Origin of the sequence: Nocardia sp. CA-084685 (genome assembly GCF_050955785.1) — a bacterium.
Classification (GTDB): domain Bacteria; phylum Actinomycetota; class Actinomycetes; order Mycobacteriales; family Mycobacteriaceae; genus Nocardia.
Genome location: NZ_CP192094.1, coordinates 3266019 through 3322779, shown reverse-complemented (window position 1 = coordinate 3322779; position 56761 = coordinate 3266019). Strand labels below are relative to the sequence as shown.

At 65.0% G+C, this 56761-nt stretch carries 57 protein-coding genes and 2 pseudogenes (2 of these 59 only partly in view); 27 read left to right on the top strand and 32 right to left on the bottom strand.

What is annotated here, in order from left to right; translation table 11 throughout:
• The 4 genes from ACQP2U_RS15250 to ACQP2U_RS15235 all read left to right on the top strand — a co-directional run.
• Window positions 1–702 carry the 3' portion of a TetR family transcriptional regulator gene (locus ACQP2U_RS15250; RefSeq protein WP_433715253.1) on the top strand. 42 nt of this gene lie to the left of the window's left edge, so only the last 702 of its 744 coding nucleotides appear in the window; its start codon lies off the left edge, out of view; it ends in the stop codon at window positions 700–702.
• A 62-nt stretch (window positions 703–764) separates the two neighbouring features.
• Complete coding sequence (locus ACQP2U_RS15245) at window positions 765–1952, top strand: DUF3558 family protein (RefSeq protein WP_433715252.1); 1188 nt, start codon at window positions 765–767, stop codon at window positions 1950–1952.
• Window positions 1953–2299: 347 nt separating this feature from the next.
• Entirely contained in the window at window positions 2300–2512 is a 213-nt protein-coding gene (locus ACQP2U_RS15240; RefSeq protein WP_433715251.1) for a hypothetical protein, read from the top strand.
• A gap of 186 nt (window positions 2513–2698) precedes the next feature.
• Window positions 2699–3643, top strand: a complete 945-nt coding sequence (locus ACQP2U_RS15235) for a hypothetical protein (RefSeq protein ID WP_433715250.1) — start codon at window positions 2699–2701, stop codon at window positions 3641–3643.
• A gap of 64 nt (window positions 3644–3707) precedes the next feature.
• On the opposite strand, the gene ACQP2U_RS15230 is transcribed toward ACQP2U_RS15235, so the two are convergent.
• The 6 genes from ACQP2U_RS15230 to ACQP2U_RS15205 all read right to left on the bottom strand — a co-directional run bounded on the left by ACQP2U_RS15230 (window position 3708) and on the right by ACQP2U_RS15205 (window position 8972).
• Window positions 3708–4928 carry a cytochrome P450 family protein gene (locus ACQP2U_RS15230; protein WP_433715249.1) on the bottom strand — a complete coding sequence of 407 codons (1221 nt, stop codon included), beginning with the start codon at window positions 4926–4928 and terminating at the stop codon, window positions 3708–3710.
• A gap of 8 nt (window positions 4929–4936) precedes the next feature.
• The gene (locus ACQP2U_RS15225; RefSeq protein ID WP_433715248.1) at window positions 4937–6034 is read right to left on the bottom strand and encodes a cytochrome P450; all 1098 of its coding nucleotides are present in this window, start codon (window positions 6032–6034) and stop codon (window positions 4937–4939) included.
• A 152-nt stretch (window positions 6035–6186) separates the two neighbouring features.
• Window positions 6187–6792 carry a GTP-binding protein gene (locus tag ACQP2U_RS15220; protein ID WP_040689533.1) on the bottom strand — a complete coding sequence of 202 codons (606 nt, stop codon included), beginning with the start codon at window positions 6790–6792 and terminating at the stop codon, window positions 6187–6189.
• Window positions 6767–7117, bottom strand: coding sequence for a DUF742 domain-containing protein (locus ACQP2U_RS15215; protein WP_364354738.1), 351 nt, complete (start codon window positions 7115–7117; stop codon window positions 6767–6769). The genes ACQP2U_RS15220 and ACQP2U_RS15215 overlap by 26 nt, the downstream gene beginning before the upstream one ends.
• Window positions 7114–7542: a roadblock/LC7 domain-containing protein gene (locus ACQP2U_RS15210; protein ID WP_397034206.1), complete on the bottom strand. Its 429-nt coding sequence runs from the start codon at window positions 7540–7542 to the stop codon at window positions 7114–7116. Before ACQP2U_RS15210 ends, ACQP2U_RS15215 begins: the two co-directional genes overlap by 4 nt.
• Window positions 7542–8972, bottom strand: coding sequence for an ATP-binding protein (locus tag ACQP2U_RS15205; protein ID WP_433715247.1), 1431 nt, complete (start codon window positions 8970–8972; stop codon window positions 7542–7544). The genes ACQP2U_RS15210 and ACQP2U_RS15205 overlap by 1 nt, the downstream gene beginning before the upstream one ends.
• 354 nt (window positions 8973–9326) lie before the next feature.
• On the opposite strand from ACQP2U_RS15205, the gene ACQP2U_RS15200 reads away from it, so the two are divergent.
• The gene (locus tag ACQP2U_RS15200; RefSeq protein WP_433715246.1) at window positions 9327–9758 is read left to right on the top strand and encodes a type II toxin-antitoxin system Rv0910 family toxin; all 432 of its coding nucleotides are present in this window, start codon (window positions 9327–9329) and stop codon (window positions 9756–9758) included.
• Between the two features lie 11 nt (window positions 9759–9769).
• Window positions 9770–10600 carry an alpha/beta fold hydrolase gene (locus ACQP2U_RS15195; RefSeq protein WP_433715245.1) on the top strand — a complete coding sequence of 277 codons (831 nt, stop codon included), beginning with the start codon at window positions 9770–9772 and terminating at the stop codon, window positions 10598–10600.
• Here ACQP2U_RS15195 and ACQP2U_RS15190 read toward each other — a convergent pair.
• Window positions 10597–12132 carry a DHA2 family efflux MFS transporter permease subunit gene (locus ACQP2U_RS15190; RefSeq protein ID WP_433715244.1) on the bottom strand — a complete coding sequence of 512 codons (1536 nt, stop codon included), beginning with the start codon at window positions 12130–12132 and terminating at the stop codon, window positions 10597–10599. The two genes, ACQP2U_RS15195 and ACQP2U_RS15190, sit on opposite strands and share 4 nt — an antisense overlap.
• Before the next feature lie 110 nt (window positions 12133–12242).
• Here ACQP2U_RS15190 and ACQP2U_RS15185 point away from each other — a divergent pair, with 110 nt between their 5' ends.
• Complete coding sequence (locus ACQP2U_RS15185) at window positions 12243–13415, top strand: cytochrome P450 (protein ID WP_433715243.1); 1173 nt, start codon at window positions 12243–12245, stop codon at window positions 13413–13415.
• Window positions 13416–13583: 168 nt separating this feature from the next.
• Here ACQP2U_RS15185 and ACQP2U_RS15180 read toward each other — a convergent pair whose 3' ends face one another.
• The 17 genes and pseudogenes from ACQP2U_RS15180 to uraD all read right to left on the bottom strand — a co-directional run bounded on the left by ACQP2U_RS15180 (window position 13584) and on the right by uraD (window position 31539).
• Window positions 13584–14186, bottom strand: coding sequence for a TIGR03086 family metal-binding protein (locus ACQP2U_RS15180; RefSeq protein WP_433715242.1), 603 nt, complete (start codon window positions 14184–14186; stop codon window positions 13584–13586).
• Between the two features lie 261 nt (window positions 14187–14447).
• Window positions 14448–15425, bottom strand: a pseudogene (alc, locus tag ACQP2U_RS15175) (allantoicase); the annotation flags it as partial.
• Window positions 15422–16801, bottom strand: coding sequence for an allantoinase AllB (gene allB, locus ACQP2U_RS15170; protein ID WP_433715241.1), 1380 nt, complete (start codon window positions 16799–16801; stop codon window positions 15422–15424). The gene allB and the pseudogene alc, both read right to left, overlap by 4 nt.
• Window positions 16802–16820: 19 nt before the next feature.
• The gene (locus ACQP2U_RS15165; RefSeq protein WP_433715240.1) at window positions 16821–18128 is read right to left on the bottom strand and encodes a glycerate kinase; all 1308 of its coding nucleotides are present in this window, start codon (window positions 18126–18128) and stop codon (window positions 16821–16823) included.
• A gap of 6 nt (window positions 18129–18134) precedes the next feature.
• Complete coding sequence (gene gcl / locus ACQP2U_RS15160; RefSeq protein WP_433715239.1) at window positions 18135–19910, bottom strand: glyoxylate carboligase; 1776 nt, start codon at window positions 19908–19910, stop codon at window positions 18135–18137.
• Between the two features lie 2 nt (window positions 19911–19912).
• Window positions 19913–20839: an NAD(P)-dependent oxidoreductase gene (locus tag ACQP2U_RS15155; RefSeq protein ID WP_433715238.1), complete on the bottom strand. Its 927-nt coding sequence runs from the start codon at window positions 20837–20839 to the stop codon at window positions 19913–19915.
• The gene (locus ACQP2U_RS15150; protein WP_433715237.1) at window positions 20836–21636 is read right to left on the bottom strand and encodes a hydroxypyruvate isomerase family protein; all 801 of its coding nucleotides are present in this window, start codon (window positions 21634–21636) and stop codon (window positions 20836–20838) included. The genes ACQP2U_RS15155 and ACQP2U_RS15150 overlap by 4 nt, the downstream gene beginning before the upstream one ends.
• On the bottom strand, window positions 21633–22013 hold the full coding sequence (locus tag ACQP2U_RS15145; protein ID WP_433715236.1) for an allophanate hydrolase-related protein: 381 nt from the start codon (window positions 22011–22013) through the stop codon (window positions 21633–21635). Before ACQP2U_RS15145 ends, ACQP2U_RS15150 begins: the two co-directional genes overlap by 4 nt.
• 168 nt (window positions 22014–22181) lie before the next feature.
• On the bottom strand, window positions 22182–23249 hold the full coding sequence (locus tag ACQP2U_RS15140) for an XdhC family protein (protein ID WP_433715235.1): 1068 nt from the start codon (window positions 23247–23249) through the stop codon (window positions 22182–22184).
• Between the two features lie 4 nt (window positions 23250–23253).
• Window positions 23254–24696 carry an NCS2 family permease gene (locus ACQP2U_RS15135; protein ID WP_433715234.1) on the bottom strand — a complete coding sequence of 481 codons (1443 nt, stop codon included), beginning with the start codon at window positions 24694–24696 and terminating at the stop codon, window positions 23254–23256.
• Window positions 24697–24830: 134 nt separating this feature from the next.
• A complete protein-coding gene (locus ACQP2U_RS15130) occupies window positions 24831–27167 on the bottom strand; it encodes a xanthine dehydrogenase family protein molybdopterin-binding subunit (RefSeq protein WP_433715233.1) in 2337 nt (778 codons plus the stop codon).
• Window positions 27164–28507 (bottom strand): 8-oxoguanine deaminase, encoded by a 1344-nt coding sequence (locus ACQP2U_RS15125; RefSeq protein ID WP_433715232.1) that lies wholly within the window; start codon window positions 28505–28507, stop codon window positions 27164–27166. The genes ACQP2U_RS15130 and ACQP2U_RS15125 overlap by 4 nt, the downstream gene beginning before the upstream one ends.
• Window positions 28504–28974, bottom strand: a complete 471-nt coding sequence (locus tag ACQP2U_RS15120; RefSeq protein ID WP_397034238.1) for a (2Fe-2S)-binding protein — start codon at window positions 28972–28974, stop codon at window positions 28504–28506. The genes ACQP2U_RS15125 and ACQP2U_RS15120 overlap by 4 nt, the downstream gene beginning before the upstream one ends.
• Complete coding sequence (locus ACQP2U_RS15115; RefSeq protein ID WP_433715231.1) at window positions 28974–29849, bottom strand: FAD binding domain-containing protein; 876 nt, start codon at window positions 29847–29849, stop codon at window positions 28974–28976. The genes ACQP2U_RS15120 and ACQP2U_RS15115 overlap by 1 nt, the downstream gene beginning before the upstream one ends.
• A gap of 2 nt (window positions 29850–29851) precedes the next feature.
• On the bottom strand, window positions 29852–30727 hold the full coding sequence (gene pucL / locus ACQP2U_RS15110) for a factor-independent urate hydroxylase (RefSeq protein WP_433715230.1): 876 nt from the start codon (window positions 30725–30727) through the stop codon (window positions 29852–29854).
• Window positions 30728–30730: 3 nt separating this feature from the next.
• Window positions 30731–31030 carry a hydroxyisourate hydrolase gene (gene uraH, locus ACQP2U_RS15105; protein ID WP_433715229.1) on the bottom strand — a complete coding sequence of 100 codons (300 nt, stop codon included), beginning with the start codon at window positions 31028–31030 and terminating at the stop codon, window positions 30731–30733.
• Window positions 31027–31539 (bottom strand): 2-oxo-4-hydroxy-4-carboxy-5-ureidoimidazoline decarboxylase, encoded by a 513-nt coding sequence (uraD, locus tag ACQP2U_RS15100; protein ID WP_433715228.1) that lies wholly within the window; start codon window positions 31537–31539, stop codon window positions 31027–31029. Before uraD ends, uraH begins: the two co-directional genes overlap by 4 nt.
• A 193-nt stretch (window positions 31540–31732) precedes the next feature.
• Here uraD and ACQP2U_RS15095 point away from each other — a divergent pair, with 193 nt between their 5' ends.
• The 8 genes and pseudogenes from ACQP2U_RS15095 (at window position 31733) to ACQP2U_RS15060 (ending at window position 39862) form a co-directional block, all read left to right on the top strand.
• Window positions 31733–33202 (top strand): PucR family transcriptional regulator, encoded by a 1470-nt coding sequence (locus tag ACQP2U_RS15095; protein WP_433715227.1) that lies wholly within the window; start codon window positions 31733–31735, stop codon window positions 33200–33202.
• A gap of 8 nt (window positions 33203–33210) precedes the next feature.
• Window positions 33211–34035 (top strand): alpha/beta fold hydrolase, encoded by an 825-nt coding sequence (locus ACQP2U_RS15090; RefSeq protein WP_433715226.1) that lies wholly within the window; start codon window positions 33211–33213, stop codon window positions 34033–34035.
• 153 nt (window positions 34036–34188) lie between these two features.
• Complete coding sequence (locus ACQP2U_RS15085) at window positions 34189–34797, top strand: hypothetical protein (RefSeq protein ID WP_397034252.1); 609 nt, start codon at window positions 34189–34191, stop codon at window positions 34795–34797.
• A 134-nt stretch (window positions 34798–34931) separates the two neighbouring features.
• Window positions 34932–35630 carry a helix-turn-helix transcriptional regulator gene (locus ACQP2U_RS15080; RefSeq protein ID WP_433715225.1) on the top strand — a complete coding sequence of 233 codons (699 nt, stop codon included), beginning with the start codon at window positions 34932–34934 and terminating at the stop codon, window positions 35628–35630.
• 92 nt (window positions 35631–35722) lie between these two features.
• Entirely contained in the window at window positions 35723–36100 is a 378-nt protein-coding gene (locus ACQP2U_RS15075) for a VOC family protein (RefSeq protein WP_397034256.1), read from the top strand.
• A gap of 261 nt (window positions 36101–36361) precedes the next feature.
• Complete coding sequence (locus ACQP2U_RS15070; protein WP_433715224.1) at window positions 36362–37960, top strand: NTF2-like N-terminal transpeptidase domain-containing protein; 1599 nt, start codon at window positions 36362–36364, stop codon at window positions 37958–37960.
• Window positions 37961–38030: 70 nt separating this feature from the next.
• Window positions 38031–38333: pseudogene (locus ACQP2U_RS15065) on the top strand (response regulator); the annotation flags it as partial.
• A 32-nt stretch (window positions 38334–38365) separates the two neighbouring features.
• Window positions 38366–39862 (top strand): sensor histidine kinase, encoded by a 1497-nt coding sequence (locus ACQP2U_RS15060; protein WP_433715223.1) that lies wholly within the window; start codon window positions 38366–38368, stop codon window positions 39860–39862.
• A gap of 1 nt (window position 39863) precedes the next feature.
• On the opposite strand, the gene cqsA is transcribed toward ACQP2U_RS15060, so the two are convergent.
• On the bottom strand, window positions 39864–41096 hold the full coding sequence (gene cqsA / locus ACQP2U_RS15055) for an alpha-hydroxyketone-type quorum-sensing autoinducer synthase (protein WP_433715222.1): 1233 nt from the start codon (window positions 41094–41096) through the stop codon (window positions 39864–39866).
• Window positions 41097–41247: 151 nt separating this feature from the next.
• Between cqsA and ACQP2U_RS15050 the strand changes: the two genes are divergently transcribed.
• Window positions 41248–41904, top strand: a complete 657-nt coding sequence (locus ACQP2U_RS15050) for a response regulator transcription factor (RefSeq protein WP_433715221.1) — start codon at window positions 41248–41250, stop codon at window positions 41902–41904.
• Entirely contained in the window at window positions 41901–43085 is a 1185-nt protein-coding gene (locus ACQP2U_RS15045) for a sensor histidine kinase (protein WP_433715220.1), read from the top strand. The genes ACQP2U_RS15050 and ACQP2U_RS15045 overlap by 4 nt, the downstream gene beginning before the upstream one ends.
• Window positions 43086–43102: 17 nt before the next feature.
• Here ACQP2U_RS15045 and ACQP2U_RS15040 read toward each other — a convergent pair whose 3' ends face one another.
• A complete protein-coding gene (locus ACQP2U_RS15040; protein ID WP_433715219.1) occupies window positions 43103–43495 on the bottom strand; it encodes a hemophore-related protein in 393 nt (130 codons plus the stop codon).
• A gap of 90 nt (window positions 43496–43585) precedes the next feature.
• Window positions 43586–44221, bottom strand: coding sequence for a class I SAM-dependent methyltransferase (locus ACQP2U_RS15035; RefSeq protein ID WP_433715218.1), 636 nt, complete (start codon window positions 44219–44221; stop codon window positions 43586–43588).
• 61 nt (window positions 44222–44282) lie between these two features.
• On the opposite strand from ACQP2U_RS15035, the gene ACQP2U_RS15030 reads away from it, so the two are divergent.
• The 4 genes from ACQP2U_RS15030 (at window position 44283) to ACQP2U_RS15015 (ending at window position 46283) form a co-directional block, all read left to right on the top strand.
• Window positions 44283–44825: a GNAT family N-acetyltransferase gene (locus ACQP2U_RS15030; protein ID WP_433715217.1), complete on the top strand. Its 543-nt coding sequence runs from the start codon at window positions 44283–44285 to the stop codon at window positions 44823–44825.
• Between the two features lie 112 nt (window positions 44826–44937).
• Window positions 44938–45486: an Imm21 family immunity protein gene (locus ACQP2U_RS15025; RefSeq protein ID WP_433715216.1), complete on the top strand. Its 549-nt coding sequence runs from the start codon at window positions 44938–44940 to the stop codon at window positions 45484–45486.
• Window positions 45487–45538: 52 nt separating this feature from the next.
• On the top strand, window positions 45539–45691 hold the full coding sequence (locus ACQP2U_RS15020) for a hypothetical protein (RefSeq protein ID WP_433715215.1): 153 nt from the start codon (window positions 45539–45541) through the stop codon (window positions 45689–45691).
• A 115-nt stretch (window positions 45692–45806) separates the two neighbouring features.
• Entirely contained in the window at window positions 45807–46283 is a 477-nt protein-coding gene (locus tag ACQP2U_RS15015) for an LOG family protein (RefSeq protein ID WP_433715214.1), read from the top strand.
• A 307-nt stretch (window positions 46284–46590) separates the two neighbouring features.
• On the opposite strand, the gene ACQP2U_RS15010 is transcribed toward ACQP2U_RS15015, so the two are convergent.
• Window positions 46591–46731, bottom strand: a complete 141-nt coding sequence (locus ACQP2U_RS15010) for a hypothetical protein (RefSeq protein WP_433715213.1) — start codon at window positions 46729–46731, stop codon at window positions 46591–46593.
• Between the two features lie 567 nt (window positions 46732–47298).
• Here ACQP2U_RS15010 and ACQP2U_RS15005 point away from each other — a divergent pair.
• Window positions 47299–47985: a PPOX class F420-dependent oxidoreductase gene (locus tag ACQP2U_RS15005; protein ID WP_433715212.1), complete on the top strand. Its 687-nt coding sequence runs from the start codon at window positions 47299–47301 to the stop codon at window positions 47983–47985.
• A gap of 95 nt (window positions 47986–48080) precedes the next feature.
• On the opposite strand, the gene ACQP2U_RS15000 is transcribed toward ACQP2U_RS15005, so the two are convergent.
• Window positions 48081–48359, bottom strand: a complete 279-nt coding sequence (locus ACQP2U_RS15000) for a hypothetical protein (protein WP_433715211.1) — start codon at window positions 48357–48359, stop codon at window positions 48081–48083.
• Between the two features lie 711 nt (window positions 48360–49070).
• Between ACQP2U_RS15000 and ACQP2U_RS14995 the strand changes: the two genes are divergently transcribed.
• The 3 genes from ACQP2U_RS14995 to ACQP2U_RS14985 all read left to right on the top strand — a co-directional run bounded on the left by ACQP2U_RS14995 (window position 49071) and on the right by ACQP2U_RS14985 (window position 53214).
• Window positions 49071–50204: a HesA/MoeB/ThiF family protein gene (locus ACQP2U_RS14995; RefSeq protein ID WP_433715210.1), complete on the top strand. Its 1134-nt coding sequence runs from the start codon at window positions 49071–49073 to the stop codon at window positions 50202–50204.
• Window positions 50201–51421, top strand: coding sequence for a hypothetical protein (locus tag ACQP2U_RS14990; protein ID WP_433715209.1), 1221 nt, complete (start codon window positions 50201–50203; stop codon window positions 51419–51421). Before ACQP2U_RS14995 ends, ACQP2U_RS14990 begins: the two co-directional genes overlap by 4 nt.
• 677 nt (window positions 51422–52098) lie before the next feature.
• Window positions 52099–53214 carry a CBU_0592 family membrane protein gene (locus ACQP2U_RS14985; RefSeq protein ID WP_433715208.1) on the top strand — a complete coding sequence of 372 codons (1116 nt, stop codon included), beginning with the start codon at window positions 52099–52101 and terminating at the stop codon, window positions 53212–53214.
• A gap of 223 nt (window positions 53215–53437) precedes the next feature.
• Here ACQP2U_RS14985 and ACQP2U_RS14980 read toward each other — a convergent pair whose 3' ends face one another.
• Window positions 53438–54214: a response regulator transcription factor gene (locus tag ACQP2U_RS14980; RefSeq protein ID WP_433715207.1), complete on the bottom strand. Its 777-nt coding sequence runs from the start codon at window positions 54212–54214 to the stop codon at window positions 53438–53440.
• Window positions 54215–54400: 186 nt separating this feature from the next.
• Here ACQP2U_RS14980 and ACQP2U_RS14975 point away from each other — a divergent pair, with 186 nt between their 5' ends.
• Window positions 54401–54991 carry a hypothetical protein gene (locus tag ACQP2U_RS14975; protein ID WP_433715206.1) on the top strand — a complete coding sequence of 197 codons (591 nt, stop codon included), beginning with the start codon at window positions 54401–54403 and terminating at the stop codon, window positions 54989–54991.
• Between the two features lie 172 nt (window positions 54992–55163).
• Here ACQP2U_RS14975 and ACQP2U_RS14970 read toward each other — a convergent pair whose 3' ends face one another.
• Complete coding sequence (locus ACQP2U_RS14970) at window positions 55164–55739, bottom strand: TetR/AcrR family transcriptional regulator (protein ID WP_433715205.1); 576 nt, start codon at window positions 55737–55739, stop codon at window positions 55164–55166.
• 86 nt (window positions 55740–55825) lie between these two features.
• Here ACQP2U_RS14970 and ACQP2U_RS14965 point away from each other — a divergent pair, with 86 nt between their 5' ends.
• On the top strand, window positions 55826–56356 hold the full coding sequence (locus tag ACQP2U_RS14965) for an anthrone oxygenase family protein (protein WP_433715204.1): 531 nt from the start codon (window positions 55826–55828) through the stop codon (window positions 56354–56356).
• Window positions 56357–56506: 150 nt separating this feature from the next.
• Here the strand turns inward: ACQP2U_RS14965 and ACQP2U_RS14960 are convergent, their stop codons facing one another.
• Window positions 56507–56761 carry the 3' portion of a hypothetical protein gene (locus ACQP2U_RS14960; RefSeq protein WP_433715203.1) on the bottom strand. It continues 210 nt past the right edge of the window, so the window shows 255 of its 465 coding nt (coding positions 211–465); its start codon lies off the right edge, out of view; the stop codon is at window positions 56507–56509.

The window sequence follows — 56761 nt, the reverse complement described above, 5'->3', positions numbered from 1 at the left end:
GACCTGTTCGCCGAGCGCGGATACCACACCGTTTCCGTGCGCGAGATCGCCGAACGCGTCGGGCTGACGAAAACCGCTGTGCTTTATCACTTCCCGAGCAAAAGCGATATCGTCGCCGCACTCGTCGAGCCGCTGCTGGTCGACAGTGAAGAGGTGCTCGAGGCCGCGGCACGCGGGCGGGACGCCCAGGCGCGCCGCTGGGCGGTGGTGGCAGGGCTGCTGGAGGTGTGGCTTTCACACGGTCAGTTGTTGCGAATGCAGATGCAGGACCAGGCATTATCCGCCGACGAGGCCACCTTCGCGCGATTGCGTACCATCGCGCTCTCGGCACAGGACCTGATCGCCGGGCCGCATGCCGATTTCCCCACCCGCGTGCGGGCCGCGCAGGTCTATGCGGCACTGAGCGATCCGGTAGTCATCTTCGCCGACCGGCCCGCCGACGAGTTGCGCGCGGCGATTCTGGATGGCGCACGGCGATTACTCGGCGATTCCGCCGCTGGCGCCCCTGTCCGCATCCCCGCCGCCGAGATTCCCCCAACCCGCCCGAACCGCCGTGGCCGCCCCGGCGCGATGACCTCGGACATGATCGAATCCGCCCGCGATATGCGAGATTCCGGCCGTCCGATCGACGAGATCGCCGCCGAGTTCGATGTCTCGCGTGCCACGCTCTACCGACATTTGAGCAAGGCGAGCGAATTATGAGATTAATTTCGAGACGGCGGGTTCGAGGTATTCTGCTCCGCGAGCACGTCGACAGGGATGTAATGACACTGCGTACCTTGGCCACAGCCGCCGCGCTGACACTCCTCTGCGTGGGCGCGGCGACCGGCTGCGGAAAGAATGCGGCCGGGCACCCGGTAGCGGCGAGCAGCACAAAGGCAACCGGAACAACGACTTCCACACCATCCACCACCGCCGTGCCATCCGCGCCCGCGGATTCGGTAGGCAAGCACGACACCATCGTCACCGGCCCCGACGCCGAGCCGCTGATGGCACGGATCCGCGCCACCGATCCGTGCTCGATGTTGGACCCGGAACCATTGAAATCGATGAATCTCGGGGTGAAGTCGGCGACACGTGCGGGGCCGGGGCTCGCCGGGTGCCAACTCAGGGTGGGCGATCATGTGGGCGAACCCGACTCGAAGGATGGGCTCTACCTGTTCGAACTGTCACTCGGTGAGGTGTACGAGGACACAGACCGTGCGCAGGACAAGGTCGAAACGGTCAACGGGCACACGATCTACCGATCCCATCTGTCCGATGATCCCACCTCCCCCGACACCTGCTATTACTACGTGCCTGCCGGGCACACCGGCTACGCACACCGGATGCGGTTGCGCAAAGTTCCAGCCGACGGCGCACCGAACAAGACGCCATGGCCCGAAAAATGCGCTGTAGCAAAGGATTACGTCAGCAAGATCGTCGATCAGCTGGACCGCCTCACACCCCGCGACAAACCAGCCGATGGGCCCGTGCTGTACGGCAAGAATCCCTGCACGGCCACGGATGCGGTAAAAGCTCAGTACAGCGATTGGACCTCGAGCTCGACCAGCTGGATCGCCCCGTATTACTGCCAACTGAATTTCACCCAGCCAGGCGCGAAATACAGCCTGCAGGTCGATCTCGAATACCGCATGGATACCGAGCAGAAGGCACCGTCCAGCCCCGGCAATGGCCCTTACCAGGCAGCGGGGTTGAACGGCATCATCCTCCGATCGAACGTGTACGGCCCTGTCCCGTCCCGGTGCGCCGTCAGCCTCACATACCGGCCGAGTAGCGACGGCCGCCTGAACGGCCATCTCATCAAGCTTGCGGTCGATTGGACCGCGGTCCCTCTTGCCCAGTACGGCGACCCCGACCACCCGACGGACGGCAGCTGGCCACCACTGCCATCCGACGCCTGCGCCCACGTCGACGATCTGAGCACCGCGGCGGTGCGCGCCGCTGGCTAACCTCTCGCCACGAAGTCTTTGGCTGACGCGACCACCTGGACGGCCCGGAGGCTCCCGTCGGCCAGGCCAAGGGTGGCCTGTCTACTGATCGACGGCCCCCTCCTCACCGACCCCGTCGCCATCGAGTTCGCGATCGGCCGAGTGCACGACCTCATCGACCGAGGCCTGCTCGATCACGGACCCGACACCTAGCGAATCACTCCAGGGGCGGTGCGGGTGATTGACCGACCCGGGATCGCCGGTGAATATGAATCATGCGTGTCTGCCAGATGTATGGATCGAGAACTACTCGGTGGGCGTCGGGCAGGTCGCGCTGATCCGAGCCTCGAGTGCGAGATGAATCCGACGTGGCACAGGCACGCGTCTTTTACGAATTACTCACCGCGGAAGCCGAATCCCTGGCCGCGGCACTGCGGCCACACCTGACCAGGCGCGGGGTACCCGGCGCGAGCACCGAGGCAAGGTTGCTGGAGCGCGACCTACGCGAGGTGCGCCGGTGCCTGGAACTGCTGCGCGACCGATTTCCGGAAATGGGCCAGGGAGCCGTCGTCGACCGATGACGTATGTCAGTGGGATCACTGGTGGAACAGGTGGTCATAGCCGACGTGCAGAGTAGCTGAAGCGCCTACGTCAGACGCCGAGACGGGCCACGCTCATGCTCGTCCGCGGAATCCGAATCTCCGTCCGTAGCAATGGATTGCGCATTCGCGGCATATCGCACCGACAAGGGGACTAACCTGCGGCGCATGGCAGTTACCTGGCCGGACGAAATCGATGATGTCTTGCGTGGTGATCTCACCGCCGGATTGGCCTATATCACTCCGGCCGGCGGGGCGGTGGTGACGGCGGTGTCGCCGATCGGGATGCGCGACCGAGAGCGGGGGACGGTGGGGTTCACGACCTCGCTCGGCTTCGGGCGCAAATTGGAGCGGATCAAACGGGAGCCGAAGGTCGCGCTCGCGTATCACGCGCGTGAGCATGGTCTGGGCGATCAGCACAACCAGAGCTTCGTGCTGGTGCAGGGCATCGCGAGTTTCGACGCCCAGCCCGACCAGGATGCCCTCGATCGCCTCGCCGAGCAGGCGACGCCCTATATGGGCGCACCGCGACGCGGTCGCTTCTGGGATCGCTGGCTCAGCGCCTACTACACCGACAGAGTTGTGGTGACGGTCGCGGTCACCCGGATCATCGCTTGGCCGAACCCGGATGCGACCGGCGAACCGGAGGTATTCGGCGAACCGCTGCCCACCACCGCTGATTCGCAGCAGCCGCCCGCCAAAGGCACCGGCCCCCGGGTGGACAGCGCCAAGGCTGCCGCCCGCGCCAGGAAACTGCCGCACTGCCTGCTCGCCTACCGCCAGTCCGACGGCTATCCGGCCGTAGTACCGACGAATGTCACCGGATCGAGCGAGGCGGGCGTAAACCTCACGGTCCCAGCGGAAGTCGCCCAGGGCGGCCGCCGCGCCGGTGTCCTCGCCCACTCCTATCGCCCACAACTCGTCGGCCTCGAATGTCGTCAGCACACCGGCTGGATCGAAATCGACGGCACCGACGCGACGTACGCACCCCACACCGAATCCGGTTTCCTCGCACCACCGAACAAGACACTGCTGTTGCTGGCCAACGGATTGATGGCCCGGCGCGGACTGGCCCAAGCCCGGAAACAGGGCCGCATCGACGCATTGCGTTGACCCCAGGAAGGGCACGAACCCCCTCCCGATCGAAATCGGAAGGGGGCCCGGCTTTTCAGGTGGACTAATTCAGCGTAACCGGCAGCCTGGCATGCCCATTGGAGATGAAGCTGACCACCGTCCCCAACTCGGACCGCTCCGCCGCCAGCCGCATATTCGGAAATCGCGCGAAGATCGCCGGCAACGACACCAGTGCCTCGAGCCGAGCCAACGGCGCACCCAAGCAATGGTGCACGCCGTACCCGAAAGCCAAGTGGTCCTTACTGTCTCGCGACACATCGAATTGATCGGCGGTGTCACCGTGCAGTTTCGGATCACGGTTGGCCGCCGCGTAGGAGGCGAGAATCGGCTCACCCTTGGCGATATGCACCCCATCGATCTCGATATCGTCGACCGCGAACCGCAGCGGTAGATGTGCGACCGGTGCCTCCAACCGCAGCGCCTCCTCGACCAGATCGACCCAGGTCGCCCGTTCCTCGACCAGCGCCGCGCGCTGCTCCGGATTGGTCAGCAGCGCGAAGATCGCCTGGTCGAGCAGGTTGACCGTGGTCTCGTGCCCGGCACTGATGACCAGCAGCAGCGTATCGATCAGCTCCTGCTCGGTGAGCTGGGATCCGTCGTCCTCGTCGCGGTGCGAGATCAGCAGACTGGTCATATCGTCGCCGGGATGGTCGCGCCGAAACGCCACCAATTCACCGAGGATCCGATACATCTCCATATAGTTCGCCTGCGACTCCTCCGGCCCCAGCGAGGTGTCGAAAATGCCGTCGACGCATATGCGCAAGCCCGGGTTGAGTTTCTCGGGCACACCCATCAATTCGGAAATGACCTGGATCGGCAGCGGATACGCGAAACCCTCACGCAGATCGACCGATTCGCCCACAGGCGTCTTCGCCAGTTCGACGAGCAGTTCCTCGGTGATCCGCTCGATCTGCCCGCGCATCGCCTCGGTGCGCCGATGGGTGAATGCGGGCGCGACCAACTTGCGCAGTCGTTTGTGGTCCGCACCGTAGGCGGTGAACATATTGTTCACCGCGACCCACAGGAAAAGCGGCCAGTCCTGCGGAATCTCGCCATTGATGAAGGCGGGCCAGTGCTGGCTCGCATCCTTGGACACCCGCGCGTCGATAAGCAGCTTCTTGAGCAACCCGGCATCGGTCACCGACCAGGCCCGCACACCGCCGGGCAATTCCACCAGCGCCACCGGCCCACGCTCACGCAGGCGTGCGGATTCGCCCTGGATATCGGTTCCCGTCGGATCCAGGGTTATAGGTTGTTGCGCCACAGATCTCCTTAAAGCATGGTTAGCGGAGGGGATTGGGGAAAGGTGACGGGCAGGGATACCAGGGCCCGATGGAATGGCCCCGGGCGCCAGCTGAGTTGTTCGGGCTCTGTCGCCAAACGCATTTCGGGGAGCGCATCGAGCAATTGGTCGATGGCGTCCTGGACGATGAGATAGGCGACCGAGCGCGCCGGGCAGGAATGCGGACCCACACTCCACGCCAGATGCGAACGGTTGGGTCCGAATTCGCTCACCCCGATGGCGGGATCGTTATTGCACCCGGCCATGCTGATCACCACTGGCTGATGCGCGGGCAGCCAGACGCCGTCGATCAGGATCGGCTGTCTCGGATAGGAGACACAGTAGTTCGCCATCGGCGGGTCGGTGAACAGCACTTCGTCGAGTGCGTCACGGGTGGAAAGACTTCCACCGTGCACGCTGCCAGCGAACCGGTCGTCGGTCATCATCAGCAGCAGAGTGTTGGTGATCAGATTCTGCTGCGGTTCGATGCCCGCGCCATAGATGGTGACGAGTTGGTGGATCATCTCCTCATCCGAGAGCACGGCCGAATGCGCGATCAGCCGCGAGGTGATGTCGTCGCCGGGCACGCTGCGCTTCTGCGTGACGAGTTCGAACAGCGCGTCGGTGAGCATCGCATTGCCCTTATCGGCATTGACACCCTCGAAGATCGCCGCCATCCCGGTGGCGACCTGCTGGCCGATCTCCGCCGGGCAGCCGAGCATCACATTCAGCACCTGGAAGCTGAGCGGAAATGCGTACTGGCTGATCAGATCGGCCGCGCCGTCACCGCAGAAGGCATTGATCAGCGGGACTGCGACCTCCTCGACGATGGCATGCAATGCGTGCAGATCGACTTCGCCGAGGCTGGCCGCATTCGCCTGCCGATAGCGCAAATGCTCGTTTCCCGCGCTACGCAAGGCATTCGGCCGCCATTCCAGCATCGGTAGCACCGGACATTCGCCGGGAATATTTTGCTGCCAAGTGCGTGGATCTGCCGGAAAGTGGGCGGGATCGTTCAGGATTCGGATCGCGGTGTGATAGCCGATCACCAAAGTGGCGGGTACACCGGGTGATAGCTCGATCGGCACCAGAGATCCGTACTGGCTGCGCATTTCCCGGTATGCGCGGTGCGGATCTGCGGCGTACTCCTCTGAGTAGAGCGGTACGCGCGGGCCGTCGGTATCGATCGGCGACCCGAACGCGGGGCCGGACTGGTTTGTAGCTTTGTGCAATGCGTCGCTTACTTCCGGGACTCCTGGCGATGGAAAAGGAACTCGACGAGCGTGATCAGCGACCGCAGACAGGTGCTGCGCTGGCGCGCGTCGAGCGAGGTCAGCGGAGTATCCGGCGCGAGATCCAGTGCGTCCCGGATCTCTTCGAGCGGATAGCGCTTGGCTCCTTCGAACTGGTTGACCGCGACCGAATACTGCACCCCGCGCTCCTCTAGCACGGACAGCACCTCGTCGGCCTTCTCGATGCGCCGGGTGTCCACCAGGACCAGGGCGCCGAGCGCGCCGCGCGCCAGTTCCTCCCACAGTGGGACGAAACGCCGCTGCCCCGGCGTCCCGAAAAGGTAGAGCGCGAGTGTGGGATTCAGCGTGATGCGACCGAAATCCATCGCCACGGTCGTCTGCGATTTGCCGGGTAATCCGGCCATATCGTCGACGCCGACACTGGCCTCGGTGATCGTCTCCTCCGTGCGCAGGGGCCGGATCTCCGAAACGCTGTTCACGAATGTCGTTTTGCCGACGCCGAAATTGCCTGCCACCAAGAGCTTTACCGACCGGGTCACGGTCTCCGGCACATAGTCGACAGTGCGCTCAGGCCGGGAGAGCGCGGAGCCCATTGAGTACCTCCTCGAGCAGGGTGATCTCCGGCATGACTTCGGCCGGGGTCGGAGTGGCCAGGTGGTCGCTGTCCAGCAGATCGGCGACGACGATCTTCACCACGGATGGTGGCAGGTCGAGATAGGCGGCGATCTCGGCGATGGACAGCGCACTGCGACGGCTGCACAGGTTCAGCACCTGGCGCGCATCGGGTGTCGCGCCAGGTGCCGGATCTTTGGCGGCGACGACCAGCGTGACCAGGTCCAACTCACGACTGGGACGGATTCGCCCCCCGGTGCGCACATAGGCCCGGACCAAGTCGGGGTCTCGCCGGGACCTCGTCATGACGTCAAGCCGCCCTCAACCCTTCCGCGCGGCTGGGCGCCTAACTCGTGCCCGACCCGCCCCGCGAGTTCATTCATGCGGTGCGCGACCAGCCCGATATCGGTCTCGGCCGTCGTCGAAACACCGAGCAGCGCACCTTCACCCGCCGCGGTGATGAGGATCATGCCCTGGTCGTATTCGGTCATATTCTGACGCACACCATTGTCTAGACCACCACAGAATTCGCCGAGCGCTTTACCTAGGGAGCGCAGACCCGAGGCCGCCGCGGCGAAACGCTCGGCATCATCCTTATTGACACCGTCGGAGTGCGCGATCCGCAGTCCGTCGTCGGACAGCAGCACCGCGAACCGGACGCCGGGAACATTGCTGAGATCCTCGAGTAGCCAACCCAGCCTATTGCTGCTGTCGGTCACCGGTGTGCTCATCAGGATGACATCCCTTCGCTGTTATCGGATGCAGCAGCCTCACGGCCGCTCTTGGAGCCCATCTGCCAGGCGGAGGCTATTTCGGGACGAGCCTGTCCCGCTTCGGATTCGGTGCCGGTCTGCGCGGGCACCGAAGACACCGCCCGACGACGTCGCTTCGGTAGGCCGCCACTGGTGATCTCGTGCACAGCGAACTCCTCGTTCTCGGCGGGTTGTTCGCCCACCCCGGCCAAGACCGGAACCGGGGATAACTCGAAGGGCTTATCCTCGGCTGCAGCCGTCGGCACGGGTGCCGGGGCCGGGGTGACGGCGGGAACGGCCGGTTCGGCGTTCGTCACCGCGGTGACGAGCAGCGCCTCGGGGATGTAGACCATCGCCCGCATACCGCCGTAGACGTTCGGGCCATCGATGTAGACAGTGAAGCCGTAGCGCCGGGCCAGGGCCGCGATGCCAGGGAAACCGACGCGCGGGGACGGGCCGAGCTGGTGGATGTCGATCGGGCGCTCATTGGCGAGCACCTGCCTGGCCTCCTCCATCTGCTCCGCGTTCATCCGCACACCGGCATCGTCGATGATGACGGTGACGCCGTGGTGGCCCTCCTGGAAGGTCACATCCACATAAGACGTCGGCGGGGAGTAGCGCAGCGCATTGTCGAGCAGCGTGGCCAGGGTGTGCACGAGCGGTTCCACCGCACGACTGATGACGATGCGGTCGAGCTGGTTGGCCCGCACCCGCAGGTAGTCACGCACACGCCCGATCGCGCCGCCGACCACATCGGTGAGCGACTGCGCGGGCCAGCGCCGACCCGGCAGACCACCACAGACGATCACATACGACTGCGCCTGCCGCAGCATCTGCTGCACGGTGTGGTCGATGCGAGTCAGGGTGGCGTAGACCTCGTCGTCGCGGTGCTCGCGCAGCGCGGCGCTCACCACCTGACTGACATCCGCGCCGAGGCTGACCACGGAGGTGCCGAAGGAGCGCACCGCCGCACTGGTCGCGGCCCGGGAGGCGGATTCGATCTCGGCGCGAGTGTTCTCCTCGGTGGCCGTGATCGCCTGCTGCGCCTTTTCCTCGGCTTCGCGCGCGGCCTGCTCGTGCGCCTCCGACTGCACCAGGCGCAGGTCATCGGCGTACCGCTCGGAAATCCATTGCAGGCACTGGACGAACCGGGAATTCTCCTGACCCGTCGGCACCTCGATGGCCGAAACCGGTGCCTCGAAACGGCGCACCGACTCGGTCATCGCCGGCAGTGTCTGGCCGGCAAAGTGCTCGAGGGTTTCCTCCTGCGCCCGATTAGCTCTATTGAGGGCGTCGGCGCGGATCTTCTGTTGTTTCGCGTATTGCGCTACATACAACGCCGCCGCCACGGCAATAATGAGAGCGGGGGCGAGGATCCATGAAAGCACCACGGCGATATCTTGATTCATCAGCTCTCTCGTCGTTGCGACAGCCGGAGTCACTGCGCGTTGTCTCGCCTTCCTCGCGACGCCGACCAGGATCAACATTCGTCGAATGCGGCCACATCGACACCGGCACCAACCCCAGAGTGCCCGCACGGCAAGCGATTCGAAGATCACCGACCGCCCGGATCGAGCCGAATAGTAGCTCGGCACCCGACGACCCGCCCACAGTAGCAGCATCGCGGAGAAGTCTCTCTCGATCCGAGGACCACATTCTGATTCCTCGAACCGCCGGTGCCCCCATCGCATTTCGGGTACTGCCCGATCGGTATGACCGAATGCCATAAATAGCGAACCGCGGGTACCGGATACTATGCGCGAATGGCAAAGCTGAAGGTGTCCGTCGACGTGCCGATTCCCCCGCAGGAGGCCTGGTCACATACCTCCGATCTAGCCGAACTCGACAAATGGCTCCTCATGCACGAAGCATGGCGCAGCGAGGTGCCCGCCGAACTGACCGTCGGTACCCAATTGGTCGGCGTCGCATCGGTCAAGGGACTGCGTAACCGGGTCACCTGGACGGTCAAGGCCGCTGAACCGCCGCGCCGGCTCGCATTGAGCGGCGCGGGCAAGGGCGGTACCAAATTCAAGCTCGAACTGCTGGTCGCCGCGAAAGACGCGGGCTCGGAGGTCACCGTCGATATCGATCTGGGCGGCGCACCGCTGTTCGGTCCGATCGGTTCCGGGGTGGCGCGGGCGTTGAAGGGCGATATCGAGCGCTCGTTGGAGCGTTTCGTCGCGCTCTACAGCTGAGGGAGTTCGACGTGCCGCATACCGAGGCCGCGGACGGTGCCCGGATCGCCTATCAGACCGGTGGTGCCGGCCCGCCGCTGCTGCTGCTCACCGGGCAGGCCAATAACCACCATTGGTGGGATGGCGTTCGCGCCGACTTCGAGACGGCTTACCGCACCGTCTCACTGGACTATCGCGGGACCGGTGACAGCGATAAGCCGGATATCCCGTACAGCACCCTCGGATTCGCCGAGGACGCGATCGCGGTGCTCGACGAACTCGGCATCGAGCAGGCCGCGGTGTACGGCACGTCCATGGGTGGTCGGGTCGCGCAGTGGCTGGCCACCCGGTTCCCCGATCGCGTGCATACGCTGGTGCTCGGCTGCACCTCACCGGGTGGTCGCCACGCTGTCGAGCGGGGCGCCGAGGTGCGCAGGTCACTGGCCCAGCCCGATCCGGCGGCGGCGCGGCAGGCGCTGTTGGAACTGATGTACACCCGCGAGTTTCTGGCGAGCTCCGCGGGCCCGTTCAACACGCTCGGCGATGCGAGCATGCCCGCCTACGCGAAGCGCAGACATCTCTACGCGAGTAATAGACACGACGCATGGGATGTGCTCGCCGATATCACGGTTCCGACGCTGATCGTGCACGGGAGCGAGGACCTGTTCAATCCAGCGGCAAACGCACCGTTACTCGCAGAACGGATTCCGGGTGCGCGGCTGAGGTGGATCCCCGGGGCTCGGCACGCCTACTTCGACGAATTCCGAAGCATCGCAAGCCCACTCGTCCTGGAATTCCTGGACGCGAACCGTCCGCAGGTCCGAGTTCGCCTGGCGCACAGGCGAACTCGGACCTGCGGCTAATGCACCAGCGCGGGTGCGTCCGCGACTTCGGGCAGCTGCGGCTTGGTCCGCGGCAGGAATGCCGCAGGCACCAAGGTCAGCACCATGAGCACCACCGCCACGATGTAGGTGTGGCTGAATGCCGTCGCGGCCTGGCTCAATCCGGTCTCGACCGCACCGGGCGGCAACTTCGCCGCGATCGAGGGGTCATAGTTCGACGCGATCGCGGGCTTGGCGAACGGATGCTGGTTCAGCAGGCTGCTGAGCACCACCGACATCGTCGCGGTGCCGATGGACCCGGCGGACTGGTTGATAATGTTCATCAGCGTCGTACCGCGCGCGACCTGCTGGTGAGTCAGCGTCTGGATCGCCGCCGTCATGGTCGGCATCATGGTGCAGCCCATGCCGAGGCCCATCACGAACAGTGCGCCCAACATGAACGGATACGACGTATCCGACTTCAGCTGCACGAAGAACACCGTGCCGAGTGAGATCAGCGAGATACCGGTCATCACGATCTTGCCCGGTCCGATCTTGTCGACGAGTCGGCCCGCGATCGGCATCGTCAACATCGCGCCGAGGCCCTGCGGGACCATCAGCAAACCGGCCGCCATGGCGGTTTCGCCGCGCACCTGCTGCAAATAGGTCGGCAGCAGCAAGCCCGCGCCGAAGAAGGCGGTCGCGAACAGCACCATGGTCAGCACCGCGAAGGTCAGCGACCGGTTGCGGAACAGATGCAGATCGATCAGCGGATGTTCGGTGCGCAGCGCGTGCAGGACGAACAGCACGATGAGCACCAGACCGATGGCTGCCGGTATGAGCACCTTGGCCGCGATGACCGTGCCCTCACCCGGAATCGAGGAGACGCCGAACAGGAACAGCGCAAGACCCGGCGATGCCAGCAGCATGCCGAGGAAGTCGAAGGATTCCGAGGGTTCCGGATTATCCGCGGGGAACACGATGAAGGCGAGGACAAGTGCGATGACACCGACCGGAACGTTGATCAGGAAGATCCACTTCCAGCCGTAGCTGTCGATCAACCAACCGCCCAGGATCGGACCGCAGATCGGGCCGAGCAGCATCGGCACCCCGAGCACCGCCATCACCCGCCCGACGCGTTGCGGACCGGCCGCGTGGGTCATGATCGTCATGCCGAGCGGCATCAGCATGCCGCCGCCGAGACCCTGAACAACGCGGAAGGCGATCAGCGTCTCCATACTCCAGGCCTGGCTGCACAGCACCGAGCCGAGCACGAACAGCGTCAGCGCGAGCATGTACAGCCGTTTGGTGCCGAACCGGTCCGCCGCCCAACCGGTTAGCGGGATGACACTGGCCAGCGCGAGGGTGTAGCCGGTCATCGACCAGGCCGCGATCGCGGTGGTGGTGTGGAACTCGTTCTGGAATTTGGGGATCGCGACGGTTACGACGGTGATGTCCAGGATCGACATGATCGCGCCGAGCACGACCACCCCTGCCACCTTGAAAACCGCGATGTCGAGCTTGTCGGTCGCGGGATCCGCTGGGACCGACGTGGTATCCGGAGGATGTGTCACCGCTTAAGCCTTGCACCTCAGCGACCAAATCACCAGCCTATTCTGCGACCTTCGCCACACCTTGGGTCTGCCATGATCTCGCGGGGTAGCGGAGCCGGATGATGGCCGACGTGACTTCGCAGATCTTCGATGCCGAATTCGCCGCGAATCCATGGCCCACGCTGCGGCGATTGCGTGCGGACGGTGGGGTGCACCGGGTACGGACACCCGACGGCCCGCCCGCCTGGCTGGTAACCCGGTTCGCCGATGTCCGGGCCGGACTGCTCGACAATCGGCTCTCCACCCAGCCGCGCTATGCCGGGGAGACGGACTACCGCGGGTTCGTGGTGCCCGCACCATTGGACCTCGGATTCCTGGAGAGCGAACCGGCCGACCATGCTCGGTTGCGGCGGGCGGTCACCGCCGAGTTGTCGCCGCGACGGCTCGCCGAATGGGCGCACACCGCGCCGGCATTGGTGTCGGCTTGTCTGGCGGAGGTGGAGACAGGCGTCACGATCGATCTCATCGATCGGTTCGCCGTTGGGCTGCCCGCGACCGTGCTCGGCGAGTTGCTCGGGTTGGCGGCACCGGAGCGCGAGGCGTTATTACGTTGGGCGCGTTCGACATTGCTGCCTAGCGCTACTCCCCCGCGGGCTCGTGACACGCTAACGATCATGCGCTCCATCGTCATCGCGACCATCGAGGGGGCGCGGGGCGACAATGTGCTCGGGCGGCTGGTGCGTTCGAGTACCGAGACCGGTTCGCCGAGTGCGCACGAGCTGGCCTCGATGATCTTCTATCTGCTGTTCGTCTGGTACGAAGTGCTCGTCGACCTGATCGCCGGATCCGCACTGGCGCTGCTCACTCACCCGGATCAACTCGCGGTGCTGCGCACCATGTCCGATACCCGACCGGCGGTGGACGAACTATTGCGCTACCTATCGCCGCAAGTGGTTTCCGGGCCGAGATTCGCCAGCACCGAACTCGATATCGCGGGGCGCACCATCTGTTCTGGTGACACGGTGCTGCTGTGCCTGGCGTCGGCAAACCGTGATCCGGACATGTTCGACAATCCGGACGATCTCGACCTCACACGCAGCAATAGTGCGCAGTTGGGACTTGGGCACGGCGGACATGCATGCCTCGGCACCGCGTTGGTTCGGACCATCTCCGGAGCCGTGCTGGATACGCTGTTACTGGACGGCCGGGCTCCGACGCTTGCGTGCGATCCGCAAGATATCCAGTGGCGCTCGGGTTTTCGGCACCGTGGGCCGCTCGTTTTGCCTGTCGTGTTGCCTCGATAGCTCGACCCGCGAGCAGCGCTTCTCAGTCGCCGGGATCCTCTGCGCGTATCTGCCCCATCCGCAACACGGTATTCGTCGCGGGGCCTCGACGACCTCGCCGTGAGCGCCCCGGCTGCCGCCGTCGAGACCGCCGAGGCGAGTGCTACCGACCTTCGGGTTTGCTACCGATCAGTCCTGCGGCCCCGGTGACTTCCAGGACGGATCCCGGCCGAACCACCCCGCGAGCCGATCGTAGGCGGGAGCGTCGGGCGGTACGGGCACCTCGAGGTCGAAAGCCTTGTCCGGTCCACGGAACTCCGGGCGCAGCAGCTTGTGCGACCAGGCAAGTCCGTACTCGGCGACTTCCTGGTCGAGGTCGATGGTCTGGTCGGTCGCGCGGGCGAGATCCCAGGCGTGCATGGCCAATTCGGTGATCTGCTGGTCGGCTCGGCTGCGCAGCGGCGCTTCGGCGCCGCCCGGCACCGGAACCGGGCGTTCCAGGTCCGCGTGATGCCAGACATCCAGGACGGGCGCGGCGGCCGCGCGGTACTCCGCCGCCCAATTCGCACTCAACTCGGCGGGCGGCGCCCCCCAATCGGCCATCTCGCCGCGCGCCGAAGCCAGGAAGTTCCGCAGGCTCTGCGCGATGACATGTCGCACGAGCGCCTGCACATCCCAGCCGACACAGGGTGTCGCCAGCGTCGCCTGCTCCGGCCGAATCGCCGCGATGACCGCACCCATCTGGGTCAATGCGCGGTCCAAGAGGTCCACGGTCGGGTCAACGGTATTCACGCCTGTCGATTCGGACGCGGACACATCGGTCGGACGGGTAATCGGGGGCTCCGATCGCCCTTCGACCAGCGACTACAACCCGAGCAACGCATCGATTACTGGCGACAGCACCGCATCGGGGCTCGCACAGGGGAATTGCGCCAGCAGCTTCCGCGCTTCGTCGCGGGACAGCCCACCATCGCTGGTGAGTACCTGCAGTGCGTGCGCTTCCGGTAGCGCCGCGAGCCACGCGATGGTGTTGCTTACCAAGGTCTCCGGATCGATCTCGCCGTGGACCCGCAACCGGGCCACGCCGCCGTCGGGGTACACATCGAGCCGGACATGGGTGACCGGTGCGCCGACTCCGATCCGGAAGAAGTGACGCGCATCCGGCTGTAGCCGCGTGCGTGGCAGCAATTCGGTCCATGTCGACGGATCATCCAGATTCGCACCGGAATCGGCATCCGTCCCGCGCAGCACCGCCCAACCCGGCGCATTGCCGACATAATTCGAGGTGTCGATCTCCACGCGCCGAATCGTCCCCCGCGCACCCAACCGCACTGTGACGTGATCATTGCCCGCATCGCGCCGACGCGCACCCTCCCAGCCCTCGTCCATCTGCCGCGAACGGCCGGGCAGCAGGATATTGGTCGGTGCGGAGAAGAACATATCGGAGCAGTCGACCACGTCACCGCCGTTTTCCAGGGCGGCAAGATCGACTGTGCCACTGAGGAAACGGGGATCGGGCAGCGGCGTTCCGTGGACACGGAAGCGGGCAACGCCGCCGTCCGGGTAGATCGAGAGCCGGATATGGGTGAAGCGGCGCTCGTCGGTGACCTCGAAGAAGTTGTCGGTATTGCCCGCGATATCCGACTTCGCGACCAATGTCACCCACTCCGCCTGCTGCAGTTCGGCCGGGGACGGCTGGCCCTCCACACTCGTCGCCTCGACCGAGGCGAAGGGCGGGAAATTGCCGATGAACCAGGAAGTGTCGATGACGACACCGTGCACCCGGCCCGGCACACCGAGCCGGACGACCGCGTAGTCATTGCCGGTCTCGCGCCGACGTCGCGTTTCCCAGCCGTCGTAGGTTTTGCCCTTGTGGCCGAAGTCCTCGGTGCTGAAAACCGCACGGCCGGGTCGGATCAGGTTCTCCCGCTCGGCGAACAACTCATCATTGGCGTAGACCACGCTGCCCGCGAGCGCGCGGGAGGCGAGATCAGGTAGTCGGGTGAAGGCGGGGGCGGATTGATCGGTCATACTTCTCCTCGGGCCAGGAGCCGCCCCTGCGGCTCGTCATCGATATCGATTCGGTTGCCGCGCAACCAGGTACCGCGGACCGCACCCGCGAGTGGGCGGGCCGCGTACGGTGTGACGGCGTTCTTGTGGTGCAGGCGATGCACATCGACGACGAAGGCGTCATCGGGTGCGAAGACACAGAAGTCCGCGTCGTAGCCGACCTCGATGGCGCCCTTGCGGTGCAGGCCCGCGTGTTCGGCGGGTGCTCGGCTCATCCATCGCGCGACATCGACCAGAGTGAATCCGCGCAGTCGCGCTTCGGTCCAGACGGCCGAAAGTCCGAGCTGCAGTGAGGAAATGCCGCCCCAAGCGCGGGCGAAGTCGCCGGTATCGAAGCATTTCAGGTCGGCGGTCGATGGTGAGTGGTCCGAGACCACCATATCGATGGCGCCATCGCGCAACCCTTCCCAGAGCAATTCGCGATTGCCGCTCTCGCGTATCGGTGGACAGCATTTGAATTGCGTCGCACCGTCCGGAATTTCCTCCGCGGCGAACGACAAGTAGTGCGGGCAGGTCTCGGCGGTTATCCGGACGCCGTCGCGGCGGGCCGAGGCGATCATCGGCAGCACATCCGAACTGGACACGTGCAGGATGTGCACGCGGCAACCGGTCCACCTGGCCAGTTCGATCACCTGTGCGACGGCCAAGTTCTCCGCACCGCGCGGGCGCGAACGCAGAAAGCCGGAGTACTTGTCCCCCCGTGGAATCGGTGCATGTTCGATGGCGTGCGCGTCCTCCGCGTGCACGATGAGCAGACCGTCGAACGAGCGGATCTCCCGCATCGCCAGTTCCAGCTGAGCAGCGTCCAGTGCCGGGAATTCGTCGACGCCGGAGTGCAGCAGAAAACATTTGAAGCCGAATACACCTGCGTCGTGCAGCTGCCGCAGATCCACCACATTTCCGGGGATCGCTCCGCCCCAGAAGCCGACATCGACGTGCACCCGATCCTGCGCGATTTTGCGTTTCACCTCGAGTGCGCCAAGATCGCAGGTCGGCGGAATGCTGTTGAGCGGCATATCGATAATGGTGGTGACACCACCTGCCGCGGCCGCCTTCGTCGCGCTCGGGAAACCCTCCCATTCGGTGCGGCCGGGATCGTTGACGTGCACGTGCGCATCCACGACACCCGGCAGCAACACTTCGTCGGCAGCCAGTTCGACCACCGTTTTCGCGGTCAAGGCAGAGTCCAGCGGCTCGATCGCCACGATCCGGCCGTCGCGCACACCGATCCAGCCGCCACTCTCCCCCGCCGTCCCGATCATCCGCTCCGCACGGATCACCAGGTCGAGGTGCGCGGGGACCGGTGAGATCGTCTGGATCTCAGAGTTCTTCCGCATCACACAACTCCGTCGGAAATCATCGGAATCGCCCGTCGAATGTCCTTGCGCCGCTGCCGTTGCGGGAAACACCGGCGACAATGTCATCGGCCAGGCCCGCAACCGAGCGCTCCGAAGCGGCCCAGGTGGCGGGGCCTGCAGACCCATGGTCCATCGCGGCCTCCGGCGACTGGTGACCGGCAGAGGGCGGGTTCGCCGTGTGATCCGGCGGCAGGTGTGCGGCGGCGATCCGCATACCCAGCCGCTCGAGCAGCAGTTCGCCCTCCGCGAAGCAGCGCGCGATATCGGGTTCGATATCGGCTAGTGCATATGCGGCGGAGAACCCAGCCTCATGCAATCTGTTGGCGGGCAACGTATTCCGGCCACAGACGGCGACGACTGGCACACCCGAGCACCCGGCAGCCGTAGCGACGCCAGCGGGAGCCTTGCCGTAGAGGGTCTGCTCGTCGAGCATGCCCTCCCCGGTCACCACCAAATCCGCATCTTCCACCTGTTCCGCGAAACGGACCAGCTGCAAAACCAATTCGATCCCGGGACACAGCCGAGCACCGAGCACCGCGACGGCCGCGAATCCCACCCCGCCCGCCGCACCGGCACCAGCACGATCGCGCAGATCGGTGCCGGTCGCGGCCGCGACACAATCCGCCCAGTGGGTGAGCGCCGAATCCAGCTCCGCCACTTGGTCACCGTTGGCTCCCTTTTGCGGACCGTAGACGGCGGACGCACCGCGCGGACCGGTGAGGGGATTGTCCACATCACATGCGACGGTGATCTCGACCCCGGCGAGCCGTTCCCGCACCGCCGCAAGGTCGATCGTGTGCAGCCGCGCCAATGCCGCACCACCGTCACCGATTTCAGCCCCATCGGCATCGAGCAGACGGGCCCCGAGCGCCGCGAGTAGCCCGGCACCGCCATCGGTACCCGCACTGCCGCCGATGCCGACCACCACCCGACGGCAGCCCGCATCGGTGGCCGCGGCGATGACCTCGCCGGTCCCACGGCTGGTGGCCGTCAGCGGTGCGAACTTCCCACCCGGTAGTCGCACCAGCCCGGATACGTCGGCCAGTTCCACCACGGCGATTTCGTCGCGACGGGCATACGCCGTGCACACCGGTTCGCCGGTGGGTCCGGACGCGGTCACCAGGACCGCCTCGAAACCCGCGGCCATTGCGGCGGCGACGGTGCCGTCCCCGCCGTCGGCGATCGGCACCACCGACACCTCGGCACAAGGCCGGATGCGGTGGATACCGGCGCGGACAGCGGCACCGACCTGCGCGGCGGTCAGCGACCCCTTGAATTTGTCGGATGCGATCAGGACTCGAGTCATCGCGGCTCAGTCCAGTCGCGCGGTCGCGGTCGGGACGTCGGCCGCGGACTGTGCGAGTTCCTCGAATTCGACGATATTGTCGATCTCGAGTCCCATCGACACATTCGTCACCCGTTCGAGGATGACCTCGACGATCACCGGCACCCGAAATTCGGTCACCAGCTTCTTCGCCTCATCGAGGGCCGAACCGATCCACGCCGGGTCGAATACCCGAATCGCCTTGCAGCCAAGGCCTTCGGCGACCTTGACGTGATCGACGCCGTAGCCAGCGAGCTCCGGGCTGTTGATATTGTCGAAGGCGAGCCGCACGTAGTAGTCCATGTCGAACGCGCGCTGCGCCTGACGGATCAGGCCCAGATACGAATTGTTCACCACCACATGGATATACGGGATATTGAACTGCGCGCCGACGGCCAATTCCTCGATGAGGAACTGGAAGTCGTAGTCACCCGAGAGCGCGACCACGGTGGCTTCGGGATCGGCCGTCGCGACACCGATGGCCGCGGGTACGGTCCAGCCGAGCGGTCCGGCCTGGCCGGCGTTGATCCAGTGCCGCGGCCGGTAGACGTGCAGCAGCTGCGCCGCCTGGATCTGCGACAGACCGATGGTGCTGACGTAGCGCACATCGGGCCCGAACGCCTTGTTCATCTCCTCGTAGACGCGCTGGGGCTTGATCGGCATATCGTCGAAGTGCGTCTTGCGCAGCCCCACGTGTTTGCGGTTGCGGCACTGCTCGGCCCACACACTACGATCGGGCAGCCGCCCGGCTGCATCGAGTTCGCGCGCGACCTCGACGAAGACGCGCAGGGCGGCACCCGCATCGGAGGTGATCCCGTAATCCGGGGCGAATACGCGACCGATCTGGGTCGGCTCGATATCGACGTGCACGAAGGTGCGGTCCTTGGTGTAGGTGTCCACACCGCCGGTGTGCCGGTTGGCCCAACGGTTTCCGATGCCGAGCACGAAATCGGATTCGAGCAGGGTGGCATTGCCGTACCGATGTGAGGTCTGCAGTCCGACCATGCCCGCGTGCAGCGTGTGATCGTCGGGAATGGTGCCCCAGCCCATCAGTGTCGGCACCACCGGAACACCGGTGAGTTCGGCGAATTCGACCAGCAGCGCGGCGGCATCGGCATTCACGATGCCGCCACCCGCGACGATCAGCGGCCGCTGCGCCGCATTCAACATCTCGATGGCCTTGACCGCCTGCGCCCGCGTCGCGGCCGGGCGGTGCACCGCCAGCGGCTCGTATGTCTCGATGTCGAACTCGATTTCGGCGAGCTGCACATCGATCGGCAGATCGATCAGGACCGGACCCGGCCGCCCCTCCCGCATCAACCGGAAGGCTTTCTGGAAGGTCCCCGGTACCTGTGCGGGCTCGAGCACCGTTACCGCCCATTTGCATACCGGTGCGGCGATAGCGGCGATATCGACGGCCTGGAAGTCCTCCTTGTGCAGCTTGGCCACCGGAGCCTGACCGGTGATGCAGAGGATCGGAATCGAATCCGCGCTGGCGGAATACAGCCCGGTGATCATATCGGTGCCCGCAGGCCCCGAGGTGCCGATGCAGACGCCGATATTGCCCGCCGCCGCCCTGGTGTATCCCTCGGCCATATGCGAGGCGGCCTCGACGTGGCGGGCCAGCACATGCTTGATACCGCCGTGTGCGCGCATCGCGCTGTAGAAGGGGTTTATCGCGGCACCCGGCAGGCCGAATGCCTGTGTCGCGCCTTCTTTTTCGAGAATCAGAACCGCGGCGTCCACGGTGCGCATGCGTGCCATGGTCAGTGCTCCCGGCCCGACAGCGCTTCGGTCACCTTCAGCAGCCCCGAGTGGTCCAGTGAGCCGTGACCCATCGCACGGGCGGCGGCGATCAACTGCGCGGTCAGCGCACCCATCGGGATCGATACCTCGGCGTCGCGGGCGGCCTGCAGGATGATGCCCATATCCTTGTGGTGCAGGTCGATTCGGAAGCCGGGCTCGAAGTCGCGCCGCAGCATGGACGCACGCTTGAGTTCGAGGATCTTGCTGCCCGCGAGTCCGCCCGCCAGCACGTCCAGGCCCTTTTCGGCATTCGCGCCCAGGTTCTCCATCAGCAGGATCGCCTCGGCTATCAGGGCGTGGGTGCCGCCGACGACGAGCTGGTTGGCGGCCTTGACCACCTGACCGGCACCGCTCGGTCCCACCAGGGCGAAGGTCTTGCCGACCGTCTCGAAAATCGGTGTTGCCGCAGCGAAATCGTCCTGGTTACCGCCGACCATGATCGATAGCGCGGCATTGATCGCGCCCGGCTCACCGCCGGAGACCGGAGCGTCGAGGACCCGCAGGCCATTGTCCGCGCCCTTCTCGGCGGTCCAGCGAGCGGTCTTGGGCGTGATAGTGGAGAAGTCGATGTACAGCGTGCCGGGCGCGGCGTGCAGCAGCACGTCGGCGAAGACGGCCTCGACGTGCTCGTCCTGCGGCAACATCGTGATGACGATGTCGGAGTCCCGCACCGCTTCCCCCACACCGGAAGCGGCCGAACCACCTGCGGCCTTCAGCTTCTCGAGTCCGGTCGGACCGATGTCGTAACCGGTCACCTCGTGCCCGGCGGCGACGAGGTGACCCGCCATCGGGGCGCCCATGATCCCCAGGCCGATAAAACCGATCTTGCGCCCACCGGTCGCCCGACCGTCACCCGGCACGGAATCGCTACGCGATGCTGCGGTCATTTCATCCACTTCCAATCCAGCTCGGGGTCTTTGTATTCGAGGCCGATCCAGCCGTCGTAGCCGCTCTCGGCCAGGGTTTCGAAGAGCGCGGCGAAATCGAGTCCGCCGGTACCGGGTCGGCCGCGGCCCGGATTGTCGGCGACCTGGACGTGGCCCAGCTGCGCCGCGTGCGTGCGGATCACCGAGTACAGGTCCTCGCCCATGCGGGCCAGGTGGTACAAATCGCACAGGAAACGCACGTTCGGTTCACCGGTCTGCTCGATGACCTGCACGGCGTATGCCGCGCTCACTATCGGATAGTCCGGCGACTCAAAGGAATTGAGCGCCTCTAGCAAAACCGTGGCACCGATGGCACCGGCCGCCTGGGCAGCCGAACTCAGGTTCTCCAGTGCGAGTTCGTCCTGTTTCTCCGGACTCTCCCCCTCGATGCGATTGCCGTACAGGGCATTCAACGCGCGGCAGCCGGTTTCTTCGGCGATACCGACGGCGACATCGATATTGTCGCGGAACCGGGTGACCTCACTCGGAACCGAGATCAGCCCACGACCACTCGGGATCAGGTCGATGAAGTTCAGACCGATCAATTCCACACCGGCATCGCGGATCGCGCCCACGAACGCGTCGATCTCCTTATCGCCCGGTGTCGGATTCTCGCCGAACGGCCACCAGAATTCGACCGCGTCGAATCCGGCCCGCTTTGCCGCGGCGGGGCGTTCGAGCAGCGGGAGGTCGGTGAACAGGATCGAGCAATTGACATCGAATTTCGGGAACGTGAGGCCCCCGGCCTGCTTACTCATTCAGCTCCTTGACGGTATTTCTTCCAGCTGCCGATGGCGGTGATATCGATCAGCTCCGGATACGAGGTAGGCGCGCGGCGCAGCAGCATCGACAGGACCGAACGGCCGTCGTCGAGTTCGATGGCGCCGAGTTCGAGTTCGGGTGGTTCGGCAGGTAGCAGCCGCTGTCGCAGCACCTCCATGGGGATATCGAACAGTTCACCGGAGATCGAATCGCCGCCGTCGGCGACGGGATCCAGACCCGGGAACCGATCGCCGACCGAATAGAAACGGTAGCGCGGCGCGGTTTTCGCTGCACCGGCGAAAGGCGCGCCGTCCAGCAGATGATTGAGCGGTTCGCCGCGCATGGCGGAACCATTCAGAAATATCAACGGCATTCGGTGAATCCTTTGTTCGCAATTTCGTCAATTATGTGACCGGGCGGCACTGTCGGAATAGCGGCGATTAGCCCGAAGCCGATCGGATATCCCGAAGTCGATTTCGTAGGATGCTCCAGCCTCGGTACCGAACCGCGCTCCCCGCGTACCGGGATGGCGATGCACGGCTCACCAGACCGGCAGCAGGTCCCGGTGGATCGGTCCGCCGGTGGCGGTGAGCGGTTGGGCCGAGCCGCCGCGGCGCACCGCGACGATCTCGGCGGCAATGGATACCGCGGTCTCCTCCGCGGTCCGCGCGCCGAGATCCAAACCGATCGGCGAATGTAGGTGTGCCAGTTCGGCTTCCGTCAGCCCGGCGGCGCGTAGAGCGGCCATGCGCTCCTCGTGTGTGCGACGGGAACCCATCGCGCCCACATAGGCCACCGGCAGGCGCAGCGCCACCTCGAGCAGCGGGATATCGAATTTGGCATCATGGGTGAGCACACACAGCGCGGTGCGCGAATCGACCTGCGTGCGTGCGAGATAGCGGTCCGGCCACTGCACAACGATCTCATCGGCATCCGGAAAACGGGCGCGCGTGGCGAATACCGGGCGGGCATCGCAGACCGTGACGTGGTATCCGAGGAAGCGGCCGATCCTGGCGACTGCGGCCGCGAAATCTATTGCGCCGAAGACGATCATGCGCGGTGGCGGTACATACGATTCCACGAAGACCGTGACCGCACCGACACCACAGCCGATCTCGCGCACACCGGTCGCGCCGGTATCGAGCATCGCCCTGGCCTCGGCCATGACCATCTCCTCCGAGGCGGCGCCGACGGTCCACCAGGACCCGATCGCCGTGGCCGTACCGGTTCTCAGATCCCGGACCAGGGCCACCGCCTCATCGGTGCGCAGGATCGCCTCGATGGCGACCCGCTCGACCGCGGTGATCCGCTGGACGAAGATCTCGAGTTCGCCGCCGCAGGTCAGTCCGACCGCGAAGGCATCATCATCGCTGTATCCGAAGGTTTCGCGCACCGGCTGTCCGGTGCGCAGGACCTCACGGCAGAGTTCGTAGACCGCGCCTTCGACGCAGCCACCGGAAATACTGCCGATGACAATGCCGTCGGCGTCGACCGCCAGCGCCGCGCCGGGCGGCCGAGGGGCGCTTCCGGTGACGCCGATAACGGTGGCCACGGCGTAATCCTTGTCCGCCGCATGCCATTTCCGCAGTTCTGCCGTGAGGTCGCGCATGGTGCTATCCGCCGAAAAGCAGTTCGATGGCCGAGATGCCGAAGTATCCGGCGAACACGAGGCTCACCAGTCCGATCAGCCAGTGGATTTCCCGGAATTTGCCGCGCGCCAGCTTGATCACCACGTATGCGATCAGACCCGCGCCGACACCGTTGGTGATCGAGTAGGTAAACGGCATCAGCACGATCGTCAGGAAGGCGGGCACCGCCACCTCCAGATCGTTCCAATCGATCTTGCGGGCCTGGGTCATCATCAGCGCACCGACGATCACCAGCGCCGGTGCGGCGGCCTGGATCGGCACCACGGCCGCGAGCGGGGTGAAAAATACTGCGAGGCAGAACAATCCACCGGTGACCAGGCTGGTCAGTCCGGTGCGGGCGCCCTCACCGACACCCGTCGCGGATTCGACATACACGGTATTTCCGGCCCCACCGCTGATACCACCGATGACCTGGGAGATACCGTCGATGGTCAGGACCTTGCCGATACCCGGCATGGTGCCCTGCTCATCGAGCAGTCCGGCTTCGTCGCAGACGCCGAAAACCGTTCCCATGGCATCGAAGAATCCGGTCAGCACCAGGGTGAACAGCACGACTCCGGCGACCAGCCCGCCCGCCTCGGCGAATCCGCCGAAGAGGTCGATATTCAGGGCCAACCCGAAGTCGGGTGCGGCGAGGAATCCCTTCGGCTTCTCCGGCACCACCGGACCCCATGTCTGCGGGTCGATCTTCGCCAGCGCGTTGACGCTAATGGCGAGCACCGTCGAGATGGCGATGCTGATCAGGATCGCGCCGGGCACCTTGCGGATGAACAGCGCCAGCATCACCAGCAGACCGACCGCGAAAATCACTACGGGCCAACCTGATAGGTGACCGCCCGCCCCGAGGGTGACCGGTGGACCGGTCTGCGCGCCGTGTCCGACCACCCCGGCCGAGACCAGTCCGATCATCGCGATGAACATGCCGATTCCGACGCCGATCGCATTCTTGAGACCGAGCGGGATGGCATTGATGATCATCGTCCGCAGCCCGGTCGCGGCCAGCACCACGATGATCACGCCCATCAGCACGACCAAACCCATGGTCTGCGGCCAGGTCATATGCGGTGCCGCCTGGAAGGCGACCACCGGAACCACACCGAGTCCGGCGGCGAGCGCCAACGGCACATTGCCCGCGACACCCATCAGGATGGTGCTGAGTCCTGCGGAAAATGCGGTGGCCGTGGTGAGTTGAGCGATGCTCAGCTTGTCACCGTTGACATCCGCGACGCCGCCGAGCATCAACGGCACCAAGAGGATGACGTAGGCCATGGCAACGAAAGTGGTAATGCCGCCACGAATCTCGCGGGAAACGGTAGTTCGGCGTTCGCTCAGCCGGAAGAACCGGTCGAGCGCGGACCTTCCGGTCACCGGCCCCGGTGTGCGGGGCTTGGTCTGAATCTGGGTCATTGGCGTGCCCTCCTCGGGGCGTAGCCGACCTACGGTCCGGCGGCTGCCCTTTTCGGACTCCGGCCGGAACGCGCGGTTCGGGTACTGCTGTTGTGGAGTCCGTCCGGTTCAATGGAACCGGCTGCTCCTGTTGATCAACTGCTCCGGATGATGTCGTCCGGTCGCACCGGCACTCGGTTGATGTGCACGGTTCCACCCCGTGATCGGCAGGCGTCACGGATCGCCGCGGCGATCGCGGGGGTAGCGGAGAGCGTGGGCGGCTCTCCGGCGCCGCGCAGCCCGTAGGGGGCGTGCGGATCGGCATTCTCCAGAATCTCCAGCCGCTGTGACGGTGTGTCGAGAATCGTCGGGATCAGGTAGTCGGTGAAGGAGGGGTTGCGCACCTTACCGTCTTTTACCTGGATTTCCTCCATGACCGCCAGGCCGAGCCCCTGGACGGAGCCGCCGTGGATCTGGCCCTCGAGGGACAGCCGGTTCATGATCTTGCCCACGTCCTGGACCGCGTCCAGGGAGACGACCTTGACCAGGCCGAGGTCAGTGTCCACGTCCACCACCGCACGGTGTACGCAGAGGGCCAGCTGGGTGTGGCTATTGCCCTGTCCCGTAACGGGATCCATGCCCGTGGTGGGCCGGTGGTGGTACTCGCGGGTCTCTTCGATAACCCCCTCATCCAGGACATCGACGATCGCCGCGAGCACCTCCCCCGAGCGCGAAACCACCTTGCCGCCGACCAGCCGCAGTCCCGACGAGGCACCGAACTCGGCCTGGGCAAGGGCGAGTACGCGCTGACGCACGGCCTCACAAGCCGCCTTCACCGCACCACCGGTCATATAGGTCTGCCGGGAGGCCGACGATGAACCCGAGTCGCCGACCTGGTTGTCGGCCGGGTGAATGGTGACCCGCTCGATGCCGAGTTCGGTGCGCGCGATCTGCGCCTCGACCGTCACCAGCCCCTGGCCGACCTCGGCGGCAGCGGTGTGTACCAGCGCAACCGGTTCTCCCGCAATGACTTCCAGCCGCACCCGCGCGGTCGAGTAGTCGTCGAAGGCTTCGGAGAAGCAGATGTTCTTGATACCGACGCCGTAGCCGACACCACGCACCACCCCCTCGCCGTGCGTGGTCTGCGATGCTCCGCCGGGCAGGTTCCGGATATCCGAGGCATCCAGTTCCGGGGGCATCGGCATATCGCGTAGCTGCCCGAGCATTTCGGCCATCGGCGTCGGTGCGTGCAGCACCTGACCGGTCGCCAGCTTGGAGCCCTGTGACACCGCATTGATCTGGCGCACGTGCACCGGATCCAGATCCAATGCCTCGGCGACCTTGTCCATCATCGACTCGTGCGCGAAACAGGCCTGTACCGCGCCGAATCCGCGCATCGCGCCGCACGGCGGGTTATTGGTGTAGACCCCGTAGGCGTCGATCTCGATATGCGGAATCTCGTACGGCCCCACCGCGAGCGAGGACGCGTTACCGGTGACATTCAGCGTCGCCGAGGTATACGCGCCACCGTCAAGGACGATGAGAACCTTTGCGTAGGTGAGTTTTCCGGCATCGTTGGCACCGTATTCGTAGAGCATCTTCGCCGGGTGCCGGTGCACATGCCCGAAGAACGACTCCTCGCGGTTGTACATCATCTTGATGGGCTTGCCGGTGCGCATGGCCAGCATGCCCGCGTGGATCTGCATGGACAGGTCCTCGCGGCCACCGAAGGCACCGCCGACACCGGCCATGGTCATCCGGATCCGGTCCTCGGCCAGGCCGAGACACGGCCCGATCTGGGATAGATCGTTGTGCATCCACTGGGTGGCGACATAGAAGTCGAGCGCGCCGTCCTCGGCCGGAATCACCAGGCCGGATTCGGGCCCGAGGAATGCCTGGTCCTGAATGCCGACCTCGTATTCCTCGGTCACCACCACGGTGGCCAGCGCGCGGCCCACGGTGATATCGCCGACGCGCACCGGCTGGTGCCGGGCGATACCGCCACGCTCCTGCACGGCGAGCCGTTTCGGGGCCGAGAGCACCGCCATCGGATCCGTGATGGGTTCCAGTACCTCCCAATCGATTTCGATGACATCGATGGCGCGTCGAGCAATCTCGGGGTGGTCGGCGGCGACCAGGGCGATGGGCTCACCGTGATGACGCACCTCGCCGATGGCCAGCACCGGCTGATCCCAGGTGTGGTCGAGCCCGTACATCTTGCGGCCCGGCACATCCTCATGGGTGAGTACGGCGTGCACACCGGTCATGGCCAGTGCGGGCGCGATATCGATCTCGCGAATGATCGCGCGTGGATGCGGGCTGCGCAGCGTCGCACCCCAGAGCATGCCGTCCATCCAGAGATCGGAGGCATAGGCGAATTCGCCTTTGACCTTCAGGGTGCCGTCGGGGCGCAACGGGCTCTCCCCGACGCCGCCTTTACCCGGCGCGGCAACCTCTTTCGGAAAGCGGGTGGTTCGTGGGACAGTCATCATGCCTCCTGTCGCATGAGCCGCTTACGGGCCGCGACACCGGCCCGGCCGACGACATCCTGGGCTACAGTGCGCAATTCATCGTTCTCCACGACGGTGCGCCCACCGACGAGCAGCCTTGCCAGTGGCGGTGTCGGCCCGAAAACCAAGGAGCAGACCGGATCCTCGATCGCCGAGCGGAAGCCGTCGACCCGCCAGATGGCGAGATCGGCGAGTTTGCCGGGTTCGATACTGCCGATCTCGTTGTGACGGCCCAGATTACGGGCTCCGCCCAGGGTGCCGATCTCGAGCGCCTGGCGCGCGGTGAAGGCGGTAGGGCCGTGCACCGCGCGCTGGAACAGCATGGCCTGACGCATTTCCCCAGCCAACGAGGTCAATTCGCTCGACGCCGCACCGTCGACGCCGATACCGACCGGCGCACCGGCGGCGACCAGATCGCTGACACGAGCGATACCCGCGCCGAGCCGGGCGTTGGAGCTGGGGCAATGCGCCGAGCCGCTACCCGTTTCAGCGAAGCGTCGGATATCGGCGTCGTGCAGGTGCACCGCGTGCGCGAACCAGACATCCTCGCCGAGCCAGCCCAGCTTTTCCATGTATTCGACCGGGGTGCAGCCCATCTGTTCGATGCAGTGCTCTTCCTCGTCGAGCGTTTCGGCGAGGTGGGTATGCAGCCGAACATTTTTGGCGCGTGCCAGCGTCGCGGAATCGATCATCAGACCTTCGCTCACCGAGAACGGCGAACACGGCGCGACGGCGACCCGCAGCATCGAATCGAACGATGGATCGTGGTATTTGTCGATGACTTCGGCGGTGTGAGCGAGGATTTCGTCTCTGCTCTCGACCACCTCGTCCGGCGGCAGACCGCCGTCCTTCTGCCCGCGGTCCATGGACCCGCGGCACGGGTGGAAGCGCAGGCCGATCTCGCTCGCCGCGCGCACCTCGGCCTCGAAGAGGTCGCCGCGCCCCTTCGGGAAGATGTAGTGGTGGTCGCTGCTGGTGGTGCAGCCGGTCAGCGCCAACCAGCCCAAACCCGCGGCGGCCGCGCCGTAGACGACGTCGGCGTCCATGCGCGCCCAGGTGCGGTAGAGACCGGTCAGCCATTCGAACAGGGTGGAATCCTGGAACAGGCCCTGACTGGCCCACTGGTAGAGATGGTGGTGGGTATTGACCAGGCCCGGCGTCACCAAACAACCGGTGCCGTCGATCTTTTCGGCTCCCGGCACGATCGGTGCCGGTCCCGCGCCGAGGGCAACGATGCGGCCCTCGGAGATGACGACATATCCGGACGCGATCTCGTCACCGACGACCGGTGCGATATAGGCGTTCTCGATGAGAGTCTTCATCGGCCCGCCTTACGTGCCGCGGCCAGTCGCACCGCGTCGAGGATCTTCTCGTATCCGGTACAGCGGCAGAGATTTCCGGCGAGGGCCTCGCGGATCTCCACATCGGACGGATCGGGATTGCGTTCGATGAGATCGTGTGCCTGCACGATGAGACCCGGTGTGCAGAAACCACATTGGACCGCACCGGCCTCGACGAAGGCTTCTTGCATCGGGTCGAGTTTCGCGCCGTTGGCCAGACCCTCGACGGTGCGCACCGAGCGATCCTGCACCTGACCCGCGGCCACCAAACAGGAACACACCGGTGTGCCGTCCAAATAGACTGTGCACGAACCACATTCGCCTTGCTCACAGGCGTTCTTGGAGCCGGGCAGGCCCATGCGCTCGCGCAGCATATAGAGGAGGCTCTCGCCCTCCCACACATTGTCGACGGTCTCTTGCGAGCCGTTCACGTCGAAGGTCACACGCATCAGGCTGCCCTCCTTCTTTCTGCCAGGTAGTCCGTCCAGGCCCAGGACAGGGTGCGGCGAGCCAGCACCGTCAGGGCGTGTTTGCGGTATTCCGCCGTGCCTCGAACGTCATCGATCGGCTCGGCCGCGGCCGAGACCAGCGCACCGAAGTCGCGGACCACATCGAATGGCAACGGAGCCGGGTCATCCCAGTCCAGCGCATCGGCGAGGAACTGCTCGGCGGGCGTCGCGCGCAGCGGCGTCGGACCGGCGGATCCGATGCCGGTGCCGACGGTGCGGGTATCGGGATGCAATGCGATCGAGAATGCGCAGACCGCGATCACCATGGCATTGCGCGTCCCGACCTTGGAGAAGTACTGCGGCCCGGTGGCGGGTTCGAGCCGGATGGCGCGGATCAGCTCGTCGGGCTCCAGGGCGTTCTTCTTTACCCACACGTAGAAGTCATCGATCGGGATGAGCCGGGTACCGCGCGCGGCCGACTCCACCTCGATCACCGCATTGCCTGCCAACAGCGCGGGATGGGCGTCACCGGCCGGGGAAGCCCCGCCGAGATTGCCGCCGACCGTGCCGCGATTGCGGATCTGCGGCGAACCGACCGTGCGCGAGGCCTGAGCCAGACCGGGCAGCTGGTGGTCGAGTCGGTTGATGATGCGCACGTACGGGACGCCAGCACCGATCCGGATCCAGCCGTCGGGCTCGGTCGAGTAATCGAAGAGTTCACGACAGCGGTTGAGATCGAGCAGTGCCACCGGACGGCCATGGTCGAAGTTCATCTCGACCATCACATCAGTGCCGCCCTGGATGGGTTTGGCCTCCAAATTGGCGGCCTTGAGCTCGAGCGCCTCGGTCCAGGTATCGGGTCGTAGGAAATCCATCGTCACTCCCATGCCGGTCCGGCCGCGGGGGCGTCCTCGGTGAGTACGGTGCCCTCGATCAGGCCATAGGGACGGTCGGCGGCGAAGAACACCTCGTTGTCGTTCTCCAGTCCGAAGCCGGACAGATCCACCACGAAATGGTGCTTATTGGGCAGCGACAGCCGGACCTCGCACACCTCGGGGACCGCGCCGATCACCCGGTCGCCCATGGCGTACAGCGTCTGCTGCAGCGAGTAGCTGTAGGTGTCGGCGAATGCCTCGAGCAGCGCGCCACGGACCGCACGGTAGGCCTTGTCCCAGTCACTCGGTTCGCTCGCGAAGCGCCACTGGGCATTGACCTCGGTGGCCAGTACGCGGTCGTAGGCCTCCCGCAGCGTCGTGTACTTGTCCTTGATGTAGCCGTGGAATTCCGAGCCGGTGGAGTTGAGTACCACCAATCCTGTCAAACCCGAGACCACCCAGGTGCTTTCGCCGTCGTAGTGCACCCGCGAAGTGCGCGTCTCCTGGCCGGAGCGTACGAACGAATACTGCTTATCGCCGGGCCCGACCACGATGCGCTCCCAGGCGTACTCCTCCAGGCAGACCCGCGCGTGGTGGATGGGTGGCTGGGAATCGACGAAATGCCGTGCCAGCAAAAGCCCGAACGCTTCCGGAGAGGTGATCCCGTATTCCTTGGCGAAGGCGAATACGGTGTTCTTCTGGGTGTCGGTCGGCAGGACCGTCGCGTTGTCGCCGGTCAGGTGGACCTCGTCCATGTCACCGGATAACGCGACACCGACGTTCAGATCCCGGATCTCGTGGACGCCACCGGTTTTCCTCACCCGGACGACCCGGTTTTCCGCTTTGCCGTATCTATTCGGCCCGAGCTTGATCGACATGGTTCAGCTACCTCGGTAGGTCGAGTAGGAATAGGGACTGAGCAGCAGCGGCACGTGGTAGTGCTCGGCTGGGGCGGTGACCAGGAAGTCGATGGTCACCGACGGGTAGAACGGACTGAAGTCACCGGTTTCGAAAATCAGACGGTGCACCCCGATTTCGAGTGCGGGCAGATCCTTGATGCGCCCGTCGTCGTCGGTGCGACGCTCGGCGAGCACGGTGCCGTCGGCCTTTTCCAGTCGCACCGGCAGCCCCGCCGCCGGACGACCCGATGCCGCATCCAGCACATGGGTGGACAGACTCACCTGTCCTCCAACAGTTTTCGGATCCGGAGCCGGGTGATATCGGCGAGTTCGCGTTGCGTCGCGACACGTTCCCCCTCGGCGGTATTCGCCAGTCGCCTGCGCAGTTCGGCCCGGATCTGCTCGGCGGTGCGGCCCGCGGCGCGGATCAGGAAGACATGTCCGAACCGCTGCTCGTAGGCCAGGTTCGCGGCGGCGATGTCATCGAGAGTCCGCTGGTCCGCGCCCGCCGTGCCGGACTGCTCACCGGCGGACCACGTGGCCTCGCGCTGGGGCGTGCCCGCCTTCGCCCGATCGCCGATGCGCGGATGCGCGGACAGCGCCTCCTCGATATCGGGCCAACTCAACTCACGTATCCCGGCGACCGCGGCGGCCATCAGGCTCGTGCTGTCCACGTAGGGCCGGTGCGCCGCCACCTTCTGCGCCCAGACGTGTGAGGCGCAGCAGCTCAGCAGTTCCGCCTCGGCCTGGTCCGGAGGCAGCGCATTGAGCCATCCGATCTCACCGGACATCCGATCTCCCATCGAGCTTGTTTGTGCTGGGAGTAAGTACACCCGCCGGGCATCCGCGCTGCTAGGACCCAGAAATCCGAAGTGTGCGCCAGTTCACACGGCCTCGTTTGTGTGAATATCCAAAGCGGTCACCGGGTGGGCGCGAGCTGGGCTGTTAGCCTCGGCAACTGTGCGACTTAGATCACTTCTGACCATGAATCTCGGTCTCGAGCTCGTCACCGGCGAAGCAGAGCTCGACCGTTTCGTGCGCTGGGTAGTGACCACCGACATGCTCGATCCGAGTCGCTATCTCTCCGGCGGCGAGCTGGTGCTGACCGGGCTGCAATGGCGGCTCGCCCCGACGGACAGCGAGACCTTCGTGCGCGCCCTTGCCCAGGCCGGAATCGCCGGACTCGCCGCCGGCGACGCCCGTTACGGCGGCGCGCCGCCCGATGTCGTCGAGGCCTGTCAGCGGCATCGGATACCGCTGTTCCGCGTCCGCGAGGATATCGCATTCGCCCAGGTCACCGAGACATTGACCCGCAATCTTTCCACCGGGCGCGCCGCCGACCTGACCGCCATCCTCGACCGGCACCGCCAGCTCGTCTCGGGTACCGGACTCGGCTCGGTGCTGGAGCTCATCGAACGTGACCTCGGAATGCGCTGCTGGGTCGTCGCGTCCACCGGACGAGTGGTGGCCGGGCCAGCCACAGCACCGCCGGTCGCGGTCACCGCCGCTTTCCTGCACGCGCGCCGACTCCCCCACGTGCTGACCCACGACAAGGCGCGCTACTCACTGTTCGCCGTCGACGAGCACAGCACCTCACGCGCCGCCGACTGGTTCCTGGTCTTCGAAGGCGATTTCAAGGATTGGCCGGAAGAACGTCGCGCCCTGACCGGCGAGCTGGCCGCGGTCGTATCACTCGAACGCGCCCGCCTCGACGATCGCCAGAGCGCCGAGGGCCGCCTCGCCCAGGAACTGATCGAACTGATCGTCTCCGATGCCAAACCCGCCGAGATCATTTCCCGCCTGGAACTGACCGGCCTCGGCCCAGCAGAAACCTATACCGCGGTGGCCGCTGGCGCAGATGCCTTGCGCCCCGGCGAATTACGCGTCTTGCTCCGCGAAATCCTCTACGGCAGAGGGCCTGCCGCAGGTGTGGTCGACGGCGAAGTCATCGCTTTGATTCCCGCGGACGGCTCGGTAATCGGCGAAATCCACCGCGCTGTCAACGCTTTGGAGCCCGGACTGCAGGGTGCTCACCTATCGATCGGTGTCAGCGGCATCGTCGACGGCGAAGGCCTGCGCGGCGCCGTCGAAGAAGCCCGCTATGCCCGCCGTCTGGCCGCCGACCGTCCTGCCCCGACCAGCGTCGTCGGCCACGACGAACTGGCCACCCATATGCTCCTGCTGGCCAGCGTGCCCGACGAAGTCCGCCGTATGTTCCGCCTGCGCCTGCTCGACCCGTTGAGCAGCTACGACCAGGAAAACCGCGCCGAGCTCGTGCACACCTTGGAAACCTTCCTCCAGGTCTCCGGCTCGTGGACCAAATGCGCTGAGCTACTTCACGTTCACGTGAATACCCTACGCTACCGTATCCAACGGATCGAGGAACTCACCGGCCGCGATCTATCTCGCCTCGAAGATCGCGTCGACTTCTTCCTCGCCCTCGCACTCCGCTGAAGGAACCCATGGACAGCACGGATCTATACATCCCGACTCGGCTCGGAACCCTGCACGTCGTCACAACCGGGCGCGGTGATCCGCTCATGATGTGGCCCAGCCTGCTGATGGACGCCGGTCTCTGGGACGCTCAGGTCGCCCACTTCGCCGAGAATTACCTGACCATTGCGGTGGACCCACCCGGCCACGGAAAATCCACTCCACTGACCCGCGGCTTCACCTTCGACGACTGCGCGGGCTGTGTGGTCGACATCCTCGACCACCTCGAATTGCCGCGGACCCACTTCATCGGAAATTCATGGGGCGCCATGATCGGCGGCACCTTCGCCGCCGAATTTCCGGACCGCATCCGATCCGCGATCTTGATGAACGGCACGGCCTCACCGGCCCCGACCGGTCAGAAACTGCAGTACGCGGCGCTGCTGGTCCTCATCGGAATCCTGCGCGGAATCCGCCCGCCGATCACTCGATCGGTCGTGAGCGCCTTCCTCGGACCGACCACCGAGGCCACGCGCCCCGATGTCGTGCGCCGGGTCCTGGAAACCGCTCGCCGCAATGATCCGAAGTCGGTCGCTCATGCCGTCCGATCCGTCGTGATCGAGCGATCGGATCAGCGCGACCGCTTCGCCGCGATCACCTGCCCCACGCTGGTCGTGGGCGGCCGCGAAGATCGCACCTTTCCGGTGCCCGAACTCGAGACCATGGCCAGGTCGATTCCCGGCGCGGAGCTCGCGGTTATCGAGGATGCCGCGCACCTCGCCGCGGCCGAAGTCCCCGAGGTCGTCAATCAGTTGGTCGAAACCTTCCTGGCCAACTGCGCCGAAGCACGCTGATTCGCACCGGTCTTGCGTACGGCTGTGCCGGGGCGAACTATTAGCTGTGCGGTGGCCGCGTTCGCGGGCCGTGCGGTCCGAGCACCCTCGGTGGACCACGACGCGTCAGCCTCGCTACAGAGCGGAGTGCTCACTCCGTACCAGGAGGACTCGATGTTCATCCAAGTTATTCAGGGAAAGGTCGCCGACGCCGATCGGCTGCGTCGGTGTATGGATAAGTGGAACGAGGAATTGCAGCCGGGAGCCGTCGGTTATCTCGGGACGACCAGCGGGTTGTGCAATGACGGGACGTTCATCGCATTGGCGAGGTTCGAATCCGAAGAAGCGGCGCGGCGCAATAGCCAGCGGCCGGAGCAGGCCAAGTGGTGGGCCGAGACCGAACAGTGCTTCGACGGACCGGTGCAGTTCATGGATTGCCCAGAAGTGACGCAGTGGCTGGGCGGTGGCTCCGATCAGGCCGGGTTCGTCCAGATCATGGAGGGCCACACTCGCAATCCGCGCCGCATGCGCGAACTGCTCGCCGAAGGCACCGAGCGCATCCACGAACTGCGCCCCGAAATTCTCGGCGGTACCTTGGCGACATATGGCAGCGACGGTTACGTCGAGGCCGTCTACTTCACCTCCGAAGCCGAAGCACGCGCCCACGAAAAGGTGGAGATCCCAGACGATCTGCGCGCCCTGTTCGAGGAGGAAAGCCAACTCATGGGCGAAGTCGAATACTTCGACCTACACGAACCGAGGCTGGTCTCGAACAAGCGCTGACCGACCGGTCGGATACCAGTAACGCCCGCGCACAAGTCACTGCGCGCGGCGCTCACTGGCTATGCGACACATCGACCGATACCCACATCTCGCCAAGGCAATTGGATGTCGGTGGTCGGCGCTAGCGTGGCGCCGTGAACCGTACGGATCGGCTATATGCGATCGTCGAGGAATTGCGGGCGGTGGCGCCACGGATGCGGACCGCGCGAGAGTTGGCGCAGCGCTATGAGGTGAGCATTCGAACGATCGAGCGCGATATCGCGGCACTGCAGCAGGCGAGTATTCCGATCTACGCGGATGTCGGCAGGCGCGGTGGGTACGCGTTGGAGAAGAGCATGTCGCTACCGCCGCTCAACTTCACCGCGGCCGAGGCGGTCGCACTGGCCGTGGCCTTGGCGCGCAGCGAGGCGACGCCTTTCGACCAAGCCGGGCGCAGCGCATTGCGCAAGATTCTCGGGGTGATGTCGGAGCGCAATGCGACCGCCGCCCGCGATCTCGCCGCGCGCGTTCGATTATTGGAACCGATTGATGCGCAACCCGTCCCAGCGATTCCGTCGGTCATCGGGCAGTCGATCGAGGCGGGACGGGTGCTGCGCATCAGCTATTCCGACCGCTTCGGCGCGGTCAGCGAGCGGGACGTGGAGCCGACGGCATTCCTCAATGGATCGCACGGCTGGTATCTCATCGCATGGTGCCGCTTACGCGCGGAGTCACGCTGCTTTCGGCTGGACCGCATTCGCGCGGTGACCATGACCGATACCCCGATGTTGCCGCGCCCGCTCGACCCAACCGATATTCCGAAGGATTGCGAACTCCGGACCGTCGCGCTGTGAGATGACCAAACACCGACAGGGGGTTGTCGCCGCGCCGGGTGATCGTGATCGGGCAAGACAAGACACATACCCGATCGCGAGGAGAAGACACGGTGAGCACTCCCCCTTTCAACACGGTTGCCTGGTTCCAGGTCGGCAGCGATAAACCGCAGGAGGTCGCGAAGTTCTACGGCGAGTTGTTCGGCTGGAGCTTCGCCGCGGATCCGAATGCCGACAGCTACGACTTGGTCAGCTACCCCGCGAGCGAGACACCGAGCGGCGGCATCGCGCACACCCCCGACGCCTCGGCCAATCACGCGACCTTCTTCGTACTCGTACCGGACGTGGCGGCCACGGTCGCCGCCGCCGAAAAGCTGGGCGGAAAGGTGTCGGTCCCACCGGTCACCGGCAAGGATGGTCTCGTCTTCGCGCACATCCGCGACACCTCCGGAAACGACTTCGGCGTCTTCAGCCCACCGCCGCAGTCGTGACCCGACGGGGACCTCGACCATCGGCCGAGGTCCCCTGGTCGGCTCGAACTTTGTTGCGGGGAGCCAAAATAAGACCACATCTCGAGTCCATCGCAATTCGGCAGCTATCCGATTTATCGAATGGATGGCTGCCGAATGCGCGGGCTAGCCTCGAAGACCATCGCGCTGCGCTATCGGATGCTGACGACCATCAATCGCGGTTGGACTCGAGAATCGAGGATCCCGATGAGCATTTCCCCGGGTCATGGCGTCGGGCCGCCTATGAATCGCACACGTTGGTCGGCCGCACTGGGCGCACTGATCCTCGCGGTGGCGCTGAGCGGCTGTGCCTGTTCGTTCGAGGAGTATCCGGATGGCGCGCGGGCCGCGGTCGAAGAGTTCACCGAGCTGCTGAACAAGCGGGATGCGGATAAGGCCGCGAAATTGACCACCCAACCGACCAGTGCCGCCGCATCGCTGCGACAGATATTCCAAGGGCTCGGCCCCGGTGCTCCGGACTTCCGGCTATCGCAATTCATCGCATTGGATACCGCGGAGGGAATCTTCGCACTGCAGGGCGCGTGGACATTCGGACCCGATCGAAGCTGGACATATGACGCGCAGGGCACGGTACGAAAGTTGGCGACCGGATGGCGCATCTCCTGGGAGCCCACCATCGCTATGCCCCAACTGGACAACACCCGCACAGTCGACCTGGTGAAGGCCTACCCAACGCCGCCACCGGTGGTGAAAGACGGTCTCGGACAAATGTTGATGACCGAGCAGATCATCGCCGTGGTCCGGCTCGATCCCGCCCGCATCACCGATCCGGTCGCCACCACCGACGCGTTGGCCAAAGCCATCGAACCGATCGCACCGCTGATCACCGGGGCTTCCTTGCGAGCGCAACTCGCCGCCGCCAAAGGTCAACCGGTCATCGCGGTGAATCTGCGGCAGGACGACTTCGCGGTTCTCGAACCGGACATCACACCGATTCCCGGGGTGGTCGTGCAGCCGCAGCCCCGGCTGATCTCCGCCGACCGCCGAATTCAATCCCCCATGTTCGACGCGCTGCGCACGGTGTGGCAGGACAACCGGGACAGAACCGCGGGCTGGGCGGTGCAGCTATCGGGACCCGACGGACTTCCGGTCGCCAATATCGCTGGACAGCAGGGCACACCGGCGCCGGACGTGGCCTCCACGCTGGATCCGTACTGGCAACGCGCCGCCCAGAACGCGGTGAATTATCTCGGGAATCCAGCCGCCGTCGTCGCGATCCGACCCGCGACCGGAGCCATTGTCGCCGCCGCCGAGAACAATGCGGCAAGCACGGACCAACCGGTGGCCTTCGCCGGGCTCGCCCCGATCGGCGGCATTAGCGAACTACTGCGCACGGCCGCGGCCACCAGCGCGCACAAACCGCCGCAGAACGTATCTCTCGACGAGATCGACCAGACCGCCCGCACGCTCGGGCTCGGCGTCGACTTCGAGCTGATGGGTCTGGACAAGGTGAGTTCGCGAATTCCTGCCCCTGGCACCGACGAGGTCCGACGCGGCGGCCGGGCGAGCGAGATCCAGGCCAGCGCCTACGGCATGGCGATCCTCACCGCCGCCATCGCCAATGGCCGCATCACCCCACCCATGATCGAAATCGGCCGCCCGGCCAGGACTTCATCCGAATCGAGTCCGCTGCCCGCCGCGGTCGTCGACCAACTGCGCGGGCTGATCGCCGGCGGCGGATACGTCACCACCGCTGGCGGGCAGGGTTGGCTGCTCGCGAATACCGGCGAGTTGGCCTTCGCACTCCACGTCGAGGATCCGGACAGCAGCACCACCGTTCGGAACGCGGCCGAACGCATTTTCCATCCGGATCTCGAATAGGCCCACAGCTCACAGCCAACACCCAGCTTGTCTCGAGCTCTGGCCTTGCTCCGCGGGTCACGCTTATGGAATGAGCAGAGCAGAGCTGGAAGCGCGCATTCTCGTCATCGACGATGAGCCGATGATTGTCGAGCTCCTTGCGATCAGTCTGCGATTCCAGGGGTTCGAGGTGGTCACCGCGATCGGCGGGACGGACGGGCCGGACAAGGCACGCCGGTTCCGGCCGGATGCGCTGATCGTGGACGTGATGATGCCGGGCATGGACGGTTTCGGGCTGTTGCGGCGGCTACGCGCGGACGGGGTCGATGCGCCGGTGCTGTTCCTGTCCGCTCGCGACGATGTCGACGACAAACTCACCGGGCCCAGCGTCGGCTATGTGCTGCGCGCACCGCGGCCGAGTCGGATATGAGACTGCGCGAATCACTCACCCGGCGGGTCTCGGCCATCCCGCTGCGGGTGGGACTTGTTGTCGCCCTGGTTTTCCTGGCGGCGATGGTGCTGGTCTCCACCGGTTTCGCGGTGACCTCCGCGTTGAGCCGGTCGCTGACCGCGCGCACCGACGAGCAGCTCTACGATGCCGCTCGCTCCTGGGCACAGCCACGCGAGATGCAGCAGGTCCGCACGAATGACGGTGCGACGATATGGGTTCCGGCCGACCTGCCGCAGGCGCCGACACCTCGACTGTTCACCGATCAACCCCGCCGCTTCTACGAGTTGCACCAAGGCCCCGACGGACAGATCTATCCGGGCACCTCGGTCACCGTCGGGAGCATCGGGACCACACCGGATATCGACGGGCGATCGGCATCGGTCCCCACAACCGTCGGCTCGACCGACGGATCCGAGGTGCGGTGGCGTGCCCTGACCACCAGCAACCAATACGGCTCGACGACCATAGCGCTGCCGCTCACCGATAACCAGGAGACGGTATCGCGATTGATCTACTTCGAACTCGGCACCGGAGCGGCCGCGCTGATCGTGCTCGGGGTGGTCGGGTATTTCGTCGTGCGACGCAGTCTGCGGCCGCTGCGCACGGTCGAGCAGACCGCGGCGGCGATCGCGGGCGGCGACCTGCACCGACGCGTTCCGGTGCGTGGTGTCGATACCGAGGTCGATCGGTTGGCGCGATCGCTGAACGCGATGCTCGCGCAGATCCAGCATGGCGTCGCAGCCACCGAGGCCTCCGAAGAAGACGCCCGACGCTCCGAAAGGCGCATGCGCCAGTTCATCGCCGACGCCAGCCACGAATTGCGCACCCCGCTCACCACGATTCGCGGTTTCGCCGAGCTCTACCGTCAAGGCGCGAGCACGGATGCGTCCATGGTGGTCGGCCGCATCGAGGCCGAGGCCGAGCGCATGGGCCTACTGGTCGAGGACCTGCTCATGCTCGCGCGCGTGGATGCCAAACGCCCACTCGACCGTAGTCAAGTCGATCTGCTGACACTCGCGGGCGATGCGGTACACAATGCGCAGGCCATGGCGGCGCGGCAGCAACCGCAACGCCCGATCACGCTGGAGGTCTGTTCGGGCGTCGGCACCATGGATGTGACCGGCGACGAGGCGCGTTTACGTCAGGTGCTGGCCAATCTGCTCGGCAATGCGCTGGCCCACACTCCGGCCACCGCCGCGATCACCGTGCGGCTCACCCCATCAGCCGATGACGTGCGCATCGACGTCATCGACACCGGCCCCGGCCTGACGCCGGAGGCCGCCGCCCGAGTCTTCGAACGGTTCTATCGCACCGATGACTCGCGCACCCGGGCCAGTGGCGGAACGGGTTTGGGGCTATCGATCGTGCAGGCCCTTGTTGCGGCCCACGGTGGTCGGGTGAGTGTGGACAGCCAACCGGGCAACGGCGCGACCTTCACGGTGATACTGCCGCGCGCGATGCCCGCCCGGTAGCTCACAGAGTCGGCACGAGTTGCGCTGCGGGTGGTGCGGGCCTCGGCCTTTCATGCGGCAGCGGCACCATCGCGCCGAAGTTGTTGCGCACCTCGGCGCACACCTGGATGAACCGCTCCACCTGCATATCGGTGAGCCCCGCATGCAACGAGAAGCGGATGCGCGCGTGTTCGGGCGCGGTGGCGGGCCAGCACAAGATCGAACCGAAAACGCCGCGGGCCTCCAGGAAGTCGCGGATCGCGCTGGTGCGCTCATCCGAACCGGTCTGCAGCGCGACGATATGGCTGGCCGAGCCCTCCAGATCGAATTCCAACGCCATCAGCGCCCGCCGCACGACCGCGGAGATCTCGCGCAGCCGGACCCGCCGCCATTCGTCGGTGCGAACCACGTCGAGCGTCGCGGCCAGACCCGCGACATCGTGTGGCAACAGTGTCGCGGAGAACACCGCGGGATCGGATTCCATCTTGAAGTAGTCGACGAAATCGATATTGTTCGCGGCGACGAATCCGGCGCGTCCCGCGAAAGCCGTTGCGAGGCTGGCGATCCGGAAAGGCACTCGATCGGTGAGGCCGAGCGCGACCACCATGCCCGCACCGTAGGGTCCGTCGGTGCCGAGCGAATGCGATTCGTCGACCACGAGCACGCTGCCGGTTTCGTCGACGACATCGCAGATCTGGGTCAGCGGAGAGCGACTACCGTTGCTGCTGTAGATCGAATCCACCGCGACGATGCCGGGTCCGTGTTTGCGGATCTCGTCGCGCAGATGGCCCGGAAAGTTGTGGCGAAACGAATATACCGGCGCGCCAGCGGTTTTCGCACCATGCCACAGCGACATCTGCGCAAGGTGATCGATGTAGACCGGCGTATGCGGATCGGCGATCGACTGCATCAGGCCGGCGTTCGCATCCCAGCCCGACTGACACAGAATTCCGCCCTTCGCCCGCATATGCTCGGCAAGCGTCGTTTCCAGCGCGATCTGCGGATGGTCGACACCGTGTAGGAAAGCGCCCGATGGCGGCGCTCCCCCGCTCGCGTACTGCAACGCCGCACACATCGCACCGACGACGTGCGGCTCATGGGCAAGCGCGAGATAGTCGTTGCTGGACAGCACGACGTCGCCCGGCCGCGGTTTACGACCGTGCAGAATATGCCGTCCGCCCCATGCGATCGCGACCCGTTCCCTATGGAATCGGTTGACGCGAAAGAATATGCGGTCGGCAACCGACATTGTCATCTGAACTCCTTTCACTGCTATCAGCTACTACAGAGCGCACACCGAGCAGATTGAATCACTCCGCATCGCCGGATGCGCCGAAATCGCGAACTCGACGCGGCATCTGTCGCCCTAACAGCGCCCTAACAGCGACAACGGGCACGATGGTCGAATGCGGGTACTGGTGGTCGAAGACGAACGATTGCTGGCCGAGGCGATAGCCGATGGGCTGCGGCGGCGTGCGATGGCGGTCGATGTTGTGCACGACGGCGCGGATGCGCTGGAGCGAGTCGCGGTGAACGACTACGACGTGGTCGTGTTGGATCGCGATCTACCGAAGGTATCCGGGGATACCGTCTGCACCTCGCTCACCGAGGCGGGCAGCGATGCCAGGATCCTGATGCTGACGGCTGCCGCGGCGGTGGCCGAGCGGGTCGCGGGGCTCGGACTGGGTGCCGACGACTATCTGACCAAACCGTTCGCATTCTCCGAATTGGTGGCCCGCATTCAGGCGCTCGGGCGGCGCGCGCGTCCCGCGACACCACTGGTGTTGGAGCGAGCCGGGATTCGGCTCGACCCGCATCGCCTGACCGTCACCCGCGACGGCGAGCCGGTTTCCTTGTCGCGCAAGGAGTTCGCGGTACTTGCCGAATTATTGCGCGCCGATGGCGGGGTGGTGTCGGCCGAGCAGTTATTGGAGAAGGCATGGGACGAGAACATCGATCCGTTCACGGGGGTGGTGCGATACACGATCATGATGGTGCGCCGCAAGCTGGGCGATCCGCCGGTGATCGAGACCGAAGCGGGCGTCGGGTATCGAATCCGATGAGGGGCCGCACCATTCGGCTCCGGCTCACCCTGCTGTACGCGGGCGCGTTCTTCATCGCCGGGGCGATTCTGGTCGCGCTGATGTATTTCTATCTCGACCGATCGCTGGATCGGCGACACGGCATGGGTGCCCAGATTCTCGTGCGCGAGTATCTGGCCAAGCGGAACCGGCCGATCGTCACCGAGGAGTTGTACGCGGCGCTGACCGCGCAGGCCGCCAAGGAGCGCCGCGACACCTTGGAGGCGATGCTCGTTTGGTCGCTGGTCTGCCTGGGTGCGATCGGGATCGTCGCGGGCGGACTGGGGTGGCTGCTGGCCGGGCGGGCGTTGCATCCGCTGCAGCAGATCACCGCGACCGCGCGTCGCGTGGCCGATCGCAGCCTGCACGAGCGGATCGCGCTGACCGGACCCGAAGACGAGATCAAAGATCTGGCAGACACTTTCGACGCCATGCTGGAGCGGTTGGATCGCGCCTTCGACGGTCAGCGGCGCTTCGTCGCCAATGCCTCACACGAACTGCGCACACCGTTGACCATCAATCGCACGTTGATCGAGGTGGCGCTGGACGATCCCGACGCACCCGAGTCGACGCGTCGGCTCGGGGTAACGCTTTTGGAGGTCAACAGTCGGCACGAGCGGCTGATCGACGGATTGCTGGTGCTCGCGAGCAGTGAGCAGCGGCTCATCGAGCGCAGTCGGGTCGATCTGGCCGAGGTGGTCCGTCGGGTGGTCGCTGTCGCGGGCAATGCCGCCGACCGGGCCGGTATCGAGATCCGCACCGATATCGAATCGGCTCGGGTCTCTGGTGATCCGGTATTGCTGGAACGTCTGGCACAGAACCTGGTGGACAACGCGATTCGCTACAACGTCGCCAAAAACGGTTGGGTTTCGATCACATCCGTGAGCACGGGAGGCAATGCCCAACTCGTCGTGGAGAATACTGGCCCGGTAGTGCCTGCCTTCGAAGTCGACGGACTCTTCGAACCTTTCCGCAGACTGGCCACCGGCGAAAGGGAGGCTGAATCAGCGCATGCACCGAACAGCCGGGGCGCCGGGCTGGGGCTGTCGATCGTGCGATCGGTCGCGCACGCGCACGGTGGCGAAGTCCGGGCGACCGCGCGACCCGAGGGCGGACTCACTGTCACGGTCACCATCGAGAACCGAACGGGCGACGCCGGATAGCGCCGCCCGCGTTCGACTCAGTAGTTATGGCAGGTGTTCGCGATCTGGCGCAGTTTGTCGATCTTCTGCTGGCCCTCGGGGGAATTGCGCTTCTCTTCGATCTTGGTCCGCGCATTCGGGTGGTTATCGAGCCACTGCTGGGCGCGCTGCTTGCGCTGCTCGACCGGCAGCCCGAGGAATTCCTGCAGCTTCGCCTTGCGATCGGGATGGCTGTCCAGACGTTCGGCGAACTTGGGCGCCTCGGCGTGAATGGCCGCATCCACCTGCGCGAAGCTGCATGTCGTCTCGATCAGTCCGCCGCCGACGCCCGGTTGCGCCGAAGCGGTTCCAGGAACCAGTAGCGCCCCCGCCGCCAGCAGACCGCCGAGCGCAACAGCTGTTCGCACGAATCCGGTACGGGTGTATGTCATGACAAATGACCCTTTCCATTGGCGATCGGATCACGGCAGGCAGTGCCGCGACCCGATGCACAGTTCACCAGGGTCGGTGTTTGCACAGCGCTAGGAATGGCGCACTCGGGCGAGCCAGGCGGCCTCGTCGACAATGCTGCCCGGCGTGAGACCGAGTTCCTGCGCCTCGACGACCGCCTCGCTGACGCGTCCCCGGTAGCGTGCGACCGCCAGGTCCTGCAACTCCCAGCCCGCACCGAACGCGTCGGTGATCGCGGAGCGGCTGATGCGCGGGCCGAAGCCGGGTTCGGCATCCGAGAGCGCGAGGATGTGGAGATACCCACCGGGCTTCAGGACCCGGTGCAGGCTGCGCAGATACTCGGACGGATCGCCGTTGTCGTGCGCGAAAACGTGGAAGAGCGCACTGTCGAGGATGGTGTCATAGCGGGGCTCGTCCCCGAGACTCAGCGCATCGGCCACCTCGAACCGCGCGGCAACCCCGCGCTCGCGTGCATTTGCCCTGGCATAAGCGATCGCACTCGGTGCCAGATCCACTCCGAGCACGTCATAACCGAGCTCGGTCAGCCCAATGGTGTGCTCACCGGCACCACACCCGACGTCGAGCACCGCACCCCGAATCCACCCCTGCTCGATGAGTTCGAGCACCGCGGGCTGCGGCTCCCCGATCACCCACGGCGCGGATCCGTTGTCATAGGCAGCATTCCAGAATTCAGCCGGTCGATTCATACCCCCAGCCTTCAACCTCAACCAGGGTTCATGTCAACCCTCGCCGGACTACATTGCGTTGATGACCGATTCCCCGCACTTGCGCCTCGCCCGGCCCGAGGACGCCGAATCCATCGCGGCCATCTGGTACGAAGGCTGGCGCGATGCCCACCGCGGCAATGTTCCCGACGAACTCATCGCGGTCCGGCCCCAGGAATCGTTCGGCATACGCGCCGCGGAGCGAATCGACGACACCGTTGTCGCGATCATCGCCAACCAGGTAGCCGGTTTCGTCATGACCCTCGACGACGAAGTCGACCAGGTCTATCTATCCCGCCACCACCGCGGCACCGGAATCGCCGCCTCCTTACTCGATGCCGCCGAGCAGCGCATACGTGGCTGCGGTCATTCCCGCGCCTGGCTGGCGGTAGTTCCGGGCAACACCCGAGCCCGCGCTTTCTACACGCGCAACGGGTGGGTCGATGAGGGACTGTTCAGCCACCAGGCCCCTGGGCCCGATGGGCCCGTATCGGTTCCCGCTCACCGCTACGTCAAGGAGATCGGATCCCCGCCGAAGAACGGCAAACTCCTCGAACGCCCCCACGACATCACACCCGAACCATGAACCGACCCGGCCGAAGCCACCGGTGCGGAGGTCGCCTGAAACTCAGGATCCACGTCGTTGACAATTACCGGCACAAGAAACCGACAGACAGACGAACAAAGAGTGAGCCGTAATGCTTTACACCTGGGTCGAGTCCGCCGGAGGCCCCCTGCTGATCGCCCCCGAATCAGAACTTGGTCACTGGGGCGGTGCAACCGACTTGGAAGGATCTCTGGAGACCTGGGGCGACTACGGCCGAGCCTGCTCGGTTGAGGGATACATCGGCCTGGTGACGATCGGCTCTCAGCAGGCCTTGGTCCTTGGAGACGAACCCGCTCGCACGACATATCTCCCAGCCGAGCGGGTGTTCCTGCGATGGGCAGCGGCAGACTCCGAAGAAGAACTCGTCGCCGCAGCGCGGCAAGCATTACAAGAACACATCACATGGGATCAAGACGAAGACCTCATCTGGGAAATACGAGAGCCCGTCATGCTTTTCGACTCGGCCTGGCCGGGAGCTGAGATCGAACTCGACAACCAGTTCCGCATCGCCCTTGATCCAGGGCGTTACCGAGTCCGGGCGACCTACATCAAGGACCCGGACAACTGGATGATCCTCGTTCAGCTCCAGCCAACCGCCGGCAAGCACCTCAACGACACCATCCCAACGGAGGTCGCCTGAAACTCCCCGATCCACAGGTCTTGACAATATCTCCTCGACGGCGTTCACCGATATGAGTCCGCCTGAGTTCATCGCAGCCGCCGAACTCGACACCGCCCGAGCACATCTCGGCCTCGGTGACTTGGAAGCAGCCGGTGCCCGGATCACTCGCTTCCTCGAGCTGCCCGGGAACTGCGCACAACACCGATTGTCGAACGCGTGCTGAGGGCAGCAGATCAGACGTCGGCGATCTCGCCCACTACTCGCACCGCCCACGAACTTCCGGACCGGATTAACCTGTTCACCACTTACACCGCGCAGGCCAGCAAGAAGGAGTGACAGTGCCACCGACCCAGGTCGCCGTGTGCGGGCCTCGCGATTGCACCGACGCCGATGCGGCGAACGCGCGCAATATCGGAAGGCTCCTCGCCGAAGCGGGTGCGACCGTGTTGTGCGGCGGCGGGGGCGGTGTCATGGCCGCTGTCGCTGAAGGAGCCTCCGCTGCGGGCGGACTCGTCATCGGCGTTCGGCCCGATACCGATCCGGACGGGATCTGCGACGGCCTATCCGCGGTCCTCTACACCAACATGGGGGAAGCCCGAAACGCCATTCTGGTCTGGTCCGCCGACGCGGTGATCATCGTCGGCGGCTCGTGGGGCACCCTGTCCGAACTCGCCCTCGCCAATCGTCGTGGCGGCGTTCCGGTGATTACGGTCGGCGGCTGGCAGATTCGCGACGCCGAAGACAACCCCGTCGAGGCAGCTATCGTTGCATCAAGTCCGGAGGCTGCAGTCCGAATAGCCCTCGCCGAGGCGTGAGAGGCCCCGCGCACAGGTCTCGTCCAACGAATACCGGAAACGATCAAGCAATCCCGCGTCGGAATCACCGAACTGAGTTGGCCAGATGCACCCACAATCGACACCCTCGACGTCCATGTCTAGGTCAGAGAGCCAACCGTCTTCGTCGACTCGACACAGCCAGCCATCCGCGATGCGCTCGTAGACCGGATTGCTATGGGCGGGGGCGAGATCGAGCTTGAAATGGGTTTCTTCGTGGAAAGCATCGAGCAATGCGCGTACAGACGGAGCGATCTCTCCACGATGGAAGCTAACTCGTACATCTGCCCTACGCCTCCAATGAATTCGGCAAGTCCTTGCAGTTCATGAGCGCCGCCCAGTAGTCGTCGCGAAGCGCGTCCCAAAGATCACCGTGCTTGGGCAGCAACTCCCGCGCGGCGGCCAAATCCGGATACGGATCGAATATCACCGTTCCGTGTTGCACTCGCGCAATCGGTGCGCGGGACGGCAAGCAGTACGCGGCAAACGACTCGGAAGTGAACCGCACACGCAAGACCCGAGCCGAACATCCGACCAAACGCCACATCGCAACCTTGCAACCATCCTGATTTTGCGTAGTACGCAACCGATCTCGCCGCATCACACCCCCTCACCATGCGCATCTGCCGCGCCTTCGATACCTCGGCGAGCCGTGTGGCCAGACTGTCCGGCCCACTCGCGAACGGCCCGCGCAAACCGTTCGACCATCTCGGCCGTCGCACCGCTGTATGCCACTGGCGGCCCTACTAATGGATATCGCTGCGGCAGTTTCGAATTCGCCACGATCCCTCCCCGTAGCTGTAGATCAGGCACCCGACACCCGGGTGCCCCTAAAGCGTCGCCGACCGGCCACTTCGATCCCAGCCACGAAACATGGGGATGGACGCTCGGCCCAAATGCGGCATGGTGGAAGAACTTTCGGCCAGACAGCACCATCACCGACCGCGACGCCTTCACCACCGAAGACGGCACCCGCACCTTCGCACTATCCGAAATCATGGTGTGCACGAACCACACCGGGCAAGGCCTTGCCCGAGCCCTGCACGACGAGCTGCTGAACAACCGACCCGAGCAACGCGCAACCCTCTTGGTCGAACCGGAGAACGACCGCGCCTACCGAGCGTATCGAAGCTGGGGTTGGACCCGCGTCGGGATCACCAAACCGAGTTGGCCAGATGCACCCACATTCGACGTCCTGATCCGCGATCTGACCGGGAATGCCCGACATGAACCACTTCTGGGAAGAGGTGAGGGCGCTGCCGAGGCTTCCCGCTACGCTTCGTCGGTGACTTTCACTACGAATGAGCAGCAGTTCCTCGCGGAGGCCGGGATCGGTCGGCTGGCCACGGTATCGCCCGACGGCGTCGTGCAGAACAACCCGACCAGCTATCGGGTGAATGCCGACGGCACCATCGACATCGGCGGTATGCGCATGCGCAACAGCCGTAAGTACCGCAACGTCGAGGCGGGCAGTCGGGTGTCGTTCGTCGTCGACCAGCAGGTCTCGTTGGACCCGTATGTTATTCGCGGCATCGAGGTGCGCGGCACGGCCGAGGCGCTCGACGACCAGGAGCCGCCGTTCCCTCCCCAGGAGCGCTCGATCATTCGGATCCATCCCGAACGAATCATCTCCTGGGGCATCGACAGCGGCTCCTTCGATTTCACCAGTCGCACGCCCAACTAGATGGTCACGACCGTGCCCCCTTGGGGGCATGCGGCGCGGGCTCGAGGGCTCGTTTCGCTCGGCGCGCCCTAGCACGACAGTTGTATTTCGTTGTGTCACAGTCGTTGTCGATGATATCTGGTTTGTCGGACGCGGGTTTGGTGGCGTCGGCGCCAGCGGGAGGCGGCGAGTGCGTGGGTGAGGGTGCGGGCCGGAGTAGGCCAAAAACACCCCAGCTGACTGTTCTCGCCCCGCCCCGCGGTGCTGGAATACTGGCCCTGAACCCAGGCCGACTTCGTGCCCTTCTTGACGAACCCGGTCTCATCCGACACCAGGACCCCATCGGGGCAGGCCAACGACTCGGCCACATACGAGCGCACGATCACGTAGCTCATCAGCACTCCAGCGTGACCGGTTCAGGAAATGCCGCAAACCGTCCGGCTCCACCACGCCGGCGGCGTCGGCCAGCTGCCAGGAATTCTTGTGCTCCACCGGCGCAAGCAACACCGTCAGATACGCCCGCGCCTACCATCGCGACTCTGCCCGATAGAACACCCCCGCTACCCGCGCGAACACCTCGTCGAAACCCGCTCGCCAAGCCGAAACAGCCTCGGCCACAACATTATCCAGTACCGGCGACAACTATTCCAAAATCAACTCTCTTGCAGCACAACGAAATACAACTTTCGTGCGAGGTCGAGACTCACAGTGGCTCACCGGATTCCAGACCGACCGCACAAGCAGGGCTTGACAGTACGGCGCTACGTACCTCAACGTTGTACACGTAAATGTTGTGCACCTGTTCGATGTGCACATGAATAGTGGACCTCGATATTGTGCACTTATTCGATGGCGAGGAATTGAGCTCATGAAAAAGTCCAAAGACAAGGCACCCGCTCAGCCGACCACCCAGGATCGCGTCGTGATCAAGATCCGGCGCTTGGACAAGAAGGAAACGACCGGCAGTACCTCGGCGTCGGGCGCGTAGACGTCACCGCAGGGTGCGCCTTCCATCCGGAGAGTCGGGTGGAAGGCGCACCCTGCCTGGTTGGCCAGCGGGCGATGCCGCACCTCGGCGAGCGAGTCCGATATCGGGAGTCCCCTTGATGGACAGCACAATACGCGTCTCGGGCATGGTGCGTCCGCGGGTCAAACCGGAGCATGTCCCGTATGTCACCGTGGACGGCAATGTCAGGATCGGCGCGACGGTCCATGGCGTCGGTGCGGAGATCGAAGATCCGGACGGTTGGGTCTGGGTCCTGGTCGGGGCGCTGGACGGAACCCGGTCACCCCAGGAGGTGCTGGCCGTGGTGAAGTCCGGCCATGGGGATGTGCCGGATGCTGACGTAGCCGATGCTATGCAGCAACTCCTCGACGCCGGATTCGTCGAGGACGCCGGCGTACCCGTTCCGGCTCAGCTGTCCGAGCGTGAGCTGGAACGCTACTCGCGCGGCATGGCGTTCTTCCACTGGCTCGACCAGACACCCCGCTCGAGTCCCTGGGACATCCAGATCGAATTGAGCCGATCCCGGGTTCTCCTGATCGGCGTCGGCGGCACCGGCGGAGCCGTCGCGCAAGGGCTCGTCGCCTCAGGCGTCGGATATCTGCACTGCGTCGACTCCGACACCGTTGAACTGTCCAATCTCAATCGGCAGGTCCTCTACCGCGAGGATGACATCGGGAAGGCCAAGGTCGACGCCGCGATGGCGCATCTGCGCGCCCTGAACTCCGATGTCGAGGTCACGGGCGAACGGCGGCAGGTCGACGGACCGGCCGACATTGCCGACCTGCTCCGGCCCGGATACGACCTCGTCGCCCTCTGCGCCGACCAGCCGCGCGCGATCCGCAGATGGGCGAACCGCGTCTGCCTGGCTGCGGGCATTCCTTGGGTGACCGGCGGCTATCACGGCCCCATCACCTCGACGGGCGCCTACGTCCCCGGTAAGGGGCCATGCTGGGAGTGTCTGCACGATCAGGAAATCGAGCAGGCCGATATGCGCCTCCCCTCGGACGTGCCTTTGGACAGCCTCGGGCCGCGACTGCCCTGGCAGCCCGCCAACGTCGTGTCCGCCGCTATCACGGGCAACCTGCTCACCCACTTCGCACTCGCCGTGCTGACCGGCGCGCCGCCGGTCGAGCCAGGCTTCCAGTACGGCGTGAACCTCGCTGTACCGGGTCTATCGGTCCTGAAGCGATACCCACGCCGACCGGACTGCCCTTCCTGCGGGGATACTCTGTGACCGAACGGCCCGTGGCCGACATCCTGCCGGCGAGCCGGATCCGCCTGTACGACTTGGCGACCCGCCCGGATCGTGGGGAATGGATCGTGGGCCGGTTCGAGACCCGCCAGTTCGTGGCGCTTCCGAAGGCGGGCGCGGTCGCGATCGACCTGCTCGGTGCGGGGCTCACCGTCGAGCAGGCGGAAGTACGTCTGGCCGACGAAGAGGGCTGCGAGTTCGATGTCCTGTTTTTCGTCCGAGAACTGATCGCGCTGGGCTTCGTGGCCGAGATCGACCACCACCCCGTGCCATCCGAGGTGCCGCAGCCCGCGTCGTTTCCCCGAGTGCGCCCCGAACACGTCCGATTCGCGCTGAGCCCGGTTCTGCCGGTGTTGTTCGGCAGCTTGATGCTGGCGGCAGTGGTGGCACTCGCCGTGCGGCCGGACCTGCTGCCAAGCTTCCAGGACCTGCTCTGGACCCCGCCGGGCAGTCTCGTACTGGCAGTCGGCTTCGTCGGCGGCTGGTCGTTGGTCTTCGTCCATGAGCTTGCGCACTTTGTCACCGCACGGGCCACGGGCGTCCACGCTCGGATCCAGCTGGGCACGCGGCTGCAATTTCTGGTGGCCGAGACCGATATCAGCGGGATCGAAATCGCCTCGCGCAGGCATCGACTGACAGCCTATTCGGCTGGCATGGCGGTGAATCTCTCGGTCGCCGCGACAGCGACCTTGCTGCTGGCGGTGACCGACGAGACCACAACAACGCATAAGATCCTGGCCGCGGTTATGGTGCTGGCGTTGCTGGCGCTGCCGTTCCAGTTCTTGGTGTTCATGCGTACAGACGTCTATTTCATCCTGCAAGACCTCACTGGCTGCCGCGACCTGTTCGGCGACGGCAAGGCGTATGCGCGCTACAGAGGGAATCGGCTGTGGGGTGCCATTACCGGGCGCGGGCAGGCTCTGCAGGACCCCAGCCGTTACCTGCCTGAACACGAACGTCGCGCAGCGCGCGTCTACAGCGCTTTCCTGGTATTCGGCACGACGCTCTGCCTGGCCTCGATGGCGGCGTTCACCATACCCGCCGACGTCACACTCATCTCCCGCGCCGTGACCCGACTCGGCCCGGAACACCCGATGACGACCAACCTGGACAGCATCGTCGTCCTCCTCGTCCTTGGCACAGTGCACACTCTCTGGGCGGTGACATGGTGGCGAAGGCGTCGTGAACAACGTCGCTGACGGTACCGTGCTCTCGCGATCCACCGCAGCCACCGAATACACCAGCACCTGGAGCACACCCGTACCGGTAAAGGAATGGCTGGGCGATCAGTGCAGGAGGGCAGACCCCGCTGGACTCGTCTGCCCGGGTCATCCGCTCACGTAGCCCTGCGGACGGCTGGGTTGCCGCTGCTTACGGTGCGCGCCACCCGAGCAGGGTCCAGAGCGTGGCGCACGGCTGCCGCCCCAGCGTCTACGAGCCACTGGGCCGGACGCAATCGGCTGGCGCAGTACTGCCGCTGATCGGAGCCGTGCTGGTCCAAATGGCCGGGCCCGAAAGGGTTTCCGCAGACGCGGCCCGACTACGGATTGCCTCGATCTGATGGACGACCGCGTGGGCGCGGGCCGGGCGCGTTCCACCGCTGTCGGCCCGATTGCCTACCGATGCATCGCGGATACCTAATCCTGTCGGCGATCCCGACCGGCGAAAGCGCTGGTACGAGTGTGGACTGTGCGGCAGGGCCATGGCGATAGGTAGTTAGTGGCAAACCGGCCGGTACCGACCGATGCGTGGTTGCCCCCGAATCTCGGAACATTGTTGCGGACTTCATCTCGTGGACGAGAACGGCGACCATGAACGAAAAGTTTCCTCCATCCGATCGGTGTCGGCGCGACAGTGTCGCTCGAAAGGCGCGCCGATGAGCCAGGTCCCGCAGGTCCTGGGAGCTCTGCTTTTGCTTGCGGCGTTCGCCGCCGCCCAAGCCGGCCTGGTGGACGACACCAAGATCTCCTACCTCGCGGCCAATGCGGTCGGCAGCGCCATACTCGCCGCTATCGCCTATGCCGACCACAATTGGGGTTTTCTGCTACTCGAAGGCACCTGGGCACTGGTATCGACAATCTCGTTGGGCCAGCAGAATTTCGGCGCACGGGCTGGGCGCGCGAGCGCTACCAGCAGGCCCACAGTCTGTCCTGCCGAGCTATCGATGCGGCCGAGCAGGTCGGTAACGCTGATCGGTGACGAACTGAGTAACCCGCAGCGTCTCATTCGCCTGCTGCGCAATTCGTACGCGACCTCGCAGGGACGGCAGTGGCTCCAACCGCACGTCATCTGGTGGGCGTTGACGTTCCTGCGGGACAACGGGGTGCGGGCGGATTTCGACGTTCTCACCGACCCCGAATTGCGCCGCAAGATAATCGAAATGCCCCTTCCCGTGGGACACGGTGCGGTGGAGCCGGCCGGGCATGCCCAACAGAATTTCGATCTGTGGTGGTCGATCTTGATCGACATCGCCCGAACGGTCTACACGCCGCGCTGGCGACGTCTTCTCTCCGGCCGCAGGCGCAGTCTGCCGAATTATGCCGAGATGCGCGACCGCACAACACGTTTGGGCATACATCCGTGGATGTCCAGCGCTACCTACGAAGAAGTGTCGGCCATAGCCCAGTCGCTGGCCGTGATCGACGAATACACCCGCCACGGTGGGGCCGATTCGGACAAGGTAATGAGCGAGGTACTGCTGCCCGAACTACTACTGGCCGAAATACATTGGCTGAAGGCACCGAGCGGGCGTCCGGGCGGCACCGACGCAGCCGGCGCGGACATCGTACTGCTGCGGCGATACTCGACCGTCGTGAACCGATGGTCCGACGATCGTTACCTGGACCCGTACGATCACATGTACCTCCGCGCCGGAGATGTGCTCGAGAGCCTCCCGCCCGAATGTCCCTCATCGGTGCCGTGCGCCGCCGATATGATTCGGCAGATGTACGACACGATCCGTCGAGCCGACGCGTCACCCGCTCGCCTCTGATCGCATCTGTCGCCGACTAGGCCGACGGATAGGACGGCTGCTACCTCGACCATCGACGGGGCGTCGGGGATGTTCCCGCCGGTCCGACAACGACTCGTCGGCAAGTTCGCCATGGCGGTTCCGGGCCCACCGTGCTACTCCTGCGCAGCCATTTGATGGACGCCGAAATGTTCGCCCCGCGGGTGCGCGCGAACTTCGACAGCGCCCAGGGTGTTCCTTGGAGCTACTCGGATTCCGCGAACTGGTGGGGTGGGACGAGACCGAGACTCTGCGCTTTGCGCAATGCCGAGATGCGGTCGCGCACACCGAGTTTGCGGTAGATGTTCTCGGTGTGCTTGGACACCGTCGCTTGGGTAATCGCGAGTCTGGTGCCGATGGCACGAGCGGTCAGGCCTTCGCACAGCAGAGTCAGGACTGCCAGTTCGCGTGGAGTGATCTTGTGTTCGGTGGGGTCCCCCGGTCCCGTGTAGGCGATGACAACGGTCTCGTGGGCTTCGAGGGTGTCGAGCAGTGATCTGGCGAGCACGGCGTATTCGAGGTCACGATCGCTGAATCCCACACCGCTGCGGCTCATGACGACACTTCGGATTCGGCCCGGCCGCGCGGACAGCGGCAAAGCGAGTTGGCGGTCGATACCGATGGCGTCCTTACCGGCGCGATACCCCTCTCCTTTCCACCAGCGGTCGTCGGCGATCTCGTCCATGCTCAGCGGTGTCAGGTCCCGAGTGCCTGCATAGTGTCGTAGCAAGGGATGGGATCGCATGTGCGCGTGGATGAGTGCGTCCAGTGGGGCCTCGTGCAACCAGTCCGGGGCACCGGTGAGCGCGTGACCGGTGCCTGCGTTCCAGTTCAAGTCGACCAGCACGGCCAGGTCGCATGGCAGGTCGGTGGTCAACCTGTGCATCAATAGCGGCCAGACCCGCACCGGCTGTTTCTCGGTGATGATCTCCAGCGCTAGGTCGTGAATCTTTTTGGCAACCCCACCCGGCCGATCGGACACTCCTGCATTGTCCACCAACAGATCTCGCATATCAGCCGAAAGACAAGACCGCTATACGCAAGTCTGCGTATAGCAGTCGGCGCGGCGCGAAAACTACCGTTGTATTGCACGTAACCAGTTGACCGACAAGCGCTTTCGAGGAAATTCGAGGCCGTAGGTGTCGGAAGACCCGAAAAGGGGAGAATCATGATGCGACGGATCAGGGTAACAACAGGCTCGATATCGGGGGCGCACCGAGATGCACGTTCCCGTCGTCAGCGGCTGGCGATCTCGGCGGCCGCGCTCCTGGCTGCCGCAGGCATAGCGGGGACCACTCTCACTGCCGCAGCCGCCGCGCAGGCGGACGTTGCGTCGCTGTACCCGCTCTACACCTGGTGGAATCCGGACCGCGGCGACAACTTCACCACCGGCAACCGCAACGACGAGAACAGCGCCACCGGCGCCGACTACCTGCCCATCCGCAAGGAAGCCTTCGTCTACGAGACCCAGCAGCCGGGAACCGTACCGCTGCACCTGTTCTGGAGCAACAGCCGCCAGGACAACTTCAGCACAGCGACACAGGCAGGTATCGATTCCGCCTACAGTGCCGGATATACCCACATCGGCATTCAGGGATACATCAACACCAGCCAGGAGCCCGGCACACGCCCGCTGTATCAGTTCTGGAGCGAAGCGCGCCAGGACAATATCGCCGCAGTCGATCAGACCACCATCGACTCCGCTTACAGCGCAGGCTATGTCCTCGTCCGCGTCGAAGGCTATGCGCCGTACTACTGACGCATCTTTCGACACCCCATCCGCTCGCTGTCGACTGGCAGCCATCTCCTGTAGCGACCTTTGGCACGACAGTCCGTGACAGAGACTTCGTACGGCTGCGTGCAAGCTGGTCGATCAAGGTCGACAGCGGCCGGATGGATACCATTCCGACAACCGATTTCTTCGACCGGGCTCAGCCGAACAGACCGGCGCGCGCCGCGGTCAACGCCACCGCGGCAGCCGCGTCGGCGGTGCTGTCGTTCACCGGCTCACGGGTAACCAGCACACGGAAATAGATCGGCGCCACGAGCGTTTTGATCAGTTCGACAGGGTTTGTGCCAGCGGGGAGTTCGCCGCGTTCGACCGCACGCGTCGCGACGGGCAGCGCCTTGCGGATGCGGTCGCGGAAGGCATGGCGCGTTCGGTCGGGTGGCGCCGCATTGGAGAGCATGACGGCGAGGACCGCCCGACCGGACGGGCTGCCGATCCACGCGACCAGACCGCGCGCCAACGCGCGAAGGTCGTCCTCTATCGAACCCGTCTCAGGGATAGGGATTTCCGCTTCGACGCTCTCGGCCAGCGCATCGGCGATCAGGGCATCCCGATCGGCCCACCGCCGGTAGACGGTGGTCTTGTGCACACCGGCCCGCTGGGCGACGTTCTCGACCGTGAACGCGGCGTACCCGTGCTCGCTCAGCTCCTCGACGGTCGCGGCGAGCACGGCGGCGCGTACTTTCGGTCCGCGTCCGAGGGGTGCGGCAGAACTCATTGCAACTCCTTGTTGCGATATCGGCGAAACACGGGCATGCTGACCCTATCGCAACTCGATGTTGCGATATCGAGATGGGAGTTCCGATGTTGTCGAAATCCGTTCGGGCCGCGGCACTGCTGTTCCCCGGCCTGCTCGCCGGGGCGTTCGGGTACGGCGCGGTGAACGTGCTGTACGCGTTTCGCGAAGTGCCCCTTGATGTTCGGTTCACCTTTCATACCGCGCTGATGCGGGTCAACGGGCCGGTGATGCAGTCGCTGATGGGGCTCGCTGTCCTGAGCACGCTGGTGCTCGCGGTGCTGTCGAGGTCATGGCCGCGGTGGATCGCGGCGGGCGCCTCGGCGCTGACATTCCTCTCCTTCCTGGTGACCCGCTTCGGGAACGTACCGATCAACCAGCAGATCAAGCAGTGGGCCGTGGGGGCCCCGCCCAGCGACTATGCCGACATCCTGCGGCGTTGGGAACTGTTCCATTTCACCCGAACCGGCTGCGCACTACTCGCATTCATCCTGGTGATCACGGTCGTCGTCGGCGCCATGCGGCCCCACAACGAGGCCCCGCGCTCGAGCTCAGCCGCGGACGAACCCTCGGCCGACGTCTCCGTAGCGACCCCGTGACGCACTGTCCGCCAACGCCGGTCGATGCTCCCGGATTTTCATGGCAGCAAGCATCATTCGACGTATCCACGTGCTCGATGGCGGCTGCTCGGGGCCCTCTGCCCAGCAGAATGAACCGCGCGGAATGGTACGAGGTGGTCTCGAGTCAGGTCACCAATCGTGATTGCGCGCGAGCTCTGCTTTTGCTTGCGATATCAACTCGGATTGAAGTGGCCGACAATGTGCCCACCAATCGGGGTAAGCCACAGGGGCGCGCACAGCGTCGTGCAGCCCCCGGGCATGGGCGACCGCCCGGTCCCGCAAGGCATCTGAGCAGATGAGCTCGACCCGCTTCTCTGCTAGCCAGACGCTCTCGATCATGCGCTTCATGTCGTCCGGAGCGCCGCCTCGCTCTCGGACATCGAG

Coding starts and splice junctions, on each gene's coding strand:
- ACQP2U_RS15120 (WP_397034238.1), bottom strand. CDS start 28,974: ATGCGTGTGACCTTCGACGTGAACGGCTCGCAAGAGACCGTCGACAAT.
- ACQP2U_RS15135 (WP_433715234.1), bottom strand. CDS start 24,696: ATGACCCAGATTCAGACCAAGCCCCGCACACCGGGGCCGGTGACCGGA.
- ACQP2U_RS14995 (WP_433715210.1), top strand. CDS start 49,071: ATGGACAGCACAATACGCGTCTCGGGCATGGTGCGTCCGCGGGTCAAA.
- ACQP2U_RS15035 (WP_433715218.1), bottom strand. CDS start 44,221: ATGAATCGACCGGCTGAATTCTGGAATGCTGCCTATGACAACGGATCC.
- ACQP2U_RS15220 (WP_040689533.1), bottom strand. CDS start 6,792: ATGGGCTCCGCGCTCTCCCGGCCTGAGCGCACTGTCGACTATGTGCCG.
- ACQP2U_RS15025 (WP_433715216.1), top strand. CDS start 44,938: ATGCTTTACACCTGGGTCGAGTCCGCCGGAGGCCCCCTGCTGATCGCC.
- pucL (WP_433715230.1), bottom strand. CDS start 30,727: ATGTCGATCAAGCTCGGGCCGAATAGATACGGCAAAGCGGAAAACCGG.
- ACQP2U_RS15040 (WP_433715219.1), bottom strand. CDS start 43,495: ATGACATACACCCGTACCGGATTCGTGCGAACAGCTGTTGCGCTCGGC.
- ACQP2U_RS14985 (WP_433715208.1), top strand. CDS start 52,099: ATGAGCCAGGTCCCGCAGGTCCTGGGAGCTCTGCTTTTGCTTGCGGCG.
- ACQP2U_RS15200 (WP_433715246.1), top strand. CDS start 9,327: ATGGCAAAGCTGAAGGTGTCCGTCGACGTGCCGATTCCCCCGCAGGAG.
- ACQP2U_RS15140 (WP_433715235.1), bottom strand. CDS start 23,249: ATGCGCGACCTCACGGCAGAACTGCGGAAATGGCATGCGGCGGACAAG.
- allB (WP_433715241.1), bottom strand. CDS start 16,801: ATGCGGAAGAACTCTGAGATCCAGACGATCTCACCGGTCCCCGCGCAC.
- ACQP2U_RS15030 (WP_433715217.1), top strand. CDS start 44,283: ATGACCGATTCCCCGCACTTGCGCCTCGCCCGGCCCGAGGACGCCGAA.
- ACQP2U_RS15215 (WP_364354738.1), bottom strand. CDS start 7,117: ATGACGAGGTCCCGGCGAGACCCCGACTTGGTCCGGGCCTATGTGCGC.
- ACQP2U_RS15095 (WP_433715227.1), top strand. CDS start 31,733: ATGAATCTCGGTCTCGAGCTCGTCACCGGCGAAGCAGAGCTCGACCGT.
- ACQP2U_RS15115 (WP_433715231.1), bottom strand. CDS start 29,849: ATGGATTTCCTACGACCCGATACCTGGACCGAGGCGCTCGAGCTCAAG.
- ACQP2U_RS15235 (WP_433715250.1), top strand. CDS start 2,699: ATGGCAGTTACCTGGCCGGACGAAATCGATGATGTCTTGCGTGGTGAT.
- ACQP2U_RS15125 (WP_433715232.1), bottom strand. CDS start 28,507: ATGAAGACTCTCATCGAGAACGCCTATATCGCACCGGTCGTCGGTGAC.
- ACQP2U_RS15045 (WP_433715220.1), top strand. CDS start 41,901: ATGAGGGGCCGCACCATTCGGCTCCGGCTCACCCTGCTGTACGCGGGC.
- ACQP2U_RS15150 (WP_433715237.1), bottom strand. CDS start 21,636: ATGAGTAAGCAGGCCGGGGGCCTCACGTTCCCGAAATTCGATGTCAAT.
- ACQP2U_RS15205 (WP_433715247.1), bottom strand. CDS start 8,972: ATGAATCAAGATATCGCCGTGGTGCTTTCATGGATCCTCGCCCCCGCT.
- ACQP2U_RS15210 (WP_397034206.1), bottom strand. CDS start 7,542: ATGAGCACACCGGTGACCGACAGCAGCAATAGGCTGGGTTGGCTACTC.
- gcl (WP_433715239.1), bottom strand. CDS start 19,910: ATGGCACGCATGCGCACCGTGGACGCCGCGGTTCTGATTCTCGAAAAA.
- cqsA (WP_433715222.1), bottom strand. CDS start 41,096: ATGACAATGTCGGTTGCCGACCGCATATTCTTTCGCGTCAACCGATTC.
- ACQP2U_RS15070 (WP_433715224.1), top strand. CDS start 36,362: ATGAATCGCACACGTTGGTCGGCCGCACTGGGCGCACTGATCCTCGCG.
- ACQP2U_RS15090 (WP_433715226.1), top strand. CDS start 33,211: ATGGACAGCACGGATCTATACATCCCGACTCGGCTCGGAACCCTGCAC.
- ACQP2U_RS15020 (WP_433715215.1), top strand. CDS start 45,539: ATGAGTCCGCCTGAGTTCATCGCAGCCGCCGAACTCGACACCGCCCGA.
- ACQP2U_RS15155 (WP_433715238.1), bottom strand. CDS start 20,839: ATGACCGCAGCATCGCGTAGCGATTCCGTGCCGGGTGACGGTCGGGCG.
- ACQP2U_RS15000 (WP_433715211.1), bottom strand. CDS start 48,359: ATGAGCTACGTGATCGTGCGCTCGTATGTGGCCGAGTCGTTGGCCTGC.
- ACQP2U_RS14975 (WP_433715206.1), top strand. CDS start 54,401: ATGATGCGACGGATCAGGGTAACAACAGGCTCGATATCGGGGGCGCAC.
- ACQP2U_RS15145 (WP_433715236.1), bottom strand. CDS start 22,013: ATGCCGTTGATATTTCTGAATGGTTCCGCCATGCGCGGCGAACCGCTC.
- ACQP2U_RS15050 (WP_433715221.1), top strand. CDS start 41,248: ATGCGGGTACTGGTGGTCGAAGACGAACGATTGCTGGCCGAGGCGATA.
- ACQP2U_RS15005 (WP_433715212.1), top strand. CDS start 47,299: ATGGTGTGCACGAACCACACCGGGCAAGGCCTTGCCCGAGCCCTGCAC.
- ACQP2U_RS14970 (WP_433715205.1), bottom strand. CDS start 55,739: ATGAGTTCTGCCGCACCCCTCGGACGCGGACCGAAAGTACGCGCCGCC.
- ACQP2U_RS15165 (WP_433715240.1), bottom strand. CDS start 18,128: ATGACTCGAGTCCTGATCGCATCCGACAAATTCAAGGGGTCGCTGACC.
- uraD (WP_433715228.1), bottom strand. CDS start 31,539: ATGTCCGGTGAGATCGGATGGCTCAATGCGCTGCCTCCGGACCAGGCC.
- ACQP2U_RS15130 (WP_433715233.1), bottom strand. CDS start 27,167: ATGATGACTGTCCCACGAACCACCCGCTTTCCGAAAGAGGTTGCCGCG.
- ACQP2U_RS14965 (WP_433715204.1), top strand. CDS start 55,826: ATGTTGTCGAAATCCGTTCGGGCCGCGGCACTGCTGTTCCCCGGCCTG.
- ACQP2U_RS15060 (WP_433715223.1), top strand. CDS start 38,366: ATGAGACTGCGCGAATCACTCACCCGGCGGGTCTCGGCCATCCCGCTG.
- ACQP2U_RS15085 (WP_397034252.1), top strand. CDS start 34,189: ATGTTCATCCAAGTTATTCAGGGAAAGGTCGCCGACGCCGATCGGCTG.
- ACQP2U_RS15245 (WP_433715252.1), top strand. CDS start 765: ATGACACTGCGTACCTTGGCCACAGCCGCCGCGCTGACACTCCTCTGC.